The sequence below is a fragment of the Kumtagia ephedrae genome (assembly GCF_003012745.1).
In the GTDB taxonomy this organism is placed as follows: Bacteria; Pseudomonadota; Alphaproteobacteria; order Rhizobiales; family Rhizobiaceae; genus Kumtagia; species Kumtagia ephedrae.
This window is the reverse complement of the sequence record NZ_PXYK01000001.1, coordinates 1-54,640: the sequence shown is the minus strand read 5'-3', so window position 1 is coordinate 54,640 and position 54,640 is coordinate 1. Positions and strand designations below refer to the sequence as shown.

Sequence of the window (54,640 nt, the reverse complement as noted above, 5' to 3'; positions counted from 1 at the left end):
GCTCGGCCGGCGCAGCATCTTGGCCAGCGACGCCAGGCCCGGCGCACCGACCGGCGGCAGGCGCGGGATGCTCAGCATCTGCACGACAAGCGTGACCACGCCGATGCCGGCGGCCAGCGCAAAGGCCGTGCGCCAGCCCCACAAATCGCCGATATAGGCGCCGACCGGCGCGGCGCAGACGGTGGCGACCGAGACGCCGGTGAAGACGATCGAAAGCGCCCGCGGCATCAGATGGGAGGGAACGAGACGCATCGCCATGGCGCCGGCCATCGACCAGAAGCCGCCGAGCGCCACGCCGAGCACGACGCGCGCCACCAGCAGCGTGACCAGTCCGGACGCGGTGGCGGCGAGAATGCTGGAGACGATCAGCAGCAGCGTGAATGTCCACATCACCAGGCGGCGGTCGATGCCCTTGGTGAGGATGGCGGTCGTGGGCGCTGCGATGGCGCCGACCACGGCCGTCGCCGTCACTGCCTGGCCGGCCGCGCCGTTGCTGATGCCGAGATCGGCGGCAATCGGGGTGAGCAGGCTGGCCGGCAGGAATTCCGCCGTGACCAGGCCGAACACGCCGAGCGACAGGGAGACGACGGCGGCCCACAGCGCCTCGCTGCGCTCGACGGGCTCGTCGGACGCCTCGATTGCCTCTTCGGCGGCCGCGGCGGACAGGGAATCGGACATGGGGTCACTCCAGGAGGTTGTGCAGCGCAAAATAGGAAGTGACCGGTTGGAGCTTCCATGCTAGAGAAGCCAAAATGCTTGACCATTCGTCCAAATCTGTCGGGATCGAAGCCGGTGATCCGCTGACCGAGATGCTGCGGGGCTTGCGGCTGGACGGGGTCGACTACGGCCGCTGCCAGATGACGGAGCCGTGGGCGATCCTGTTTCCCGCACAGGCGGCGGCACGTTTTCATTTCATCGGCAGGCATCGCTGCTGGCTGCTCACCCCCTGCAAGGATTGGGTCGAGCTCAAGACCGGCGACGCGGTTCTGCTGCCGCGCGGCGCCGAGCACATTCTGGCGAGCAAGCCGGATGTGAGCGCGCTGCCGATCCAGCGCTACGAGGTCAAGCCGATCTGCGGCAACGTCTTCGACGTCTGCGGCGGCGGCGAGGGGGAGGTGACGCTGCTGTTCTGCGGCAGCATGCATTTCAACGTCGACAGCTTGCATCCGCTGCTCAGCATGATGCCGGACGTAATGTGGGTGCACGAACTGGCCGCGGTCGAGCCGAACATCGCCTTCCTGCTGGAGGCGATGGCGCGGGAGGTGACGATGGACCGCGTCGGCGCCGGCGGCATGCTGGCGAGGCTCGCCGACGTGCTCGCCGCCAGCATCATCCGGGTGTGGGTGGAGAAGGGCTGCGGCGACGCCACCGGCTGGATCGCGGCGGTGCGCAACCCGGATGTCGGGCGCGTGCTCGCCGCCATCCATCTGGAGCCGCACCGCGACTGGACGGTGACGGCGCTAGCCAAGATCATGGGCGCCTCGCGCTCGGGTTTCGCCGAACGGTTCGCGAGCGTGGTGGGCGAGACGCCGGCCCGCTACGTCGCGCAGGTGCGCATGCACCAGGCGCGGCAATGGCTGGTGCGCGACCGCATGCGGATTTCGGTGGCGGCAAAACGCCTGGGCTACGATTCGGAAGCTTCCTTCAGCCGCGCCTTCAAGCGGGTGATCGGCGCGCCGCCCAGCCATTTTCGCGCCGGCGAACCGCCGCAGGATGTCGGACTGGCGGCGGAGTAGACAGGAGCCGGCTACGCAACCGCCGCCCGCCTGAGATCGTAGGGCGCCAGGTCCGCATCGCGTTCACCCCTGGCTATTTCGCGCGCGGCCAGCTCGCCGACCAGCGGCGCCAGCGTGATGCCGGAATGCAGCACCGCCACGTAGAGACCATCGGGGCCGGGGCGGCCGATCGCCGGAAAGCCGTCCGCCGGTGTCGGCCGGTGACCGACCGTCAGGAAGTCGAGCGCGAGGTTTGACGCCCCGTCGATCATCGCCTTGACCTGCTCGATCAATTCCAGTGCCATTTCCCGCTCCCGACCGCCGGGGTCGCCGCCGGCAAAATCCGTTCCGGCGATCAGCCGCCCCTCGCGCGTCTGGCGAACATGGAGGTCCGGCGCCATCACCAGCCCGTTGAGCAGTCTCCGGTCGGCGACCGTCGAATGCGCGATCAGCCCTGCCGGAGCGTTCACGGCGAGGCGGACGCCGGCGCTGTCCAGCAGTCGCGCGGTATCGGCACCGGCGGCGACGACCGTCTCGTCGGCTTCCAGTCTTTCACCCGCCTCGGTGAGCACACCGGCCACCCGGCCGCCCCGCTCCAGCAGCGCAGCCGCCGGCGTGTTCGGCAGGAAGCGCGCTCCCGACGCGATCGCTCCGGCAAGCAGCGCCCGCGCCGCCGCGACCGGCTCGACCATGCCCTCCTCCGCGACGTGGAGGGCCTGCTCCGGCGGCGCGGTCAGGTTCGGCTCGATGCGTTGCGCCTCCGCCCGGGTGACCCGGCGCAGGCCATACCCCCAGCCTGCGTGCTCCTCGGCATAGGCAGTCAATTGGTCGGGCGGCAGGTCCCAAATCAGCCCGCCGCACCAGTCGACCGACACGCTGGGTACGTCGCGCTCCAGCCGCCGCCAGCTGGCCATGGCGCGCCTGCGGAAGTCGAAATAGAATTTCGGATTGCCCCAGCTCGCATTGATCCAGGCGAAGGAATGGCGCGTCGCCAGCCCGCCGCCGTCGCCCGCGTCGACGATGGTGACGGCGCACCCGGCCTTCGCCAGATGCCAGGCGATCGATGCGCCGACGATGCCGGCACCGACGACGAGGACATGTTTGGGCATGCATTTTCTCCGATCCGTAAAGGCGGGTGTCCTAAGGTCGTGGCCGGCGCCGCTCTCCTGGTTCATGCCGGAGCGATCGACGTCTAACCGCCGCTCACGCCTCCAGCCGGGTCATGAAATTGGCGAAGGCCATGCTGCCTTCCGGCCAGGGGCCGTAGCCGGATTCGGCGTTGATGTGGCCGGCCTCGCCGGCGTGGATGAACAGCGAGCCCCAGGCCGCCGCAATATCCTCGGCCACTTCGATCGGGCAGAACGGGTCGTTGCTGCTGGAGGCGACGATCGACGGAAAGGGCAGGGGATCGCGGGGATAAGGCCCGAACGTCATCAGATGTTTCGGCCGGATCGACGGGTTCGCCACGTCCGGCGGGGCGACCAGGAAGGCCCCCGCCACCTGGCGACTGAACAGCGGCAGCGCCTGCACTACCGTCGCCACGCCCAGCGAGTGGGCGACGATGACGACCGGCCTTTCGGCCTCGTTCACCGCGTTGGCCAGCGTCCGCGTCCAGTCGTCGCGGACGGGTTTCGACCATTCCGCCTGCTCGACGCGGCGCGCCGTCGACAGTTTTTGCTGCCAGCGGCTCTGCCAGTGCTCCGGTCCGGAATTCGTGTAGCCGGGCACGATGAGGATGTCTGCGTCCTTGACCTTCATGCGGCGGGTTTAGCGATACCGGGCAAGGCTGGCAACGCCGCCGCCAAAGCCATGGGCCGGGATTGTCAACGGTGCTGGCACCGCAGTTCGGCTAGTCGTTCTCATGCGGTGAACACCGTGTTCGCCGTCTGCACCCTTGCGCGCGCGGGTGGAGAGCCCGATGTTGGCAGCGACAAGAAGAGGCGCCGGGGGATCGAATGCGGATATCGCGACGCGGTTTTTGCGGTGCGGCCGGCCTGGTGGCGCTCGATGCGGCGACTGGATTTGCCGGAGCGGAGATGACGATGACCAAACTTCCCTTTGCCGCCGACGCGCCGGTGAGCGTCGCCGCGGTCGGCATCAAGGCGCGCGACGTGAACGCGCTCGCCGACTACTACAAGGATGCGGTCGGCCTGGCCGAGGTCTCGCGCCGGCCCGGCGTCATCGTGCTCGGCGCAGGCGGTCTGCCGCTGCTGGAGATCGAGGAGTTTCGCGCCGCGCGCCCCGACGACCCACGCGCCGCCGGGCTTTATCATACGGCTTTCCTCCTGCCGTCGCGCCTCCACCTGGCGAAATGGACACGCCAGGCGATCGACCGTCGCATCGAGGTGACCGGCGCATCCGACCATTTCGTCAGCGAGGCGATCTACCTGACCGACCCGGAAGGCAACGGCATCGAGATCTACGCCGACCGGCCCCGCGACGCCTGGAGTTACGAAGGCGGCGGGCTGAAGATCGGCACGGTGCGGCTCGACGTCGACAATTTGCTCGGCGAACTGCGGCCGGGCGACTCCGCATGGGTCGGCGCGCCGGAGGGCAGCATGGTCGGCCACGTCCATCTGCGCGTCGGCAATGCCGGCGAGGCGGAGCGCTGGTGGAACGACGAACTCGGCTTCGACACGATCATGAGCCTGGGCGGCAGCGCGGTCTTTTTGTCGACCGGCGGCTATCACCACCATGTCGGCGCGAACTCCTGGCAGAGCGCCGGCGCGAAAGACCGCGATCCCGACCGCTCGGGCCTGTCCTTCGTCGAGTTCCGGTCGAAGACCGCGGCGAAGGAGTCGGTGCATGAGGACCCGTGGGGCAACGTCGTCCGGATCGTGCCGGCCTGACCGCTTACTGCCCCTCGATGATGGTGCGGGATGAGCCGGCGGACGCGTCGAGTTCGGCTCGGGCTGCGAAGAAGCCGTCGACATAGAGAAAGAGCGCCAGCGCGGCGGCGATCGTCAGGGCGCCGGCCGCGAACCACACAACGCGGCTCGGACTGCCTGTGTCGGCTGCCGGATCGTCGTTCATGTCGAGCCCTCCTTGGCCGTGGGACCGCGCCAGAAACGCGGCAGGACCGGAGCCGGTTCCCGGGACCGGGGGGCAGGCGCTGGCGGGCGACCGAGCAGCGGCCCGCTTGGCCGGAGCCCGAGCGTAGCCTCGCTGCTCATGCATTTGACCGAAGCGACCGGCTCTCGGCCTCGCCCTAGACCACGGCGGAGGCGCAGGCCGCCGCTTTACCCGAACACCCTGCGGAAGATCGTGTCCACCTGCCGGGTGTGGTAGCCGAGGTCGAATTTCTCGCGGATGTCTTCTTCGGACAACGCCGCGCGCACTTCCTTGTCGGCGAGCAGTTCTTCAAGGAAGTCAGCGCCTTGCTCCCACACCTTCATGGCGTTTCGCTGCACCAGCCGGTAGGCGTCCTCGCGGCTTACGCCGGCTTGGGTGAGCGCCAGCAGCACGCGCTGAGAGTGAACGAGACCGCGGAACTTGTTGAGATTCTTCGACATGTTGTCGGGGTAGACGACCAGCTTGTCGATCACCCCGGTGAGCCGCGCCAGCGCGAAGTCGAGCGTGATCGTCGCGTCCGGGCCGATCATGCGCTCCACCGAGGAATGCGAGATGTCGCGCTCGTGCCACAGCGCCACGTTCTCCATCGCGGGCAGGGCGTAGGAGCGCACCATGCGGGCGAGGCCCGTGAGGTTTTCGGTGAGCACCGGGTTGCGCTTGTGCGGCATCGCCGACGAGCCCTTCTGGCCCGGCGAGAAATATTCCTCCGCCTCCAGCACTTCGGTGCGCTGCAGGTGGCGGATCTCGACCGACAGCCGCTCGATCGACGAGGCGATGACGCCGAGGGTGGCGAAGAACATGGCGTGGCGGTCGCGCGGGATGACCTGCGTCGACACCGGCTCCGGCGTCAGCCGGAGCTTTTCGGCGACATGCTCCTCGACGCGCGGGTCGATGTTGGCGAAGGTGCCGACCGCGCCGGAGATGGCGCAGGTGGCGATCTCGGCGCGGGCGCTGACCAGCCGCTCGCGGCAGCGCGCGAATTCCGCGTAGGCCTGGGCCAGTTTCACGCCGAAGGTGGTCGGCTCGGCATGGATGCCGTGGCTGCGGCCGATGGTGACGGTGTCCTTGTGCTCGAAGGCGCGGCGCTTGAGGGCTGTCAGCAGCGCGTCGATGTCGGCCAGCAGGAGGTCGCTGGCGCGCGCCAACTGCACCGCCAGACAGGTGTCGAGCACGTCGGACGAGGTCATGCCCTGGTGGATGAAGCGGGCATCCGGCCCGACGAATTCGGCGAGATGGGTGAGGAAGGCGATGACGTCGTGTTTGGTGACGCGCTCGATCTCGTCGATGCGCTCGACGTCGAATTTCGCCGCGCCGCCTTTTTCCCAGATGGTTTTCGCCGCTTCCTTCGGGATCACCCCGATCTCGGCGAGCGCGTCGCATGCATGCGCCTCGATCTCGAACCAGATGCGGAACCGCGTCTCCGGCGACCAGATGGCGACCATTTCCGGCCGTGAATAGCGAGGGATCATCGATCGGTCCTGCGTTGGCGAAAAAACCTGCCGCGTCCTAACAGAGGCGGCGGCGCGGCTCAACGTGCGCGGCGCGCGAACCAGAGCGAAACCAGCAGCAGGGCGAGGAAGCCGATGGGGAAATAGAGGCGGACGCCGGTGACGGCGAATTGCACCAGCGCCCCGGCTGTGGTGAAGGCGAGCTGGATCAGCCAGACCGCCGACAGCGGCTCTGCATGCCAGTTCGCGTAATATTGCCGGTAGTCGAGCGCATAGAACACGGCGGTGATGCCGAGCGTCGCGGCCGTGAAGCACAGCAGCGCCGCGGCGAAGCGCGCTTCCGGATGCCGCTTGCCGGCGAGAAGATTGGCCGCGGCGAAGCCGAGCGGAAAGGCGAGGGAGGCGCTCAGCGCGAAGACCAGCGCCACGGTGGCGACATGCCGGCCGGTGCCCCAGCCGGCGAGCGTAAGGTTCGTTGCCGCGCTCGCAGCCATCGCGGCCGCCCACAGGACGGCGCCGGCGGTTCCCACCCGCCAGGACGGCGACGCCTGCCTGATGCGCGCGCGCAGGCCCGGCAGCCTTGCGCCGGCCAGACCCGCGTCGATCGGCGCCGCGCTCACGATCCCTAGTCCGGCAGCGTGGTCGCGACGGCCAGCCAGCGATAGTCCGGCCCTTCGAAGCCGAAGGAGCGCACCGAGACGACAATCATCGCGATGCCCGACTTGCCCTCCGGAAAATAGGTCTGGACGGCGCCGATGCGGTAGCCGAGCGGGCAGCCGCGGCTGGCCGGCACGTCCTTGTCCTCGTGCAGCACTTTTGTGACGCCGCCCGGCCGGGAATCGACGCTCGTCAGCCGGAATCCCTTGATCTGCTCCGGTTCGGGGCAGAAGGTGGCGCCGGGCCTGGCGGCAAATTCCTCGATGCGGAACTCCATCGGATCGAACGGCCGCGCGAAGGCCGGGCTGGAATTGGCGACGACGCGGAAGGGATCGGCGGAAAGCTCGGCGACCGCGTTCATTGCCGCGGTGTAGCCGGGGTTTTCCGCCAGCTCGGCGTCGGTGATGATCGTTTCCCCCTTCTGGCGCGCGGCGTCGCGGGCGGCCCGCACCGTCTGGCCCTCGTCGTCGAGGCGCACGCGGACCGGCGAGCCGGGCAGGAAGGCGTCCTTGCCGGTGTCGATGTAATAGCGGTTGGCATAGGGGAAGCCGGAGCCGTCCTGGATGCCGTGTTCCTCGAAGGCGAAGATCGCGCCGTCGGCGCTGAAGCCGAGCAAGGCGAGGTCGGCGGCGTCGCCTGTCGAGGCGGCGGCAGGCATCGCCATGGCGGCAAGGCAGGCGAGAAGGGCAGCGCGCATCGGCACCTCCGCGATGTTGCGCGACGAGTCTAGTGCCGGGTGTCTTAACGCGGGGTGACGGATTTGTCGCCGGGGCGGGCGCGCCGCGCCGCATCATCGATCAGCCGGTTGGCGACCTGCATGCGGATCATCGCGCGCTCGCGCAGGTGCGGGGCGACGCGGTCGGGATGATTGGCGAAGGCGAAGCGGCGGCGGATGCGGGCGAAGTCCGCGACGGCGGCGCGCTCGAGCCCGAGTTCCGCGGCGATCGCCTCCGGTTCGGTGGCGAGCGGAAGCTCCGGCGGGTTCTCGAGCGCCTGTGCGGGCTCGGCGCCCGCCGCATCGTGATATTCCGCGGCCACCGCCTCGTCGGAAACGCGGATGCGGCCGGAATGCAGCTCTTCGGCGACGGCGAGATAGTCGAACGGAATGGACGGCGCGGCCGCCGCCGCTACCGACTGATCGCGCGTGGCGATCAGTTCGTCCAGGAGCGACGCAAAATCCTTGTTCGCCAGCATTGCCATGACAGGTTGTAAGCCGTGACTGCCCTCTATACCGGACGATCTATAGCCGGAGCGTTAAGATTCCGATGGAAGCGTCCGGTGGAATTGTGACAATTGCTCGGCATCGGCCGCTCCGGCTGCGCCCATTTGTCGCCGTCGCGCAACGCATGGCTGCCCTGCGTGATGCTGCACTGCACAATCGTCACGAATCACCTATATGGTGAGATAGGGAGGACAGATCAAAAGAGCCTTGTCATGAGTTTCTTCACAGAACTCTTCTCCCGTCCACGGCCGCGCGATATCGGCCGCATCCGCGTCGCCCGCGCCATCATCGAATCGCTCAGCGAGACGGGTCGCACCGACACCGACGTGCGGCCGGCCGATTTTCCGCGGCTGCCGCGCCGCTTCGCCGAGGCGTAAGGGCAGGCGGGCCATCAGTCGCGCCGGAGAAAATCCGGCTTGCCCAGCGGCACGCCATTGTGCCGCAGGATGCCGTACGCCGTGGTCACGTGGAAATAGAAGTTCGGCAGCGCGAAATGCAGCAGATAGTCGCTGCCGGTGAATGAGAGGTCGCGCGTCCGTCCCTTGATCTCGATTGTCCGCTCCTCGCTGCCGTCGATCTCCGCCGGCTCGAAGGTGTCGAGCAGGTCGAGCGTGCGGGTAATCCGTGCCTGCAGCTCCGGAAACGACTTCTCGACGTCCTCGAACCGGACGATGTCCCGCTGCGCCAAGCGCGACGGCGCGCCTTTCGCATGGTCGGTGGCGATCTGCACCTGCTGGGTGAGCGACAGCATGTCGGGCGCCAGGCGCGCCGCCAGCAACACGGCCGGATCGATCTTGCGTTCTGCCGCGTTGGCCTCGGCGATCCGCAGGCAGTGCGCAAGGCCCTTGAGCCGCGCCTGAAACACCGGCACGCTGGCCCGGTACATGGACATGGTCATGAGAATTCCTCCGCCGGAGCCGGAACGGCCCCAGGCGCAGATAGGGATGCGCGGGCCGATAGCGCAAGTGCCATGGCGCTGCCGCATTCCGTGGCGAGGCTGAAGGTCCGACCTGCGGAGATTCGGCGATGCGGACGGCATTTTGCACCACGGCGTTCTCGCTGCTTGCGGCGACCGCGAGCTTCGCCCAGACCGTCGAGCCGCCTGCCTATCTCGACGATCGCTCCGACGCGGCCGGGATCGTCAAATCCTTCTACAACGCCATCGACCGGGGCGAATTCGCCCGCGCCTGGGACTATTTCGGTGAAAGGAAGCCGTCGAAGGATTTTGCCAGTTTCGCGAAGGGTTATGAGAACACGGCCGCGGTCCAGGTGGTGACCGGCGAGCCGGGCGCCGAGGGCGCTGCCGGCAGCACCTTCTTCTCGCTTCCGGTCGCCATCCTTGCCACCAACAAGGACGGCAGCGAGCAGGTGTTTGCGGGCTGCTACACGGCGCGCCTCGTCAATCCCCAGATCCAGGAGCCGCCGTTCCGCGGCCTCACCATTGAGCGCGCCGAGCTGCAGCCGTCCGAGCAGCCCTTCGAGGACAAGCTGCCTGCAAGATGCGGCGACGGGCCTGCGCCGGAGCCGCGCGACGCCGTGCTCGAGCAGGCGCGAAAAGCTTTCGCGGCGCTGCATGCGTCGGAATGCTCGGCGATCCGGCCGGACGGCAGCACCGACGCGCCGGAGAACTACACGATTCCGTTCCGCTACACGTCGGGCGCCGAGGACGATCCGGAAAGCACGGCGCGCCTGTTCCGCTTCTACTGCGGCGCCGGCGCCTACAACGAGAGCCACGTCTATTACCTGCACACCGAGGTCGAGGGCCTGCGCGAGTTGCACTTCGCCACGCCGGAACTCGACATCCGCTACGAGAACGACGATTCCGATGGCAAGGTCGAGAGCATGACGATCATCGGCTACGCACCGACGATGCGTTGGTGAACTCCTTCTACGACGATGCGAGCAAGAGCATCACGTCGGCTGCCAAATGGCGCGGCGTCGGCGATGCCTCGTCCTCCGGCACCTGGATGTTCCGGGACGGCACCTTCACGCTGGTCAGATACGACGTCGACGCCTCCTATGACGGCGAGATCAACCCCGAGACGGTGCTGGATTTCCATACCGGGCCGTGAGCTGCTTCACGGCTGCCGCGACAGCATCCAGTCGAGCGTGTCGCGCCAGTCGCTCATGCGGATCGGCGTACCGTGCGTTCCGGTCTCGAAGCGCACGAAGCGGGCGGGATAACCCGGCGTCCTGGTAAGGATCGAGCGGAAGAAGGCTTCCTGCTTGTCGACCGGAAAAACCGTGTCGCGGCTGCCATGGCCGAAGAACACCGGCACCTTGCGCCTGAAGGCGGCGCTGGCGAGAAAAGTCTCGTCCCAATGCGAGCCGAGCAGCAGCAGGCCGGACAGGCGGCCGGCAACCGCCTTGTCGTCGGCGAGCCGCCAGCACAGAGCGCCGCCCATCGAGCCGCAGGCGACGAAGATCTTTGCCGAAGGCGACTGCCCGGCATAGTGGGCGATCAGCGCCGACACCTGCGCCGCGCCCTTGGCGCCGAAATCCGGAAAATCCGGCGAGAGATAGAGCCCGCCATTACCGGCCATCAGGTTCTTGATGCGGTTGAAATTGCCGCCGAAGGTGAAGTCGTCGACGCCCTGCTTGCGGCTGCCGCCCTGGCCGTGCAGGTAGATTGCGATGAAGCGCGCATTCGCGGGCGTGCCCACCGCGAAATGGCGGATGTTTCCCGCGTCGGTGCGCAGCACGAGATCCTTCTGCACCTTGCGCACGCCGGTCGAGACATATTTGCCGCGCGCCCGTCGTTCCGGAATCTCGTCGCGGGCATCGATGTCGCGCGCCTCCTTGTAGTCGACCACCCTGTAGGCGCCGCCGTCCTCGCTCTTCAGGATGCCGGGATAGGCGAACAGCTCGTCCTTGAAGGGTTTTAGCGATTGGGCCGAGGCGGCGGCGGTGAGAAGTCCTAGAAGGGCTGCCGTGACAAATGCGAATCCTCGCACCGGTCCAGATACGGGAAAGGATGCGCCCCTTCGCACCCCCCTCTGTCCTGCCGGACATCTCCCCCGCAAGGGGGGAGATTGGCAGCTTCTCCCTTGCCGCTCATTCAGCGACGCTGGAGATTGGCGAAACCAAAGTGGCCGGCCAATCTCCCCCCTTGCGGGGGAGACAGACGGGGGTGCGAAGGAGCACCAGCCAATCAGCGGAAACAGGAACGACATTCCTATCTTGTAGCGTCGAATAGCCGTGTCCGTCATCTCAGTGAGCACGTTGTCACTCGGCCGATGATTTTGCGGGCACTAGTCGCTGCCGTCGCCTCACTCCTGCAACTCCCCGCCGGCCGCCGCCATCGCCTCGGCCGTGTCGACGTCGACGAACGCGCCTTCGCCGATCTCCACGTCGATGACGCCTGCCGAGCCCGACTCGATCACGTGGCGAGCCCCGACGTCGCCTTCCAGCCGGGCCACCTCGGCAAAGAGGAGACGCGGCAGGATGACGGGGTTGCCGCGCTTGCCGTCATGGCTGGCGCGCACCACCTGCTGCCCGCCGGAAGCGGCGAAGGCGGCGATCACCCGGTCGAGATCGGCGGCGGACACCGCCGGCATGTCGCCGAGCACGACCAGCGCGCCGGTGGCATTGTCCGGCAGGCTGTCGACGCCCGCCTTGAGCGAACTGGCCAGCCCGCTGGCGAAATCCGGATTGTCGGCGAAGCGCACGCCAAGCCCGTCGAGAGCAGTGCGGACGCGCTCCGCCTGATGGCCCGTGACGACGGTGACCGATTTCGCCCTGCTGGCGAGCGCCGCCTGGACGACGCGGCGGATCAGCGGCTCGCCGCCGAAGCGGGCGAGCAGCTTGTTGGGGCCGCCCATGCGGGTCGAGCGGCCTGCCGCCAGCACTATGGCATGGACCGCTTCGCCGTTGGGGCGCCGCGCCTCGCGCGGCTGCGGCCGGCTGGCGATCTCCATCAGCAGGCCGCCGACGCCCATGCCGGCTATGTCGGCCGAGGTCACTTCGAGCCCGGCGAGCAGCCGGTCGAGCACCCAGTCGAAGCCGTTTTCCTTCGGGCTGCGGGCGCAGCCCGGGGCGCCGATCACCGTCTTGCCGCCGATGCGGCCCAGGACCATCAAATTGCCCGGGTCGACCGGCATGCCGGCGCGGACGACCTCGCCGCCGGCGGCGCGGATCGCCGCCGGGATCACGTCGTCGAAGTCGCACAGCGCCGAGGCGCCGAAGACGATCGCCATGTCGCTTCGGGCAAGGCTGCCGGCAAGCGCGGCGGCCAGCGCCGGAGCCTCATGCGCCACCCGCGTCTCGCCGGTCACCACGCTGCCCGAGCGCTCCAGCCGCGTCCGTGTGATGCGCGCCGTCTTGTCGATCACGCTGTCCTTCAGACCGGGCAGCAGGGTGTGCACGAGGCCGATGTTCCGCGCAACGAACGGATGTATTTGGAAGGGCGCGGGGCCAGCCAGGATGTCGACCGCCTTTGCGACCAGGTTTTCCCCGACGGCAAAGGGGATGATCTTGACCGTCGCCACCATCTGTCCGGGCTCGACCACGGCCTTGTCGGCGAGCGTGGCGATGGTGATGGCCGGATCGATGGCATTGACGGCGTCTATCCGGGCCGCCTCAACGGTGAAGACACCGGCCGCCGCCGCATGCAGGTTGACGCGACCGGTGGCGGCCGGCTTCACCTCGAGATTGTCGGGGCTGACCGCCGCCGCGATGCGCGTGGCCGCGGCATTCTCGTCGAGATCGCCGGCTTCCAGCACGGCAGCGACCACCTCGCGCAGGCCGGCGGCGCGCAGCGCTTCAATATCCTCAGGGCCGATGCGGTGGGCCTTGGGCAGGCGCCGCTCGCCAGTTTGGACGGCATGCGCCAGCAGCGCGCCTTCGGCTTCCTCGGTGGCGACCGGGCCGAACCTCACGCCGCCCTGGCCTTTCCGGCTTCGCCGAGACCGCGCGTGCGCAGCGCCCGCACCACCTCGGCCAGGACGGCGACGGCGATCTCGGCCGGGCTTGAGGCGCCGATGTCGAGGCCGATCGGCGCATGGATCTGCCCGATCTGCTCGGGGCTTGCGCCGTCCGCGCGCAGCCGCTCGACCCGACCGGCATGCGTCTTGCGGCTGCCGAGCGCGCCGAGATAGAAGCAGCCGGCGTCGAGCGCGGCCTTGAGCGCGAAATCGTCGATCTTCGGATCATGGGTGAGGGCGGCCAGCGCCGTGTAGGCGTCGAGCGGCTTCGCGGCGAGCACCGGCTCCGGCCAGTCGGCATAGAGCGGCACGCCGGGAAAGCGCTCGGCGGTGGCGAAGGCGGTGCGCGGGTCGATGATCTCCATGTCGAAGCCGGCCACCTTTGCCATCGGCGCCAGCGCCTGGCTGATATGCACCGCGCCGACCACGACGAGGCGCGGCCGCGGCAGGCTGGCGTTGAGGAACCAGGAGGCGCCGTCGGCCTGGACCGTTCCGGAAATGCCGGTGCGGAAAGCCTTCTTCACCGCGTCGCCGAGCTCGCCGGCAATCACGTCGTCCTCGCGCACCAGCCGGTCGGCGCCGGTTGCCAGATCGGTGAGCAGTACGGCGGCGCGGCGGGCACGGCGCTCGGCATTGAGGGCTTTCAGGGAATCCAGCTTCATGGCTCAGCCCAGCTTCTCGACATAGACCTTTATGCGGCCGCCACAGGAGAGACCGACGCGCCAGGCGGTCTCGTCGGCGACCCCGAACTCCAGCATGCGCGGCTTGCCGTCGCCGATGACGTCCAGCGCCTCGGTGACGACGGCACCCTCGACGCAGCCGCCGGACACCGAGCCGTGGAAATTGCCGTCGGCGTCGATGACCAGATGGCTGCCGACCGGGCGCGGCGCCGAGCCCCAGGTCTCGATGACGGTGGCGAGCGCCACGTCGCGGCCGCCGTCGGTCCATTCCTCCGCGATCGCCAGCGGATCGCGGCTTTCGTCGAGTACGGTCGTTTCGCTCATCGTCCTTCTCCTTGCGGTCAGGCGGCCCGGTCTGCGGGCAAGAGATAGCGGCGCGGATCGCCGCCGGCGGGGGCACCCTGGTCGAGCGAGGCGCACAGATCGGCCAGTGCGTTGAGATTGTGCACCGGCCGGAACTCGTCGACATGCGGCAGCATGGCCCTCACCCCGCGGGCGCGCGCCTCGAAACCGTCGAAGCGCAGCAGCGGGTTCAGCCAGATCAGCCGGCGACAGGATTTTCTCAGCCGCTCCGTCTCCGCCTGCAGCCCGACCACGTCGTCGCGCTCCAGTCCGTCGGTGATGAGCAGCACCACCGCGCCCTGGCCGAGCACGCGGCGCGACCACAGCCGGTTGAACTCGTGCAGCGTCTCGCCGATGCGGGTGCCGCCCGACCAGTCCTGCACCGCCGCCGAGCAGTCGGCGAGCGCTGCGTCGGGATCGCGGTGGCGCATCTGGCGGGTGAGATTGGTGAGCCTGGTGCCGAAGACGAAGGCATGAACACGCCTGCGCTTCTCCGTCAGCGCATGCAGGAAATGCAGGAAGATGCGCGTGTACTGGCTCATCGAGCCGGAGATGTCGGCAAGCACCACCAGCGGCGGATGCACCTCGCGGGCCGAGCGGAATTTCGGCAGGATGAGCGCGCCGCCGGTACGGGCGGAGGCGCGCATCATGGCGCGCGGATCGACCTTCTTGCCGCGCGGGTCGGGGCGGAAGCGGCGCGTGGCGACCAGGTCGAAGGGCAGCCTGAGCGCGGCGATCTCGTGCCGCGCCTCGGAAAGCTCGGCCGCCGTCATCTGGGCGAAATCCTTGCCGCGCAGCACCTCGTTGCCGGACACGGTGAAACGCGCGTCGACCTCGATTTCGGGGATCTCCTTCGGTGGCTCGTTCTTCCGGTGACCCTCGAACATCGCCTGGCTGACGCGGTTTTCGGCCGCCCGCGGCTTTTGCCGCTCGCGCATGTCGGGCGCCACCGGCGAGAACATGGCGAGCATCTTTTCGATCAGCTCGCGCGACCGCCAGAACAGCCGGAACGCCTCGTCGAACACCGGATGGTCCTCGTGGCGGGTTACCAGCACGGCGTGCAGCGTCCAGTAGAAGTCGTCGCGGCTGCCGATGCCGGCGGCCAGCACCGCCTCGATGGCGTCCTTCACCGACGCCGGCCCCACCCGCATGCCGGCCTTGCGCAGTGCGCGGGCGAAATAGACGATGTTGTCGGCGAGCCGGCCTTCGGAATGCGCAGTCGTCGCATCTGCACCGCCGATGACGAGGGGAGTGGTTGCTTCACCCCCATCCCTCAAGGGGGAGGGGAGCGTCGGCGCCTTAGAATCCGCTTCCCCCTTGAGGGGAGGGGTAAGAGGCGGGCGTGAACTGCGATCGGAGCTGTCCATCTCACTCCGCCGCGGCCAGCTCCGCCTTGACCTCCTGCAGGAGGCGGCGGCCTTCGCCCTGCTCGATACGCGCGATGTCGTCCTGGTACTTCAGCAGCACGCCGATGGTGTCGGAGATCGTCTCCGGATCGAGCGCGACCTTGTCGAGTTCGGTCAGCGCGCCGGCCCAGTCGATGGTCTCGGCCACGCCCGGCACCTTGAACAGCTCGATCTGGCGCAGCTTCTGCACGAACTTGACCACTTCGGCCGACAGCCGGCTGTTGGCCTGCGGCACTTTTCGCGCGACGATGTCGAGCTCGCGGGCGGCGTCGGGATAGTCGACCCAGTGGTAGAGGCAGCGGCGCTTCAGCGCGTCGTGGATCTCGCGGGTGCGGTTGGTGGTGATGACGACGATCGGCGGTTCCTCCGCCCTGATCGTGCCGAGCTCAGGCACCGTCACCTGGAAGTCGGCGAGGATCTCCAGCAGGAACGCCTCGAACGCCTCGTCGGTGCGGTCGAGCTCGTCGATGAGGAAGACGGGAGCCTTGCCCGCCTTGCCTTCGAGTGCCTGCAGCACCGGGCGGCGGACAAGATATTTTTCGGAGAAGACGTTTTTCTCCATGGCGCCGCGGTCGACTGATCCTTCCGCCTCTTCCATGCGGATCTCGATCATCTGTGCGGCATAGTTCCACTCGTAGACCGCCGAGGAGACGTCGAGCCCTTCGTAGCACTGCAGCCGGATCAGCGGCCGGCCGAGAGCGGTGGCCAGCACCTTTGCGATCTCGGTCTTGCCGACGCCGGCCTCGCCTTCGAGAAAAAGCGGTCGCTTCATGCGCAGCGCCAGGAACAGCACGGTCGCCAGCGAGCGGTCGGCGACATAGTCGGCACCCGACAGCAGGTCGAGCGTCGCGTCGATGGACTGGGGCAGGGGACGGGCAGCTATGTCGGTCATCGGGCCTCCGCCGGGGGTCACAGGACCCGATAGGCGCGGTTGTAATAGAGCAGCGGATCCACGCTATCGCCGATCCGCAGGCCCGTCACCTTGCCAAAAAGCACACGATGGGTGGCCAGATCCTTCCAGTCGAACAGCTCGCAGTCGAACACCGCCATGGCGCCGACCAGCGTCGGCGCGCCGGAGGCGATCTTATCCCAGCGTCCGAGCGCGAAACGCTCCTCGACCGGCAGGCCGGTGACGCCGGAGAAGCCGATGGCGATCGGCTGCTGCTCGGGGGTCAGGGTGTTGAGCGCGAAGCGTCGGTTGGTGAGAAACGCTTCGTTCTTCAGATTCTCGCGGTTGAGGCAGACCAGGATCGTCGGCGGCGCGTCGGTCACCGAGCAGGCGGCGATCACGGTGGCGCCGCGCAGGCCGGCCTCGCCGTCGGTGGTCACCACATGCACGGCGCCGGCGAAGCGCGCCATGGCGTCGCGATAGGCCTGCGGTTCGACGTCGCTTTTCTTCAGCACCGATTTTTCCCGACTGGAGGACCGACCGCTATATATGGGCATAGACGGCGGGCCACAAGGAAATCGCCGAACCGGTACGCGCGAAATCGCCGGTTGCGCCGGCCGCATGCCGCCGTTACCAGTTTGCTCCGGCGCGCGGTCCAGGCGCGCGGAATCGGGCTTCGAAAGGACAGTCGGCCTCATGCTGCTTGCCAAGACGGCGATGGCGTTGCTGGCTCTGGTCCTGGCCGGAGAGGCGGCGCGTGCCGAGGCAGTCCGCATCGGCGTCGCCGCGCCGCTGAGCGGCCCTTCCGAACTGCTTGGCCGCCAACTCGTGAACGGCGCTCGCGCTGCCGCGGGCGACGCCATGCTCGATGTGGCGGACGATGCCTGCACGGGCGAGGGCGGGGCGGCGGCGGCGCGTCGTTTCGCCGAGGCGGAGGTGAAGATCGTCGTCGGTTTCCTCTGCACCGAGGCGATCGAGGCGGCGCTGCCGATCCTGAAGGACGCCGGCATCCCGACGATCACGCCAGGCGTGCGCACCGACAGCCTGACCGACCGGCGCGACAAGACCGGCTGGCTGGTCTATCGCCTGGCACCCCGCGCCGACGCCGAAGGCCAGGCCTTCGCCTCGCTGCTGGTGCCGCTTTGGCGCGACAGCCTGTTCGCCATCGTCGACGACGGAACCATTTATGGCCGGGACCTCGCCGAGACCTTTCGCGGCGCGGCCGAGCGGCGGGCGCTGAAGGCAGTCTTCGTCGACACGTACAGGCCGCAGATGGACAATCAGATCGGCCTGGTCGGGCGGCTGCGCCGGGCAGGCGCCGTCAACGTCATGGTCGGCGGCGACCGCGACGACGTCGCCGCCATGACGCGCGACGCGGCCGCGCTCGGCGCGCCGCTCACCTTCGCCGGCGGCGAGACGCTGCGCTCGGCTTCCAACGGGGTCGCGCTCGCCGCCGGCACGCTGATGATCGGCCTGCCGGAATGGTCGGACATCGCCGACCAGGCCTCCCTTGTAGCCCTAGCCGAGCGCCATGTCGTGCCGGACGGCTACGTGCTGCCTGCCTACGCGGCTATGCAGGTGGCGGTCGCCGCCGTTCAGGCCGAGCCGTCGGGAACGCCGACGCTGGCCGGCCCCTACGACACCGCGCTCGGGAGGATTATGTTCGACGGCAAGGGCGACCTCTCCGCAAATCCCTATCGCCTGTTCCGCTATGACGGAACGCGCTTCGTGCCGCTGGAGGAGCCGTGATGGACCGCGCCGGACCGCGCAACTTGATCACCGACGTTGCCGGGTTGAAGATCGGCAATGCCGCCGACGCCGGCCTGAAATCGGGCGTCACCGTCGTCGTCTGCGAGGAGCCGGCGGTGGCCGGCGTGCAGATACTCGGCGGGGCGCCGGGGACACGCGAGACCGATCTTCTGGAACCGCACAATTCCGTCCAGGCCGTCAACGCGCTGGTGCTGGCGGGCGGTTCGGCTTTCGGGCTCGACGCCGCCTCCGGCGTGCAGGCGGCGCTGCGCGAACAGGGCATCGGCTTCGAAGTTGGCGGGTTTCGCGTGCCGATCGTGCCGGCTGCCATCCTGTTCGACCTGCGCAACGGCGGCGATAAGCAATGGGGCCGTTTTCCGCCCTATCGCGAGCTCGGCTACCAGGCCGTCGCGGACGCCGGCACCGACTTCGCGATCGGGACGGCAGGCGCCGGCACCGGCGCGCTCAGCGCCGGGCTCAAGGGCGGGCTGGGCTCCGCCTCGACCGTGCTGGCCAACGGCATCACCATCGGCGCGCTGGCGGCGGTCAATCCCACCGGTTCGGTGACGATCGGGCGCAGCCGCCATTTCTGGGCGGCACCCTTCGAGATCGGCGACGAGTTCGGCGGCCTCGGCCATCCCTCGCCGATGCCCGCCGATGCGACCAAGGTCCGGCTGAAATTCCGCGACAAGGCGGAACTGGCGAACACCACCATCGCGGTGATCGCCACGGACGCCGTGCTCACCAAGGCGGAGGCCAAGCGGCTGGCGATCGCCGCGCATGACGGTTTTGCCCGCGCCATCTGGCCAGCCCATACGCCGGCCGACGGCGACCTCGTCTTCGCGTTGGCGACCGGCCGCAGCGGCAAGGTGTTGGCCGCCGACGAGGCGATCGACCTCTATGCCGCGGCCGGCGCGACCATGGCACGCGCCATCGCGCGCGGCGTCTTCGCCGCCACGCCGGCAGAGGGCGACCTGTTTCCGGTGTGGTCGTCCAGGACGGCATGGAAGCCGTAGCTGTCGAAATCCGCTGGCGATCGCGAACTTCGTGCAGAGTAGAGAGGGCTGCGCCAAGCCATTTCGAAATGGTCGCTCGGAACTTCCAGGCTCAAGGACTTGGGCTGCCCGTCTTTTCGCGATAGGTTGCGGCCGGACATTCGTTCCGCTCCCACATCCCAAGCATTTCGGAGAATTCGCCATGGAGAAGCGCCGCCTCGGCCGTACCGACCTGCTCGTTTCGAGAATCTGCCTGGGCACCATGACCTGGGGCCAGCAGAATACCGAGGCCGAAGGCCACGCCCAGATGGATATGGCCTTCGAGCATGGCGTGAACTTCCTCGACACGGCCGAACTCTATTCGATCCCGCCCAGGGCGGAGACGCAGGGCAGCACCGAGCGCATCGTCGGCTCGTGGATGAAGGCGCGCCGCAACCGCGGCGACGTGATTCTCGCGACCAAGGTGGTCGGCCGCACGGCCATGGACTGGTTCCGCGGCGATCGCCCGTCGCGGCTGGTGCGGGCGGACATTCTCGATGCCATCGACAAGTCGCTGGCCCGCCTTGAGACCGACCATGTCGACCTCTACCAGATCCATTTCCCCGAGCGGCAGGTGCCGTGGGGTTCGAACCCGACGCGCGTCGGCAAATGGCCGGCCGGCCGCGACGAGGACGAGACGCCGATCGCCGAGACGCTGTCCGTCTTCGACGAGCTGGTGAAGGCGGGAAAGATCCGCCATCTCGGCGTTTCGAACGAGAGCTCCTGGGGCGTCATGCGCTTTCTGTTCGAGGCGGAGCAGGGGCGGGGGCCGCGTGTCGCCTCCATCCAGAACGCCTACAATCTGCTCAACCGCACCTTCGAGGTGAATCTCGCCGAGGTCGCCGACCGCGAGGATGTCAGCCTGCTCGCCTATTCGCCGCTCGCGCAGGGCTATCTCACCGGAAAATACAATCACGGGGCGCGGCCGGCCGGCGCGCGCACGACGCTGTTCAACCGCGGCCAGCGCTACGAGACGCCGCACGCCGCCGAGGCGATCCTCGCCTATTGCGATCTGGCGCAGTCGTTCGGCCTGGAGCCGGCGCTGTTCGCCGCCGCCTTCGTGCTCAGCCAGCCTGTCGTGACCTCGAGCATCATCGGCGCCACTAGCATGCCGCAGCTCGAGACGGCGCTGGCCGCCGCGGAGGTCCAGTGGACGAGGGAGATGCAGGAGGCGGTCGACGGGCTGCACCAGCGGTTTGGCAATCCGTGTCCGTGAGCAGTAGGGCAGTAGGGCAGTAGGGCAGTAGGGCAGTAGGGCAGTAGGGCAGTAGGGGTTATTCGTTCGAGAGTTTTCGAATCAGGAGCCGCAGCAATTTTCCAACGCTTTCGCTGCTATCCATAAGAGGGCGTATGGTGTCTCGCCGAGCTATGTCTATCCGTTCGGCAATCAACAGATGGGTCTCCATTTCCTTCAGCGAGCCCTGTGCAATTCTCAAGAACTGCTGATAGGAGCCGAGATTTTCGCGGCCGTAGCCTTCGGCGATGTTGGCCGGAACAGAAGCGGCGGCCCGACGAACTTGGCTTGTCAGCCCGTAGAGTTCTTCCTTCGGCCAGGTTCTGGTGGTGGCATACACAGCCACGGCCAAATCCATCGCCTGCTGCCAGACGACGAGATCCCTGTACGAATCAATTCGCTCGGGCATTCTTTTCCTACTGCCCTACTGCCCTACTGCCCTACTGCCCTACTGCCCTACTGCCCTACTGCCCTACTGCCCTACTGCCCTACTGCCCTACTGCCCTACTGCCCTAAATCAGCAGCAGCCCCTTCATGCTGGCATGCGCCTTCTTGCCGATGATGATGTGGTCGTGAACCGAAATGCCGAGCGGCTTGGCGGAGGCGATGATGGTCTTGGTCATCTCGATGTCGGCGCGCGACGGCGTCGGGTCGCCGGAGGGATGGTTGTGGACCAGGATGACCGCCGTCGCCGACAGTTCGAGGGCGCGGCGCACCACCTCGCGCGGATAGACGGGCGTGTGGTCGACGGTTCCCGTCTGCTGGACCTCGTCGGCAATCAGGGCGTTCTTCTTGTCGAGGAACAGGATGCGGAACTGCTCGCGGTCCTCGAAGGCCATTGCGGCGCGGCAGTAGTCGAGCACCTGCATCCATGACGACAGGATCTCGCGGCCCTTGATCTCGCCGCGCGCCATGCGCTGGGCGGCGGCGGCCACGATCTTGAGATCGAGAGCCGCGGCTTCTCCGACATCCTCCACCTCGCGCAGCAGATGCTCCGGCGCGCCGAGCACTTCCGCCAGCGAACCGAATTTCTTCAGCAGAACCTTCGCGCGCGCCTTGGTGTCGGCGCGCGGTATCGAACGGAACAGCAGCAGTTCGAGCAGTTCGTAATCGGCAAGCGCCCCGGCGCCGGCCTCGCGGAAACGCTGCCGCAGCCGGTCGCGGTGCCCGGCATGATGCGGCTTCGGCGGCTTGGCGGAGCCAACGGCCAGCGGCTGCTCGCCGAAGGAACCGCGTTCGTCGTCCTTGTCCGCCATGTCCGCCCCCACGGTCGAGATGTGAGCTTACCATGATGGCTTTGGAAGGAAACGGTGCTTTGCCGGAGCGCGAAGGCTGCTGGCGAAGCGCGCCTCAGCCGGGCAGGCCGGGGCGGTCGAGGCCGGCGGGCGACAGGGTGAAGACCTCGCAGCCGCCGGCGGTCACGCCGACCGTGTGCTCGTACTGCGCCGACAGCGAGCGGTCGCGGGTGACAGCGGTCCAGCCGTCCGACAGCACCTTCACATGCGGACGACCGAGATTGATCATCGGCTCGATGGTGAAGATCATGCCGGGCCGCATCTCGACGCCCTCGTTGGCATTGCCGTAGTGCAGGATGTTGGGCGCGTCGTGGAACAGCCGGCCGACGCCGTGGCCGCAGAAGTCGCGCACCACCGAGCAGCGCTCGGCCTCGGCGAATTTCTGGATCGCCGCGCCGATCGCGCCGGTGCGGGCGCCGGGCTTCACCGCCGCCACGCCGCGCATCAGGCATTCGTGGGTCACTTCCAGCAGGCGTTCGGCCGCACGCTTGATCGTGCCGACTGGGTACATGCGGCTGGAATCGCCATGCCATCCGTCGAGGATGTAGGTGACGTCGATGTTGACGATGTCGCCCTCGCGCAGCGGCTTGCCGTCGGGGATGCCGTGGCAGACGACATGGTTGATGGAGGTGCAGGTGGACTTGGTATAGCCGCGATAGTTCAGCGTGGCCGGCAGCGCGCCGTGGTCCATGCCGAACGCGAAGACGAAGCGGTCGATCTCGTCGGTGGTCACGCCCGGGGCGACGATGCCGACCAGTTCGTCCAGGCAGCGCGCGGTCAGCTGGCAGGCCTTGCGCATGCCGGCGAACGCGTCGTCGCCATAGAGCTTGATCTGGCCGGTGTTGCGGGCCGGCGCGGCGTCGGCGTCGAGATAGATGACCATGGCTTCGTCGGACGTGTCGGGTTCTTGCAAGCGTGAAAGTTGAACAGTCGCCTCATGTGACACCGGAACGCCAAAGCTTCAAGGGCAAAGCGTGGCAACGGCTCCGCGGGAGGCCTGATGGAAGCGATCAGCTCGCCGGCCCCGCGCGCTTGGATCTGCGGAGGGGCTTCGGCCATTTTGCTCCGCCATGCGACGGAAAATCTGAATTTCTTGCGAAAATAAACTTCAGGATGTCCGCTTTATCTGGAGGCTACTGCAAAAACCATCGTTGATCTTGCCTTCCATTGCCTTTCGGTCCATGCTGAGCTTGGGGCGAAACCAGGGAGCGGGATGAGTGATCCCGCCGCGGGAGACGTTTCATGCCCACGATGACGCAGTTCGCGCCCGGCAATCCGGAGACGCTGTTCACCAACATCACCACCCGGTCGGGCCAACATACCTTTGCGGGCGATTCGACCTATTTCAACTTCGGCTACGGGATATTCTCGATCGAGGGTATCCATCTGCAGGTCCTGGGGACCGGGCTCAGCGGCTACTACGACGACGAGGAATGGTATCCCTACAACACCGGCACAGTGACGGGCTTCCGCATCGTCACCGCGGAGGGCTATGCGGTGGCCGAGATGACCGGCCTCGCGATCACGGTCAACGACTTCTACGGCTTGTTCGTCTACGGCAATGCCAGCACGCTGCGGACATTCATCGAGGGCCAGGCCTGGACCTTCAACGGCAGCGCCGCGGCCGACACCATCACCGGCGGGCTGTCGGGCGACGAGATCAACGGCAATTCCGGCAATGACAGCCTGTTCGGCCTGACCGGCAAAGATGAACTTTTCGGCGATGCCGGCAACGATACGCTCACCGGTGGCGCGGGCGGCGACTTCCTCGCCGGCGGTACCGGTACGGACACGGCATCCTACGCCGGCGCCGCCCAGCGCGTGATCGCGAGCCTTGCCAATCCGGCGGTCAATGCCGGGGACGCCGCCGGCGACACTTATGAATCGATCGAGCGGCTGGTCGGCTCGAACTTCAACGATTATCTGTACGGGGCCAACGAGACCAACGACATCATCGCCGGCGGCGCGGGCGCCGACACGCTCAAGGGCTACCGGGGCAACGACACGCTGTATGGCGGCAACGGCGCCGACAATTTCGTCTTCAACTCCCCGCTGAACGCGGCGACCAACGTCGACACGATCAAGGATTTCAACGGCGCCGATACCATCCAACTGGACAACGCCTATTTCGCCGCGCTGGCTGCGACGGGCGCGCTCGCGCCCGAACGCTTCAAGAACCTCAACATCGCCGCAGTGGATGCGGACGACCGCATCCTCTACGACCAGGCGGCGGGCAACCTGTTCTACGACAGCAACGGCTCGGGCGCCGGCGGCAGGGTTTTGTTCGCCCACATCGACAATGGCTACGCCATGACGTCGGCGGATTTCGTGGTGATCTGAGGCGGCAACGGCATTCCAGGCCATCGGCCGAACGGTGCCGGCAATCGCGATTGCGATGGCACGCCCAACGGGAATCGAACCCGTGTTTCCGCCGTGAAAGGGCGGCGTCCTAGACCGCTAGACGATGGGCGCAGCGACGCGGCTTATAGTGGGCTTCCAACGGGTCGGCAACCCGCGTCGTCAAAGTTTTTCGGCCTTATGAACCGCGCCGGCAGCGCCAGTTCCAGTCGCGCTCCGGCCCGATGTCGACATGCACGGAATTGGTGTGGCAATAGGTGCCGACGCCGCCACGGCCCTGCATGGAGCGGGCGAATTTGGCCAGCTCCCACTTGCTGACGCCCGGCACCTGGATGTCGGCGGCCGCGCAATACATGTGCTGGGAGTTCTTGGCGCCGCGCACCCGCATGTTGTAGGAGCGGCTGCGGTATCCTGACGTCACGATCAGCTTCCTGCCGAAGCGCCGCTCGATCGTCTTCAGCACGCGCACCAGCGACGGCTTCAGGCAGGCGACGTCGACGCTCTCCGTCTGCTTGAGCAGGCCGTTCGGCGCGAGCCGCGCCATGCCGGCTGCCGATGCCAGGATGACGCCCGGACCTTCTTCCTCGTGCAGGTCGATGTCACTGTCGTCGTCTATGCCGGACTTGCGCTTGATCTCGAACAGCGCGGTGGTGCGCACGCCGGGCAGGCCGTTGCCGTTCTCGCCGCCCAAGGAAGCCAGCTGGACCGGTTTGCGGTTCGGTGCCGCTTCGAGGTCGATGATGGGTTTGGCGGTTTTTTCCGCCTCGCGCTTCGTCTCGCCCGCTTCGGCGGCGGCCCGGGCGGGGCGGTTCTCGATGAAGGTCTTCGCCTGGTCCCTGGCGGGGGTGGCGGCCGAGTCGCGATCCTGGCGGACGATCGGCGAGGGAGCCGCGGATGCCGGCGTGGAGCCGAAGAAGGAGAGGAGCCCCTTCTTCTTGGGTGGCGGCGCTGCGGTCTGGGGCCATTCGGCGGCGCTGGCGACCACCTGTGCCTTGGCTTCGCCGGCAGTCTTGTCGTTTGCGCCCGGCCTGGCGGAAGCGTCCGCCGTCTGCGCCGGCTGTTCGCCTTCCGCCCCTGCCGACTGGATGGCGCCTGGCTCGGCCGGCTTCTCCGCGGCGGCGGCTTCGGCCGGCGCCGCGGCGGCCTCGGCCGTCTGCTGCGCGGGTTTCGGCTGCTGCGTGGAGGTAGCGGGAACGGCGGCAGCCCGGGCAGGGAGCTCGGCGTCGCCCTGAGCTTCGGTCGCGGCCGTTGCCTTGCCGGAGCTGGCCAGGCGGTTGGTGCCGTCGGCAGGCGCGGGCGCCGTCATCGCCGCCGAATTGAAGCCGTTCACATCGAGATTTGGATCGGTCGCGGACGTGCAGGACGCGAGCAGGACGGAGACCAGGGCTCCGATGACGGTAAAGCTTCCCCCTCGTGCGCTACGTTGTCCCCGTACTCGCAAACCGAAATCCCTCGCGTGGTGCCGGTCCCGCCCGCCGGCATAGTATCGATTTCAACTATGAGTCACGCCTTCGAGAGGCGCACGCGTGATTCGTGATTTTTAACCAGAATCCAGCTAGGGAGCAAATGAGGCGGCATCATGGTCGCGCCATGATTCTGCCGGCTTTTTAGGCAGTGGCCGCCGGCCGCGGGCGGCTGCCTCACACGCGCACCTTGACATAGGTTCCCGGCGCGTCGCCGAGGACCTTGCCATGCGCGCCGGGCTTGCGCGCCGGCACCTTCTTCGCGTCCTGCCGCTCGATCCATTTCTGCCAGTGCGGCCACCAGGAGCCCGCATTCTCGCTGGCGCCGGCAACCCACTCGTCAAAACTGCCCGTCGCCCGGCCGCCGGTCCAGAACTGATACTTGTTCAGCGCGGGCGGATTGACGACGCCGGCGATATGGCCCGAGCCGGCCATCACGAACTCCACCGGCCCGCCGAAAAATTTCGACCCGACGAAGACCGAGCGCGGCGGCGCGATGTGGTCCTCGCGTGTGGCAAGATTGTAGACCGGGATGGTCACGTCGGCGAGCGAGAGCTGCCGGCCGGCGATCTCCATCCGCCCCGCGGTGAGATTGTTCTCCAGATAGCAGTTGCGCAGGTAGAAGGAGTGGTTGGCTGCGGCCATCCGGGTGGAATCGGCGTTCCAGTAGAGCAGGTCGAAGGGCAGGGGATCCTTGCCGCGCAGGTAGTTGTTGACGAAATAGGGCCAGATCAGGTCGCCCGAGCGCAGCATGTTGAAGGCGGTCGCCATCTTCGTGCCTTCGAGGAATCCCTTCTCGTTCATGGCACGCTCGAGCGCGGCGATCTGGTCCTCGTCGACGAACACCTTCAGGTCGCCCGCATGGGTGAAGTCGACCTGGGTGGCGAAGAATGTTGCCGAGGCGATGCGGTCGTCGCCCTCCTGCGCGAGCAGGGCGAGCCCCGCCGCCAGCAGCGTGCCGCCGACGCAGTAGCCGATGGCATTGACCTTCTTCTCGCCCGTCGCCGTCTCCACGCAGTCCAGCCCGTATTGCAGCCCTTCGCGGACATAGGCCTCCCAGCCCTTCATGCCGTGCCGCTGGTCGGGGTTGACCCAGGAGATGACGAAGACCGTGTGGCCCTGGTCGAGAGCCCAGCCGATGAAGGATTTCTGCGGGTTGAGGTCGAGGATGTAGTACTTGTTGATCCAGGGCGGGCAGATCAGCAGCGGCCGCTTCAGCACCTTGTCGGTCGTCGGCTCGTATTGCAGGATCTCCGCCACGTCGCTGCGGCCGATCACCTTGCCGGGCGTCACGGCGACGTTGCGGCCGATCTCGAACGGCGTGTAGTCGGCCTGACGGAGTTTCAGGTCGCCACGCCCGGCCACGATGTCCTCGGCCAGCATCTTCATGCCGCGCACCAGGTTCTCGCCGCTGCTGGCCACCGTCTCGCGGAACAGTTCGGGGTTGGTGAGGATGAAATTCGACGGCGACAGGGCGTTGGAGACCTGCTTCACATAGAAGGACGCCTTGTGCTTGGTGTGCTCGTCGAGGCCTTCCGCCTGCTCGACCAGATCGCCCGCCCAGCGGGAGGTGACGAGATAGGCCTGCTTGAGGAAGTCGAAAAAGGCGTTGCGGCCCCAGTCCGGGTCCAGGAAGCGCTTGTCACCCTTGTCCGGCTTCACCGCGTCGGCGGCCGGCTCGCCGCCCGCCTTATGGATGGCGCTGGTCCAGACGTTCATGTATCCGGCGAACAGCCGCGTCTGCGCCTCCAGGGCGCGCTGCGGATCGGACAGCCAGTATTCCGTCAGCTTGGAGAACGTCTTGACCATGTCGACGGCCGGCTCGGCGACGGTGTCGCGCACTTCGCCTTTCTCGCGCGGCTCGGCCCAGGCGGCGGCGGCCTTGCCGGCCTGCTCGACCATGCGGGCGATGTTGAGGGCGAAGCGTTCCGGATCCTTGACGAGGTACTGCTCCACGGATGCCGTCTCGGCGCCATTCCTGTCGGCAGCGCCCGGCTTGCCCGCATCCGAAGTTTTGTTCATGCCGTCCACGGTCCTCCCGGGGCTTTTCCCAAGGCTTTTTATTGACATACTAGCATGACACATTCGAAAGGGTCCAACGTCGACTCACGGCGTTCGACTAACGGGGACTTCGGAAAAGATCATGACGGTCGGGTACAAATCCTCTCCGGCGGCCATGTGCCGCGCCGGTCTTGCGGCCGTGCTGGTCTCCATCCTTGCCGGCTGCGCTTCGAGTGCTTCCGATACGGCGATGCCGCTGGTGCCGCAACGCGGCCCGCTGAATACCGGCACCTATCCGAATCTCAACGTGCCACCGCAGGTCGCCGCGCCGCCGATGACGGACGAGGACAAGGGCAGGGTCACCGCCCGCATCCAGTCGGCGCAATCGGCCCAGGCGACCTCCGGACGTGGCGTCGGCACGACCGGCGATCCGCGGCGCCTGCAGAAGCTCGCCGAAGAGCATGGCGGCGACACGCTGAAGGCGATAGAGGCCCAGTGACGGCCTCGACCGCTGCCGACTTTGGGTATATAGCGCGCGCAACGCTGCCCTCCCTTTTCTTGGAACGACGATGGAAGAGTTTCACAAGGTTCGCCGGCTTCCGCCTTATGTGTTCGAGCAGGTCAACCGGCTGAAGGCCACAGCCCGCGCCAATGGCGCCGACATCGTCGATCTGGGCATGGGCAATCCCGACCTGCCGACGCCGAAGGCGATCGTCGACAAGCTGTGCGAGGTGGTGCGCGACCCGCGCACCCATCGCTATTCGTCGTCGCGCGGCATTCCCGGCCTGCGCCGCGCCCAGGCGAACTACTACGCCCGCCGCTTCGGGGTGAAGCTCGACCCGGAGACCGAGGTCGTCGCCACGCTCGGCTCGAAGGAAGGCTTCGCCAACATGGCGCAGGCGATCACCGCGCCCGGCGACGTGATTCTCTGCCCCAACCCGACCTATCCGATCCATGCATTCGGCTTCATCATGTCGGGCGGCGTCATCCGCTCGTTGCAGGTGGAGCCGGACGACGGCTTCATCCCGGCGCTCGAGCGCGGCATCCGCCATTCGATCCCCAAGCCGCTGGCGCTGATCCTCAACTATCCGTCCAATCCGACGGCGCTGGTGGCGAGCCTCGACTTCTACAAGGACGTCGTCGCCTTCGCCAAGAAGAACGACATCATCATCCTGTCGGATCTCGCCTATTCGGAGATCTATTTCGACGGCAATCCGCCGCCTTCGGTGCTGCAGGTGCCCGGCGCCATCGACGTCACCGTCGAGTTCACCTCCATGTCGAAGACATTTTCCATGCCGGGCTGGCGCATGGGTTTCGCCGTCGGCAATGCCCGCCTGATCGCGGCGCTGACGCGGGTGAAATCCTATCTCGACTACGGCGCCTTCACGCCGATCCAGGTGGCGGCGACCGCCGCCCTCAACGGCGACGGCTCCGACATAGCGGAAGTGCGCGACGTCTACCGCAAGCGCCGCGACGTGATGGTCGACGCCTTCGGCCGCGCCGGCTGGGATATTCCGGCGCCGGCGGCCTCGATGTTCGCTTGGGCGCCGATCCCCGAACCGTTCCGCCATCTCGGCTCGCTCGAATATTCCAAGCTGCTGATCGAGCATGCGGACGTCGCGGTGGCGCCGGGCATCGGCTTCGGCGAGCACGGCGACGACCATGTGCGCATCGCGCTCGTAGAGAACGAGCACCGCATCCGCCAGGCCGCGCGCAACATCAAGCGCTTCCTGAGCACCGCCGCCAAGCAGCCCAACAATGTGGTGCCACTGGTGGCGCGGCGCTGATCGCATCATTCAAGTCGACGGATTTTCAGAGGGCGGACCGGTCATGGCCGAAGCTTTGCGTATTGGGGTGGCCGGTCTCGGCACGGTCGGCGCCTCGGTGGTGCGGGTGATCGCGGAAAAGCAGGCGGAACTCGCGCGCCAGTGCGGCCGGGAAATCGTCGTGACCGCGGTGTCGGCGCGCGACACCAGCCGCGACCGCGGCATCGACCTGTTCCGGACCGCCTGGTTCGCCGACCCGGCCGAACTCGCCGCCAATGCCGAGATCGACGTCTTCGTCGAGCTGATCGGCGGCGATGACGGGCCGGCGCGCGCCAGCGTCAAGGCCGGGCTCGAGGCTGGGCGCCATGTCGTCACCGCCAACAAGGCGCTGCTTGCCAAGCATGGCGTCGCTCTGGCGGAGATCGCCGAGCGGAAAGGCGTGCTGCTCAACTACGAGGCGGCGGTGGCCGGCGGCATCCCGGTGATCAAGACGATGCGCGAGGCGCTGGCCGGCAATACGGTGAACCGCGTCTTCGGCATCCTCAACGGCACCTGCAACTACATCCTCACCCGCATGGAGGCGGAAGGCATTTCCTTCGACGAGGTGCTGAAGGACGCGCAGCGGCTGGGTTATGCCGAGGCCGACCCGACCTTCGACATCGAGGGCCAAGACACTGCGCACAAGCTGTCCATCCTGACCAGCCTGGCCTTCGGCACCAGGATCGCGGCCGACGACATCTATCTGGAAGGCATTTCCAACATCACCCAGGCCGACATCCGCGCCGCCGCCGAACTCGGCTACCGCATAAAGCTGCTCGGCGTGGCGCAGCGCACCGAAAGCGGCATCGAGCAGCGCGTGCACCCGACCATGGTGCCGACGGCGTCGGTGATCGCGCAGGTGCATGGCGTGACCAATGCGGTGGCGATCGAAACCGACATTCTCGGCGAACTGCTGCTGTCGGGGCCGGGCGCCGGCGGCAACGCCACCGCCTCGGCGGTGGTCGGCGACATCGCCGACATCGCCAAGAGCCGGCCGGGTTTCCAGCACGGCCCGGTGTTCGGCCGGCCGGCCAAGGAGCTGAAACCCTACAAGCAGGCGAAGATGCGCAGCCACGAGGGCGGCTATTTCATCCGCCTGACCGTGCACGACCGCGTCGGCGTCTTCGCCGCCGTCGCCAAGCGCATGGCCGACAGCCAGATCTCGCTGGAATCGATCGTGCAGCACGCCTCCGACCTCGGCGACGCGGCGCTGAAGACGGTCATCCTGGTCACCCATGAGACGACCGAGGCGGCGGTACGCAAGGCCGTCGACGGCATCACCAAGGACGGCCATCTCGCCGACAAGCCGCAGGTGATCCGCATCGAGCGGGCGGATTAGATACGTCCCGGCAGCGTCTATTGAATGCTTATGTCGGTAAGCATCCACGTTCCTGCGTCGTCGTTGTATTTCATATCCACGATGTACACCGACCTGATTTGGGCACCGAAGCTGTTCTGCGCGTCCACCCAGGCAATGACCCGGAAAGCACAGCCCGGCTTGGTGGAGACGGCGACCTGATCGTCCGTGTACCATGGGAATTCGGCAGTCGAAGGCGCCTTGAGGTTCCGCCTGACGAATTCCTGCGACATCACGAATGCCATGGTCTTGTCGGCACATTTTTCGACGAGCTCGGCGGCCTTCTCGGCCACCATTCTGGCCGCCTGCTCTTCGGCGTCCCGCTTGCGGCGCTCAGCGTCCAAGGCTGCCTGCCTGGCTTCCTCTTCGGCCTTCCTTTGGGCGTCTTGCGCTGCCTTCTTTTCGGCGGCAGCCTTTGCACGTGCACTCTCGGCATCGGCCAGCGCCTTTTTCGCGGCTTGCGCCTCCTCCAGGCCATCGCGTGAGCTCAGGCCATAGTCGAGATAGAGCAGTTGATTGCACACGATAATGCCGACGAATGAGCAAACGAACACGGCGGCCGAGATCGCGGACTGTCGGATGCCGCTCCTGCGCCATCGAGGGAGAATAATTCTCAGTAGCGAAACAACGAGCCAAATTCCCGAGATCGGCCAGATAATCAGGCCGATCAGCAAACCAGTCTCGAACATGGTATCCCCCCAATCGAGATGGATCTCGATTGAAGCGTCTGCCCGGGATTTTCGCAACGGGTCTTGCTGTTGCCTGGTTACTTTGCCAAGAAGATCCGGTTTCGACCCCGCCGCCCGCCATTTCGTTTCAAGGACATTCACGCGGTGACCAAGAATTCCAGCCTCGACCGCATCCTGACGATGGAAGCCGTCCGCGTTACCGAACGCGCCGCGATCGCCGCCGCGCGGTTGCGCGGCCGCGGCGACGAGAAGGCGGCCGACGACGCGGCTGTCGCCGCGATGCGCACCGAGCTCGACCGGCTGCCGATCCGCGGTACCGTGGTGATCGGAGCGGGAGAGCGCGACGAGACGCCGACGCTCTATCTCGGCGAGACGCTGGGAGGCGGCGAGGGACCGGAGGTCGATATCGCCGTCAGACCGCTCGAGGGCGCCACCGTCTGCGCCAAGAACCTGCCGAACGCATTGTCGGTGATCGCGGTGGCCGACAAGGGCAGCCTGCTGTTCGCGCCCAACATCTACATGCAGAAGATCGCGATCGGACCTGGCTATCCCGCCGGTCTGGTCGACATCGACGCCCCGGCGGAAGATAATATCCGCAGTCTCGCCCGGGCGAAGGGTGTTCCGGTGGGCGAGATCACCGCCTGCATTCTTGACCGCCCGCGCCACTCCCGCCTGATCGAGGCGGTGCGGGCGACCGGTGCGGCGATCCGGCTGATCGGCGACGGCGACGTGGCCGGCATCATCCACACGACGGAGCCGGAAGAGACCGGCGTCGACATCTATCTCGGTTCGGGCGGCGCCCCGGAAGGGGTGCTGGCCGCCGCCGCCCTGCGCTGCATCGGCGGGCAGATGCAGGGGCGGCTGATCTTCGACACTCAGGAAAAGCGCGCGCTGGGCGCACGAACGGGTATTGCCGACTTCGACCGGGTCTATGGGGTCGAGGACATGGCGAAGGGCGACGTGCTGTTCGCCGCGACCGGCGTCACCGACGGCAACCTCTTGTCCGGCGTCCGCTTCGGCCGCACCGCGATTGCCACCGACACGATCGTGCTGCGCTCGTCGTCGCGCACCGTGCGCGAGATCAGGGCGCGCCACAAAGACCTGGAGCGGGTGTGAGGACGGATCGGGCGCAGCCGACATGACTCCCGAAAAACGCCTCTTCCTCGGCGTGCGCCGCTCGGCCGCTGGGGCGGCCTGGGCGCACCGGCTGAGCGAGCGCCAGGAAATGACGGCGCTCGCCATCGCCCAGGGGCAAGGCGTGCCGGAGATCGTGGCGCGCTTGCTCGCCGGCCGCAACGTCGCGACCGACGCCGTGACGAAGTTCCTCGACCCGACCATCCGCGACCTGCTGCCGGATCCGGCGACGCTGACCGACATGGAGGCTGCGGCCGATAGGCTCGCCGCGGCGATCGAGCGGCGTGAGCGGGTGGCGATCTTCGGCGACTACGACGTCGACGGAGCCGCTTCCTCGGCAATGCTCAAGCGGTTCCTCAATCATTTCGGCATCGAGTCCGAAATCTATATCCCCGACCGCATTTTCGAGGGTTATGGCCCCAATCCGGATGCCATGCGCGAGCTGGTTGGGCGCGGTGCCCGGCTTGTCGTCACCGTCGACTGCGGCACCAACAGCGCGCCCTCCATCGAAGCAGCGCGCCAGGCCGGAGCGGATGTGGTGGTGCTCGACCATCACCAGGTCGGCGGGGCGCTGCCGGAAGGCGTGCCGGTGGTCAATCCGAACCGAGACGACGACCTTTCGGGGCAGGGCCATCTGTGCGCGGCCGGTGTCGTCTTCCTGGCGCTGGTGCAGACGGCAAGGGTGTTACGGCAACGCCGCCCCGATCTGCCGCCGCCCGACCTGCTGTTCATGCTCGACCTAGTGGCGCTGGCGACCGTCTGCGACGTGGTGCAGCTCACCGGCGTCAACCGCGCCTTCGTCGTCAAGGGCCTGCTGGCGATACGGCAGCAGCGCAATGTCGGCCTGGCGGCGCTGGCAAGGACGGCGCGCGTCGGCGAGCCGATCAACGTCTTCCATCTCGGCTTCCTCATCGGCCCGCGCATCAATGCCGGCGGCCGCATCGGCGATGCGGCGCTGGGCAGTCGCCTCCTGGCCACCGACGACCCGGTCGAGGCCGAACGCATCGCCGAGGTGCTCGACCGCCTGAACGGCGAGCGGCAGGCCATGGAGCAGGTTATGCTGGAGCAGGCCCGCGCCGAGGCCGACGCCGAGCTCGCCGGCGGTGTCGGCCCCGCGGTGATGGTGACCGGCAACGACGGCTGGCATCCTGGCATCGTCGGTCTGCTTGCGTCGCGGCTCAAGGACCATGTGCGCCGCCCCGCCTTCGCCATCGCTTTCAACGCCAACGGCGTCGGCACCGGCTCGGGCCGCTCGGTGGCCGGGTTCGACCTCGGCCGGCTGGTGCGCGGCGCCTTCGAGCGCGGGCTGATCGACAAGGGTGGCGGCCACGCCATGGCGGCGGGCATCACGGTGCAGCGTGCCCGGCTCGGCGAGCTTCGCGCCTATTTCGAGGAGCAGGCGGCGGCCGACGTGTCGCGGCTGCGAGACGAGGAGACGCTGCTGGTCGACGCGGCGCTGTCGGCCGAGGGCGCGACGCAGGCGCTGCTCGACGCGCTGGAGCAGGCGGGCCCATTCGGCGCGGGGTATCCGGCGCCGACCTTCGTGCTGCCGCGCCACCAGCTGCGCGACGTGCGGCCGGTCGGCGGTTCGCATCTGCGGCTGGACCTGCGCTCCGATGCCGGCGGATCGCTGCAGGCGATGGCTTTCCGGGCCGCCGGCACCGAACTCGGCGAATTCCTGGGCAGGAGCCGCGGCGCCCGCATCCATGTCGCCGGACAGGTGCAGGCGAACTACTGGAATGGCGCCCGCAGCGTCCAGTTCAGGATCGTCGACGCGGCTGAGAGCCCGATGTGAGGTTGAGCGGCGGGCCTGTCGCTCAGGCGAGCACACTCTGCAGCCGGATGAGCTCGCCGAGCCGCTCCTTGGTGGTCTCGTAGCCGATGCGGATCGCCTCGTCGGCGCGATAGAATTCCGACAGGCCGATATGGCCGAGCTTGGGCTGCAGTGACAGATCCGGCGGGTCGCCGGCCAGCCGGGCCCGCGAGATGCGGTCCTGGATAATATTGAAGGCCTCGACCATGACGCCGCTGATGCCGAGCCGCGACTCATGCTGGATGCCGGGAACGCGGCGGCCGCCATTGGTCTCGACCACCAGCTCGCCGGCGCTGTGCTTGATCACCGCGGCGCGGCCGAACAGGTCGTAATGCAGGTTGACCGCCACCACCAGCGGCTGTTCGTAGGCGCGGCAGACCGACACCGGCACCGGATTGACCAGTGCTCCGTCGACCAGGACGCGCTTGTTGGCGGTCACCGGCTCGAACACGCCGGGCAGGGCATATGAGGCGCGCATGGCGGTGATCAGCGAGCCGCTGGACAGCCAGATCTCGTGACCGGTGCGGATTTCCGCCGCCACGCAGACGAACGGCTTCGGCAGGTCCTCGAAGGTCATGCCGTTGAGGTGCTGCTGCATGCGCGCGTCGAGCCGCATGCCGCTGAACAGGCCGTTGCCGCCGAAATTGAAGTCCAGCAGCCCGAAGATGCGGCGCTTGGTCAGGCTGCGGGCGAATTCTTCCAGCTGGTCGAGCTTGCCGGCGAGGTAACAGCCGCCGACCAGCGCGCCGATCGAGGTGCCGGCGATCATGCTGATCTCGATGCCTGCCTCGTCGAGCGCCCTGAGCACGCCGATATGGGCCCAGCCGCGCGCCGCGCCGCCGCCGAGGGCAAGCGAGATCCCGGTTTTCTTGACAGGCTTGCCGTCCTCCGGCGCGTGCGAGGAAAAGCCGTCCGCTTCGCTGACCCCGGGTCTTCCCCTGAACGACGCCCAATCGAGCATCTTCAACTCCCAAGCCTCCCGTTCATGCTTTTAACGCCCGCAGCGTATCGAAAGCATGAAGCAGGTTGGTTTTCAAACCGGAAAGAGATGGGCCAGTCAGCCGTGTGCGTGTGGCGCAGACGCATTCGTCAGCACCGCGCTTCCATCGTCGCGCAGGCCAGCTTCCCCGTCCGTGATTTCGACAATCCTGTAAAAACAAGAACGCCGCCCGGTGTGACAAGTTGCACCGTCGCCCGCTACTTTGACACTCAGCCAGATCGCGTCCTGATCGCAATCGGCCCGCATTTCGACCACTTGCTGAACGTTGCCCGACGTTTCCCCCTTTTTCCACAAGGATGCACGCGATCGTGACCAGAAATGGGCAATGCCGGTTTTGAGCGTGAGCGCCAGCGCTTCGGCGTTCATGTGGGCGACCATCAGCACCGTGCCGTCGCCGGCATCGGTCACCACGGCGGTCACCAGTCCGTTGGCGTCGAAACGCGGCGTCAGCGTGCCGCCCGCCTCGAGCAGCGTCTTGTCGGAAGGCGGGGCAGGGAACCTATCCGGCATTGCCGGCTCCTTGTCTGAAGCCGGTGGGCTAGGGTCAGCCGCCCTGGCCCGCCCGGACCATTGTCAAGAACCGGATCTGTTCTTCGGGATTGTCCTTGAACACGCCGGTGAAGGTGGAGGTCAGGGTGCTGGAGCCCTGCTTGCGGATGCCGCGCATCGCCATGCACATATGCTCGGCTTCGACCATAACGGCAACCCCGCGCGGGTTGAGCACCTCCTGGATGACGCCGGCGATCTGCGCCGTGAGCGCCTCTTGCGTCTGCAGCCGATGGGCGAAGATGTCGACGACGCGCGCGATCTTGGAGAGGCCGACCACCTTGCCGTCGGGCAGATAGCCGACATGCGCCCTGCCGATGATCGGCACCATATGGTGCTCGCAATGCGAGTGGAACTTTATGTCGCGCACGATCACCAGGTCGTCGTAGCCGGCGACCTCTTCGAAGGTGCGGCCGAGCTCTTCGGCCGGGCACATGTCGTAGCCGTTGAACATTTCGAGAAAGGCCTTGGCGACCCGTTTCGGCGTGTCCCTCAAGCCCTCGCGCTCGGGGTCGTCGCCGGTCCAGCGCAGCAGCGTCAGCACGGCCGCCTCGACTTCGGCCTGCGAGGGGCGGTTGGTCGCCGGCTTGTCCATGTAGTCGGACCGCGGCATGATCTTCTTGACGACAGCGTCCATGAAAGGAGTCTCCCGTAGTCGCTCTCTCTGGAGCGACGAGTTGAACGGACCACTGCCTTTCGCGGCCACCTGACCCTGCGGTGTCCGAAAAGCGGCAATACGGCATGTCCGAGCCTGCGACCCGGACCGGATCATTATATAAGGGGCGCAGGCGTCAATGAAAGACGCCGGAATGACACAGTCCGCTTGCGCCATGGCCTTCGGGCGGAATGGCAAGCGTGATTTCGGCGAAAATCATTCGGTTGGCCTGCCGCATCGAGCCCGGCGCTTCACTGGCGAGGCCCGACCGGCGAAAATGTGCATGCGGGGATTTGCCTGACGCACTATATAGGTGACCGAAGGCTGCGAGCGGCGCCGACCGCCGACAGTGAGCAATGGATCGCGATCATGATCGACGACGTCTACAACGCGAAAATCCTTGGCTTTGCCGGCAATATCGGCCGCATCGGCCGGCTGGCCGATCCCGATGCGACGGCGCGGGCGCATTCCAAGCTGTGCGGCTCGACCGTGGTCGTAGACCTGTCGATGCGCGATGGCGTGGTGACCGATTTCGCCCACGACGTGAAAGCCTGCGCGCTCGGACAGGCCTCCTCGGCTATCATGGCGCAGAACGTCGTCGGTGCGACCGCCGACGAGTTGCGCGAGGTGCGCGAGGCGATGCGAAAAATGCTGAAGGAGAATGGTCCGCCGCCGATCGGCCGTTTCGCCGACCTCAAATATCTGGAGCCTGTGCGCGACTACAAGGCGCGTCACGCCTCGACCATGCTGACCTTCGACGCCGTGGTGGACGCCATCGGCCAGATCGAGCGCAAGCAGGCCGAGAAGGCGGCCTGACGCCGGAACGGAACCTGGCCGGAGCGATGGCGATGCGACCCTCGGAAGCGCTGGCAAGACATCGGGACGAGGTGCGCGCGATCATCGCGCGTTATCCCGTCAGCAACCCGCGCGTCTTCGGCTCGGTGGCCCGCGGCGAGGACGTCGATGGCAGCGACCTGGATATTCTGGTCGATGGCCGGCATGGGGAGACCACCTTCGTTCATCTAGATGGGCTGCAAAGCGATATTTCGGAATTGCTGGGCGTGCCCGTGGACATCATGACGCCCGGCGGGTTTTCCGAGCCGGTCGCCGCAAGGGTTCGGCGGGACGTGCGTCCCCTATGAAGGACCAGCCCGATAGCCGGTTCTTGGAATTGCTGTCGGATATCGTTCTTTGGGGCGAACGTGTTCCTGCGCTCCTTGGCGGAATGACGTTCGAGCAGTTTGAAGAGGATCATCGCACCCATCTCGCCGTATGGAAGTGTCTTGAGGTGGTTGGCGAGGCCTCGGGCAGAATCCTCAAGATCGATCCGGGCATCGAACGGAAATATCCCGATCTGCAGGTGAGGGCGGCGTATGCGATGCGAAACCGCCTGAGCCATGGCTATGGCGGCGTCGACCTTTCCGTACTGTGGACTACGGCGCACAACTTCCTTCCGCCCATGGTTGCGGCTGCACGCACCGCACGTCAGCGCTCAACCGTCGATGGCGGTCCGAACCGATCCTCGCTTTGACGTGATGCAATTTTGCTTTCATCGGCCGATGGTGTAGCTGCGTCGATCACGCCGAGGTCTCTCGCGATTTCCTCTGCAACCCACTCCGCGAAGGCCTTTGCCGGCTCGCTGAGCCGGTCGAAACCCGATGCGACCAGCCAATAGGCACCGCCCGGGATCTCGAAATCCACCGGTGCGATCAACCTGCCGGCCGAGAAGTCCGGCCAGGTCAGCAGCCGGCAGCCGAGCGCGACGCCATGGCCGAGCGCTGCGCTCTGCGCGGAGAGCGCGGCATCGGGAAAGATCGGTCCGCGACGCGGCTCCGTGGCTCCGGCGCCGGCTGCCTTGAACCAGTCGGCCCAGCCGTCGCGGTCGTCCTCGTGAAGAAGGGGAAAGTGGAGGAGATCCGCGGCGGACGTGACGGGAGGTCCCGCGGCCAGCATCGCCGGCGCCATCAGGGCCGTCCTCGTGCAGTCGAACAGATGGCGCGACTGCGTCCGCGGCCAGGACGTCGCCGTCATGCCGTGGCGGATCGCCAGGTCGAACCGGTGCCCTCTGAAGTCGACCAGCAGCGGGCTCGCGTCGATCGAGACGTCGACGTCCGGCAGCACGGCATTGAAGGCGTTCAGCCTCGGCACCAGCCAGGCCGCCGCCAGCGACGGCTCGACGCTGACCGTCACCACATGCTGGGCCGGCCGCTCGATGATCTCGCCGAGCCGGCGGTCGATGGCGTCGAAACTTTGCGTCAACTGGTCGAGAAGGTGCCGGCCCGCCTCGGTGAGAACGACCTGGCGGTGATTGCGGAAGAACAGCGCCCGGCCGACCGAAGCTTCCAATTCGCGGACTTGGCGGCTGATCGCCGCCTGCGAGACGTAGAGTTCGTCGGCCGCGCGGCTGAAGCTCGAATGCCGGCCGGCCGCCTCGAAGCTGCGCAGGGCGGTGAGCGGCAGGCGTCCGCGTTTCATTTCGCATAACCTCAAGGCATACGATGCCAACACTATACTCGTTTGAAGCCGGGTGCCAGCGGCGGTTCAATCCCCTCGAAGGAGAACCGTGATGCGCGACTTTCTCGAAATCTTCGCCGACGTTCTTCGGATCGCTACGTTCCAGTACCGGCCGGGCGGACACCCGTTCGACACGCCGCGCAGCCGCGAACGGATTCCGGCGAAGACATTTCCACCCTCCAGGAACGGCCTCCGACCATTCTCCTGAGCCGAGCTCGGCCCAGGCAGCCTCTTGCCAAGATCGTTCGGGATGAACATGTCTGGGCGATGGAGCACAAGGCATGCCGCGGGTCGGGGAAAGACGATGGGCGCGAGGCCCGCCGCCCGCGCGGCCGCAACTGGCGCGGCCCCTGGCGGAAGACGCCAGGACGTCTTCTCGGCACCGGCATTGTGCGCCTCTACCAACTCACGCTTTCCGGCTTCGTCGGCAATACCTGCCGCCACCTGCCGACCTGCTCGGAATATTCCTATGAGGCGATCGCCCGCCACGGTTTATGGGCAGGCGGGTGGATGGGGCTGTTCCGCGTGATGCGCTGCGGTCCTGGTGGCACGCAGGGCATCGACAACGTGCCGGAGCGGCTGTCCGCGCGCTATCGCTGGTTCACCCCGTGGCGGTATTTTCGGCTGGAGAGTCCCTGAGCGCCCTCCGGTGGCTCGAACCGGTCGAGAAAGGCGCGGGCGTGCGGCAGCGCGTCGTGCAGATACTGTTCCGGCCCGCGCAACCACAACCCTTCGGTCTCTTTCGACCTTGCCTCCGAGGTCAGTGCCTCCGGCGGCAGTGGCACCAAGGTACAGCTCCAGCCAGGCATCAGCCGCTCGGCCTTGCGTGTCGTGTGCTCCAGGAGGTGCCGCCAGCGTGAAAAGCCGTGATAATCGAAGGCGATATCGCCGTCGGTGGCGACGACGTGATTGCCGGTGTAGCCGGCGGCCGGCTTGATCCAGACCGCGCCGAAGCCCGAGGCGGGGTACTTCCCCAGGAAGGCATAGGCAAGGATATGGCAGGCGCCGCAGGCGAAGAACTGGCGGTCGCCAAGCGCCCATTGCAGGTCCGGCTTTCGCTTCACGCTGCGTTTCAGGAGGAACATCGGCCCGATTGCTCCGCGAAAGAGAATCATCGGGCAATCCTGCTTTACGCGGGCGCCTGCGGCTACTAAAAGCCGCTGCTGCCGGCTTGCCGGCATTCACCACCCGCGCTCGTTTGCGGGACTGGATAGCAGGAGCATCTTATGTCCCAGTCCGTTCCCCTGACATTTCCCGATGGTTCCGTCCGCGACTACGACGCGGCGACGACCGGCGCCGCGCTCGCGGAGTCGATCTCGAAATCGCTCGCCAAGAAGGCGGTCGCCTATGCGCTCGACGGTACAGTGCGCGATCTGTCCGATCCGGTCGGCCGCTCGGGCAAGGTCGAGATCGTCACCCGCGACGACCCGCGCGCCTTGGAACTTATCCGCCACGACGCCGCGCACGTGCTGGCGGAGGCGGTTCAGGAGCTGTGGCCGGGCACCCAGGTAACCATCGGCCCGGTCATCGAAAACGGGTTCTACTACGACTTTGCCCGTAACGAGCCGTTCACGCCCGAGGACTTTCCGGTCATCGAGAAGAAGATGCGCGAGATCATTTTGCGCAACAAACCCTTCACCAAGGAGGTGTGGGACCGCGAGCGTGCGAAAAAAGTGTTTCGCGACAAGGGTGAGGCCTACAAGATCGAGTTGATCGAGGCCATTCCCGAAGACCAGGACCTGAAGATCTACTTCCAGGGCGACTGGTTCGATCTCTGCCGCGGGCCGCACATGGCCTCGACCGGGCAGATCGGCAACGCCTTCAAGCTGATGAAGGTGGCTGGCGCCTACTGGCGCGGCGATGCCAACAATCCAATGCTGACGCGCATCTACGGCACCGCCTGGGCCGACCAGACGCAACTCGACGCCTATCTCCACATGCTGGAGGAGGCCGAGAAGCGCGACCACCGCCGGCTGGGGCGCGAGATGGATCTCTTCCATTTCCAGGAAGAGGGCCCGGGCGTCGTCTTCTGGCACGCCAAGGGCTGGAAGATGTTCCAGAATCTCATCGCCTATATGCGTCGCCGCCTCGGCGACGACTACCAGGAGGTCAACGCCCCGCAGGTCCTCGACAAGAGCCTGTGGGAGACGTCGGGCCACTGGGGCTGGTACCAGGAGAACATGTTCGCGGTGAAGTCGGCGCATGCCTTCACCCATCCCGACGATCCGGAAGCCGACCAGCGTGTCTTCGCGCTGAAGCCGATGAACTGCCCCGGCCATGTGCAGATCTTCAAGCATGGTCTGAAGTCGTACCGCGATCTGCCGATCCGGCTTGCCGAATTCGGCAACGTGCATCGCTACGAGGCGTCGGGCGCGCTGCACGGGCTGATGCGTGTGCGCGCCTTCACGCAGGACGACGCTCACATCTTCTGCACGGAGGAGCAGCTCGAGGCGGAAATACTGAAGATCAACGACCTGATGATGTCGGTCTACAAGGATTTCGGATTTGACGAGGTCGTGGTGAAGCTCGCCACTCGGCCGGAGAAACGCGTCGGCACCGACGCCATGTGGGACCACGCGGAAGACATTCTGAAGCGCGCGCTCGGCCGCATGGCGCGCGAGGACAACCGCATCAAGACCGGCATCAACGAGGGCGAGGGCACGTTCTACGGGCCGAAGTTCGAATACACGCTGAAGGACGCCATCGGCCGCGAGTGGCAGTGCGGCACCACGCAGGTGGATTTCAACCTGCCGGAGCGGTTCGGCGCCTTCTACATCGGCTCCGATTCGGAGAAGAAGCAGCCGGTGATGGTGCACCGCGCGATCTGCGGCTCGCTCGAACGCTTCCTCGGCATCCTGATCGAGAGCCATGCCGGGCAGATGCCGCTGTGGTTCGCGCCGCTGCAGGTGGTGGTGGCGACCATCACGTCCGATGCCGACGCCTATGCCGAAAAGGTGGTGAAGCGGCTGAAGGCGGCGGGGCTGGCCGCCGAGGCGGATCTGCGCAACGAGAAGATCAACTACAAGGTCCGCGAGCACTCGCTGGCCAAGGTGCCCGTGATCCTCGTCTGCGGCAAGCGCGAGGCGGAGGAGGGCACCGTCAACATGCGTCGGCTCGGCTCGCGCGACCAGCAGTCGCTGACGCTGGAGGCGGCGGTGACGGCACTCACCGACGAGGCGACGCCGCCCGATCTGAGGCGCGAGGACGAGGCTGCCGAAGTGGCCTGAGCATCCTGGCGCACGACCCGCGACGCTGACGCGCCCGCCCGGCATTGCCGCGCGGGCGCGCGCGGGTTAAATCGCATGTCATGACCGCGCCAGACATACTCCGCATCGCCGTCGCCCAGCTCAACCCGACCGTCGGCGATGTCGCCGGCAACCTTGCCAGGGCGCGCGAGGCGCGCGCCGACGCCGCCCGCCAGGGCGCCGACCTTGTGCTGTTCACGGAACTGTTCATCGTTGGCTACCCGCCGGAGGATCTGGTGCTGAAGCCGGCGCTGCTGGCCGCCTGCGAGAGGGCGGTTGAGGAACTCGCCGCCGACACCGCCGACGGCGGGCCGGGCGTGATTATCGGCACGCCGCTGAAGCGCAAGAGCGGCACCCACAATTCGATCATGCTGCTCGACGGCGGCAAGATCGTCGCCGAGCGCTACAAGGTCGACCTGCCGAACTATGGCGAGTTTGACGAGAAGCGCGTCTTTCAGGCCGGTCCGGACATGCCGGGACCGGTGAATTTCCGCGGCGTGCGGCTCGGCATCCCGATCTGCGAGGACATCTGGAACGACCTCGGTGTGTGCGAGACGCTGGCCGAGAGCGGCGCCGAGCTGCTTTTGGTGCCGAACGGCTCGCCCTACTATCGGGGCAAGCTCGACGTGCGCCACCAGGTGGCGATCCGCCAGGTGATCGAGAGCGGCCTGCCGCTGCTCTTCGCCAACCAGCTCGGCGGCCAGGACGAATTGATCTTCGACGGCGCCTCCTTCGCCATCAATGCCGACAAGGCGCTGGCCATGCAGATGTCGCAGTTCGAGGAACAGCTCGCCGTCACCACCTGGAAGCGAAGTGCGGAAGGCTGGACCTGCACCGGCGGGCCGATGTCGAAAATTCCGGAGAAGGAGGAAGCCGACTACCGCGCCTGCATGCTCGGACTACGCGACTACGTCAACAAGAACGGCTTCAAGAACGTCGTGCTCGGCCTCTCCGGCGGCATCGATTCGGCGATCTGCGCGGCCCTCGCCGTCGACGCGCTTGGCGAGGAGCGGCTGCGCGCCGTGATGATGCCCTACCGCTACACCTCGATGGAATCGCTCAAGGACGCCGAGGACTGCGCCCGCGCGCTCGGCTCCCGCTACGACATCGTGCCGATCGCCGAGCCGGTCGAGGGCTTTTCGCATGCGCTGACGCAGCTCTTCGAGGGCACCAAGGAAGGCATCACCGAGGAGAACCTGCAGAGCCGGGCGCGCGGCACCATCCTGATGGCGATCTCCAACAAGTTCGGCTCGATGGTGGTGACCACCGGCAACAAGAGCGAGATGTCGGTCGGCTACGCCACGCTCTATGGCGACATGAACGGCGGCTTCAATCCGATCAAGGACCTCTACAAGATGCAGGTCTACGCGCTGGCGCGTTGGCGCAACGGCAACGTGCCGCCGGGCGCGTTCGGGCCCTCCGGCGAGGTGATCCCGCAGAACATCATAGACAAGGCGCCGTCGGCCGAATTGCGCGAGAAGCAGACGGACCAGGATTCGCTGCCGCCCTATCCGGTGCTCGACGACATCCTCGAATGCCTGGTCGAGAACGAGATGGGGGTCGACGAGATCGTGGCGCGCGGCCACGACCGCGACACGGTGCACCGGATCGAGCACCTGCTCTACATCGCCGAATACAAGCGCCGGCAGGCGGCGCCCGGCGTCAAGATCACCAGAAAGAATTTCGGCCGGGACCGCCGCTACCCGATCACCAACCGTTTCCGCGACCGGGGGTAGGCCGACGATATCCGGAGTGCCGACCGTACCATCATAGGTACTCGCAAGCCAAACGGAGGGAAGCCCACCTTCGGGCTTTTCCAATCATCCTTCGACATCCAGGCGATTGCCGTTGACCTTGTCGACGATGCCCCAATCCCTTGCTTCCTCCGCCGTCATGAAGAAGTCGCGGTCGAGCGTGCGCTCCACCTCTTCCTCGGTGCGGCCGCAATGCCTTGCATAGAGCCTGATCATGCGGCGCTTGGTCTTGAGGATGTTCCGGGCGTGGCGCTCGATGTCGGAAGCCTGGCCCTGGAAGCCGCCGAGCGGCTGATGCACGACGATGCTGGAATTGGGCAGCGCGACGCGGCGGCCGGGTTCGCCCGCCATCAGCAGGAACGAGCCCATCGAGCAAGCGGTGCCCATGCACAGCGTGGCCACCGGGCATTTGATGAACTGCATGGTGTCGTAGATGGCGAAGCCGCTGCTTACGACGCCGCCCGGCGAGTTGATGTAGAAGGCGATCTCCTTCTTCGGATCCTCGGCTTCGAGGAACAGCAACTGGGCGCAGATCAGCGCCGCCGAATTGTCGTCGACCATGCCGTTCAGGAAGACGATCCGCTCGCGCAGGAGGCGGGAAAAAATGTCGAACGAGCGCTCGCCGCGCGGCGACTGTTCGACGACCATGGGGACGAGTTGCATCGTGTCGCGCATGGCGCGATCCTCCAGATTTTCCGTGTTGCAGTGACTTCGGCTACAGCGCGTCGCGTGAAAAAGAATTCACGCGACGCGCTGTAGGTTCTTGATTTTGCGCATGTCCGATGTCCCGAAACCGCTGCACACGTTCGGGAGACATGCTTAGGCGGCGAGCGCCATCGGCGTGTTGCCGTTAGCGGCCGTCCGGGATTCCGGCGGCCTGTGAACCAGCCGGAACCAGGTGCTTTTCGCTCCGCGCGGCGACAGCTCGACCGTCACGAAACTCTCCACGCGACCCTCGCGCCAGCGGTAGGTAAGGCGCGAAAACGGTTCGGCCTCGACGATCTCGAACGTTTTCGCTCCCGGGTTCGGACCGTCGGGTTGAGGTTCCCGGTCCGGCGGCACATCGCCATCACATCGTCCCGCCGCCCACGTCGCATCCAGCCAGTCGGCCGCGAGTTCCGGGGTGGCGAGCGCGCGCCACACCCGCTCGGCAGGGGCGTCCAGGCCGCATTCGACCACCACCTCGCCGTCCTCGCCGATCGTCGTCGCGGTCATTGGTCCATCTCCCTGAGCAGATCCTTGAGGCGGTCGACCCGCGCCGGCCAGAAGGCGCGGTGCCGCTCGATCCAGGAAAACAGCGGCTCCAGCCCGTCCGGCTCGACGCTGTAGTGGACGTGCCGTCCGGCCCGCCGCTCGCGGATCAGGCCGGCGCCGCGCAGGATGGCCAGATGCTGCGAGATCGCCGGCTGCGAGACGCCGAAACCCTCGCGCAGCTCGGTGGCGTTCCTCTCGCCCGCCGCCAGTTTCTCGAACACGGCCCGTCGGGTCGGATCGGAAAGCGCGCGGAATATGTCCGTCTCGTTCATGCAAACAAATAAGCAGATACTTATCTGTTTGGCAAGAGAGCAACCTTGCTCGATTGGGCCAGACGGTTTCGGCGCTTTCCATGCCGCAGCAGCCGCCCTATCAAAGCCGGACCTCCTCGGCGATCCCTGCATGGCCCTTCTGACATTCCTTCGCGACAACGTGCGCTGGCTCGCCGGCGGCTTCCTGCTCACCTTCTTCTCGACGGTCGGGCAGACCACGTTCATCTCGCTCTCATCCGGCCACATCCGTCAGGACTATGGGCTTTCGCATGGCGAGTTCGGCACGATCTACATGGTCGCAACGCTTGCCAGCGCGCTGACGCTGCCGCGGCTCGGGCCGATCGTCGACCGCTTCAGCGTACGCTCGGTCACGCTGCTGGTCGTGCCGATGCTGGCGCTGGCCGCGGCTACGATGGCCTATTCGAGCAACGTCGTGCTGCTGCTGCTGACCATCTACCTGCTGCGTCTCTTCGGCCAGGGCATGATGGTGCACAACGCCTATACGGCGATCGCTCGCTGGTTCTCGGCGCAGCGCGGCCGGGCGCTGTCGATCATCATCATCGGCCACAATGCCGGCGACGCCGGCTTCCCGCCGGCCTTCGTCGCGCTCGCCGCGGCGATCGGATGGCGCAACGGCTGGCTGGTGGCTGCGGCTCTGCTCATCCTGGTGGCGCTGCCGGCGGCAGCCGCGCTGGTCGCTGTCGACCGCACGCCGCGCGCCAGTGATCCGGTGCCCCGCGTCGCAGACGCGCGCGACTGGACGCGCGCCGAAGTCATCCGCGATCCGGTCTTCTACATGGCGCTGCTCGGCGTAGCGGCGCCGAGCTTCATCGTCACCACGGTGTTCTTCCATCAGGTCTATCTGGTTGAGCTGCGCGGCTGGTCGCTGACCGCCTTCGCTTCGTCCTTCGTGCTGATGGCCGCCGTCAATACGGGCTTCACCCTGGTATCGGGGCAATTGATCGACCGCTATTCCGGGGTGAGGCTGCTGCCCTTCGTGCTGCTGCCGCTGGGCACCGCCTGTTTCGTGCTCGGCGGCGTCGAGGCGCAGTGGAGCGCCTTCGCCTTCATGGCGCTGATCGGCGTCTCCAACGGGCTGTCGACCACGCTGTTCGGCGCCGTCTGGCCCGAAATCTACGGGCTGAAGCATCTCGGCGCCATCCGCTCGCTGATCGTGGCGGCATCCGTGCTCGCCTCGGCGGCGGGGCCGGGCCTGAGCGGCATCCTGATCGATGCCGGTGTCAGCTATCCCGCCCAGATCGTCGCCATGGGCATCTATTGCCTGGCGGTATCGGCGGTGTTGTGGCGCGCATCGGCGCTCGCCCGGGGCAGGGCGGGGCAGCCTGTAGCCGGCGGGCCTGCCTGATGCCTTGAAATGGCCGGACGCTTCCGTTAACCCGCCCGACCATGACAGTCACCGTTCGTTTCGCCCCGTCGCCGACGGGCAACATCCACATCGGCAATGCCCGCACGGCACTGTTCAACTGGCTGTTCGCCGCCAGGCACAAGGGGCGCTTCATCCAGCGCTTCGACGACACCGACCAGGCGCGCTCGAAGCAGGAATACGCCAATGCCATCCTCTACGACCTGCATTGGCTCGGCATCTATCCCGACCGGACGGAATACCAGTCGCGGCGCTTCGACCGCTACGACGCGGCGGTCGAGCGGTTGAAGGCGGCGGGCCTGCTCTATCCCTGCTACGAGACGCAGGAGGAGTTGGAACTGCGCCGGAAGGTCCGGCTGTCGCGAAAGCTGCCACCGGTCTATGGCCGCGAGGCGCTGGCGCTGACCTCGGAAGAGACAGCAGCACTCGAGGCGGAGGGGCGCCGGCCGCACTGGCGCTTCCTGCTGCCGAATTTTCCCGCCGGCGAGCCGGAGAATCCGGAACGCACCGAGATCGCCTGGGCCGACATCGTGCGCGGCGACGAAACCGTCGATCTGGCGTCGGTGTCCGACCCGGTGCTGGTTCGGGAGGATGGCACCTATCTCTACACTTTGCCCTCGGTGGTGGACGACATCGACATGGGCGTCACCCATGTCATCCGCGGCGACGACCACGTCACCAATACCGGCGTGCAGATCGCCCTGTTCCGGGCGCTGGGCGCCGAGCCGCCGACTTTCGGCCATCACAATCTGTTGACGACGGCAACGGGCGAGGGGCTGTCGAAACGCACCGGCGCGCTGTCGGTCGGCAGCCTGCGCGACCAGGGCATCGAGCCGATGGCGGTGGCTTCGCTGGCCGTGCTCACCGGGACGTCGGAGGCGATCGCCGCCGTGCCGACGATGAGCGAGCTTGCCGAGCGCTTCGATCCCGCCGCCGCATCAAAATCGGCGGCGAAATTCGATCCGGCCGATCTGGTCGCTCTCAACCATACGCTGCTCAAGGACATGCCCTTCGCCGAAGCGCGCGATCGGCTGGGCGTGCTCGGCATTTCGGGCGACAAGGCCGAGCCGTTTTGGCTGGCCGTGCGCGGCAATGTCGACAGCGTGCAGGACGCTGCGACCTGGTGGTGCATCTTGCGCGATGGGCCTGCCGAGACGCCGGAGTTCGGCGACGAGGACCGCGATTACGTCCGCACCGCCTTCGACCTCCTGCCGGAGGAGCCATGGGACCGCTCCACCTGGAAGCAGTGGACCGAGGCGGTGAAGGCCGAAACCGGCCGCAAGGGCAAGCCACTGTTCCTGCCGCTCAGGCTGGCGCTCACCGGACGCGAGGCGGGACCGGAGCTGGCGGATCTCCTGCCGCTTCTGGATCGGGAAGGAACGCTGGCCCGACGACCCTGACCTTGCGGTCTTCCAGCGGCCGTTCGGTGCCGTGTGCCGGGGCCATCGGCGGAGCAGCGGGGCCGGCAGGTCTCGCCGCCTGCGGCGGCGCCGGAATCGCCACGATGCTCGCGGACGCCTCGCCGGAGCGGGGCTTTTCTATGCCGGCCGGGGCAGGGGCGGGCGGCACGGCAAGGCGCTGGTTTCCGGCCCCGCCGGCGACCACTTCAAAACTTCTATTCGCCTTGCAGCCGCAACCGGGCGTGCGCGACTCCGACATGTTCTGGTGCAGGAAGGCGGTGGGAAGCGCCTGGTAGGCGCGGCCGGTCGCCGTCGACAGCATGTCGGCCGCGCCTTCCGCCTCCGGCGGGCCGTAGAAGAGCTGCGTCTCGGCGCCCGGACAGGACGACCGGCAGTTGCGGACGTCGCGATCGAAGTCGCCGATCGAGGAGGACTGCGACATCGGGAAGAAATAGCCGTCGCAGACGCGCACGCACATGGTGCGAAAACGCTCCGCCGGCGGCGCGCCGAGAAGGGCGTATCCGGGGCCGCCGGCGGTCTTGTCCGGCACGCGCGCTGGCGCCTCGGCGGGCCGCCTGTCCGGCGCCTTTTCCGGGTCGGCGGCGGTGCGCATGCCGCCCCGGTCGCCTTCGTCGTTGCCCCCGCCGCGGCAACCGTTCGCGTTCAGCGCCGCCAACAGGCTCGCGCGCGAGCGCTTGCCGCCGGCAAGCTGTCCGCGTTGGCGCTGCAGCGTCTCCAGATTGTCGGCCATGCGCTGCAGCGTGGCGTTGATGACCGCGCATTGCCGCACGGCGCGCCCGGCGAGCGCGAAGCCGCAGCCGGCGTCGCGCGCTTGCGCCCGCGCGACCGCCATCTGCTCGCGCTGGCGGACGATCGCCGCATCGTATTTGCGCACGCGCGCCGGGCTTTTCGCGACGCCTCCGGCGAGCTCGGCTTCGAGCTGCCTGCAGATGCGGGCCGCGGCATTCACCGGGTCGGCGGGCGCAAACAAGGTCAGGAACGCAAGAACTAGTGCCCAGAACCGGATATGCGAAGCCTTCATGGCGTCCCCGCCCAGCCCGAGTCTCTCGGCGATGCGATCCGCGAAACCTTAGTACCCGCAACTCGCTCGGTGCAACGAAGCCGGCACGGGACATAAGATGGCGGGCGTTTCGGCGCCGATTTCGGCTCGACCGCTGTGTGATCGCTGGCAGGGGCAGCAGGGCTCGAACCTGCGACCTGCGGTTTTGGAGACCGCCGCTCTACCAACTGAGCTATACCCCTAATGGAGCGAACCGATAGTTCGCTCTCGGCAATTTTGCAATAGGTTCGCTGTTGCATTCTGGTCATGGGCCAACAGCTTTGCGAAGCGCTCTATCGACTGTCCCTGTTAGATTTAGGTTGCCGGAAGCGCGAATTATGTTAGCAGACGCCATGTTGCGGTTGCCGGCCGCGATAATTGGAAGGGAACCCTTGGACACGAGCGAGAGCGAGGGAAGACCCGCTGTCATCAAAAGGAAGCGCCATTCGTTGTTCGCCCGCTTCCTGATAGCGAACCGAGTGCGGAGGTCCTTGACGTCCTCAACTCGCTTTAACGAATTGGAGCGCTTCAAGCGCGGAGTTTCAGGCACCCTACCCCAACCGGGCGAGGGCGGCGTGATCGTCGCGGCATGCGACGACTACTATTACAAGCATTTCGCTATCACTCTCGTGCTGTCGATAGAACTGCTTGAGACCGCTCAGCGGCTACATCTCCATCTATGCGCGCCATCGCTGCAAGCAGTCACCCATATCGAACAAATGTCGAGATCGCTGCGGTACGTGTCGCTGACTTGGACAGTCGACGACTGCAATCTCGCCGAAGGCCTGCCGTATAAAACCATATATTACGCCGCTTCCCGCTTTTTAATAGCTCCGGCTGTCATCGAAGCGGCCGGCGCCCCGGTGCTCTGTATCGACATTGACGGCATTGCCATTCAAAAAATCTGGCCTGCTTATGAACCGGTGCGCCGGGACGCCGATGTTCTGGTAACCAGGCGACCCGAACAAGAGAAGCCCTGGCGCAAGATATTGGCAGGCGCAATCGGACTTAATCCGACACCTGAAGGCGTCCGCTTCGCTGCAAACTTGTCGCGCGCACTCGCATCGGTTTTGGATCTCCGCCCGAGCTATCATATCGATCAGATCGTCTTTCATTATCTAATGATTGCAACATCAAGACGCACAAATTTGATGGTCAAAGATATGCCGAAAAAATTCATCGACTTCGATTTCGCCAACGACTCCGTTATCTGGACAGCGCAAGCTTGGCGCGGGAAAGACTCGGACCGCTACAAGAACGCCCGCCGAGAAGTTTTGCAGAGGTTTCCTGATCTCGCCAACGTCTCGCGGGTGGTTGAGCCGTAAGGATTCCTCGTCAGGCAGAAGGCCGCGCCCAACCGCAATGCGCCTTGGCGGACGATTCGGCGCGGGAGACAGGCGAATGAATGCTGAACCTACCCCGGCAATTGTCAGCAGGGACCTGGAACGAATCGCCGTGCGACATATGCAGTGGCTGGACGAACTCGGCATTCGACATAAGCCTTGGCTAATTCACGGATCTGCGCCCAACCCTACGATCCCTGCAGAAATCGCGCATAGCCACGCCCGCATAGACATCAACAATGCCGGACGCACGGCCGCCGCCCTGGGTCTCGGGCGGGCCGACCTGACGGTGCGTGCGCGAAAGAAATCCTGGGAGGAACATCCTCATATCGACACTCGCGGGCTCTTATGGATGCATACTTGGCCGCCCGCCCTTCTCCGGCTGCAACTGATCGGCAAGCCTTACGACCACATCGGCAGCCTCATGTCCCTGAAGCGGCCCGAGCGCGACGCTATCGTCACGCATGTGGCCGGCGTCTCCGTCCGGGCAGTTGGAGATCTGGGCAAGGTCACCAACGGGGTGGCCATGATCTGCTACGCGATGCTCATGGGCGTGCCTGAGGTCGTGGTCGCGGGCATCTCGCTTTCCAAGGTCGGCCACTCCTACGATCAGCAGGGCCGCCCGCGCCGGCAGGTCGAGGAGGACGCGTTCATCCTCGAGCGGCTGCGTTCGCGGGCAGAGCTGTTCACGACCGAGCAAGATCTGGCCAGCGACGCAGGGCTCAAATTGTGGAATTCCAGATCGGCCGATTGATGCTGACCGCCGGTTCATCGCAGGTTGCGTTTGTTGACGCGCTGCTTGTAAATAGTGGTGCAAAGATGCGCGTGTGGACAGTAAGCGAAGCCAAGGCGGGCACCTTGACGCAGTGCCTGGGTGTGGCGCGCCTGATCGATCCGGAACCGTATCAGGTCGTGGTCAAGCGCGAGCTTCCGGCATGGCGGCGGGGCATCTTTTCTCCCTATCGTCGTTTGAAAGTGCCCGAGCCCCAGCTCGTCGTCTCCTGCGGCGGTGTTGCGAACTCGCATGTCGAAGCCATCGTCGCGGCCTGCAAGGTAAAACCTTTCACTGTCCACCTCGCGACGCCACAACCGGAATATACCGGGGTTTTCGACATGGCGTTCATCTCGCGCCACGACTGGAGCGATGAGAAGGCGCGTCACACGAACTGGCATGAGATGGTCGGCGTGCCCCACCAGATCGACCACCAAATCGTCGACCGGCTCCGCGAGCAGGCGCGCAAGCGCTGGGCTTCCAAGGGCGACAAGGTCGTTACCGTGCTCGCCGGCGGGGCGAACCGAGCCTATCTCTACGACGACGCGACGATCGATCGCCTGATCGAGACGGTCAAACAACTGGCCGCCAATGGCTGGACCGTGCTCGCCTCCACCTCCCGCCGCTCGCGCGCCGATCTGCTCGACCGGCTCCTCTCTTTGCGCAGCGACAGAATTGTCGTCTGGGATCGCCAGGGCGCGAACCCATTTCGCGACTTTCTCGCGGCGGCCGACGCATTCCTTGTGACCAAAGATTCGATCACCATGACGTGCGAGGCGCTGGCCACGGGGCAACCGACTTATGTTTTCGATCTGGCCAAAAACCCCGGCGCCCGTCTCGATAAATTCGAATGGTTCCATCGCGACATGAGCGAGACGCTCAAGCTCACAAGACCATTCAACGGCACGCTCGAAGGGTATGATTACGAGCCGCCTCACGAATCTCGGCGCATTGCCAGCCTGATTGAAAGCGAAGTCGCGCGGCGGCGACCCGATCTCGCGGAACATGCCACTCGGAGGGAGAACGCTCGCAAGAATGCGGCGAAATAGCTGGACGCAGGTTTTTTCCGCTGTCGCCGCAACCTACGATGATGCCTTCATCCATCACCACAGCTGGCTTGAACGCCACAAGCATCTTGGGCGAACCTGGTTCTTTCTTTCTCGGCTCCGCGTCCGATCCGACGATCAGAGGATCGTGCCGCACCTACTGTCATGGCCGAACGCTTTCCCGACGTTTCCAAGACCGAACAAAGCGTCCACGAAGCGACAGGGCTTCCGTTTTATCGACCTGGCTGATGCTCCTATCCGTCGTAAAGGGGTAGGCCGGTGAGACGGTTCAGATTCTCTTCAGTCGTCGAAACGAAGGGATAGGTCGCAGCGATCTCTTTAAGAGCCGCGCGGTCCTCGGCGACATGACGGCGCTTCTTGCCCACCCCGTTGTAGTCATGACCGTTTGACTCGAGCGACATGCCGGCCACGATGATCTGGGGCACGCCGAGCGCCAGCCCGTAGGCGAGAAGGCTGATGCCGTTGGATGGACGCTTCTCCTCGCCAATTCCGGAAAAAAGCGAACCGAGCGCGCGGACGATGAACTGGTCACGCTCCACGCGATACAGTTCGGCTTGGTTGGACCGGGAGTAGCCGATGAGCCGCTTCAATTTGGCGCTCAAGGGAAAGGCCCTTCCCATTATCAAAGTGTTGCTCGACTTGAGCCCGGCGATCTGCTGTGGTTCGGTTTTGGTCAGGAGAAGCGTCAGATCGGCGTCCGGGAGTCCGCGCCTTTTCGCCGAATGCCCCGCATATTTCACATAGACGTAGGCAGTGTTCTCGGGCAGGCGATCTGGGATGGTAGGAGAGGGCGCGGAACCGAGCACGAACCATGGCCGGCCGAGAAAACCTCTCTGCTGCGCCCAGTTGCGATGGAACCCAAGCGTCCTCTGCCATTGAAGCTCTGCCTTGGAATCAACCGCAGGCGCCGGAAACGGCAAAAGTGCAGCGTCAGACATCTCGATCCCCAAGGCTTGGGAAGCGCTCGGATTTGCCGAGCAGACGCCCCGATTGCCACTAGCTGAAGGAGGACTCTACCTTGTCATCCCAGAAACAGAAAGGGCGGGTCCGTGAAGACTCGGCCTCCAGATCGACGCTTGCGGAAGCCTAAGATCCTCACGACGACGCCGGCAAATCGTGACCTGTCGATCCCGACAGACGAGCCGAGCTACTGCTTGACGACGATCGCCTGGCCTGTCGGGATTTCGATCACCCCCTCCGGACGTTCGGCGAAGAACTCGTCAAAAGCCTTGCGGGCCCCCGGACATTTGGCCGATCCGTAATCGTCGCAGACGATCAGGCCGCCCTGCTTCGTCCGCCCGTAGAAGAAGTCGAGCGCATCGCGTGTCGGCTCGTAGAGGTCGACATCGATATGAACCAAGGCAAAGCTGCGGTCGGCCACCGCCGATAGCGTGTCCGGTATCCAGCCGACATGAAAGCGAACGTTATCGAAGTCGGCGAGATGCTTACGCGCCACAGCCTCGTCAGTGCGCAGGTCGCCGGCGGCCCAACTGAGATCACCCTTCCCGTTCCGATCTTCCAGGCTTGGCTCGGAAAGTCCGGCAAAGGAATCGAAGAGATGATAATCGCGCTTGCGGAGATCGGCGGTCAGCATGAACAGAGCCGAGCGCCCCTGGCGAACGCCGCACTCGGCCACATCGCCTTCGAGGCCGCCGATCGAGCGCAAACAACTCTGCAGCACGAAGCAGCGCGGGTCGGGAATGCCGGCGATTCCATTGGCCCGCTCGCGCGCGCTTGCGAAGAACGGCTGGTCCTTCCAGACCATATGCGCGGTATAGTGATAGAAGCCGTAGCGCAGGGCAGCTCGCTTCAACTGCCGCTTCCAGACAACCCGCTTGTTCTGCTCGGAGCCGAAGGCGAGCGTCATCATGTCCCTGAGCTTCATGCCTAAAGCGCCCCCGGCTGCTTAAAACGCCGGCCGGGGCGCGACAGCGCCCCGGCCGAGCTTCCTTTTTCGTGTCGTCTTATTCAGTGATCGACACGACGACGCCGGCACCGACGGTGCGGCCGCCTTCGCGGATGGCGAAGCGCAGCTTCTCCTCCATGGCGATCGGCACGATCAGCTCGACGTCGACCGTCACGTTGTCGC

General features: G+C 66.3%; 58 protein-coding genes and 2 tRNA genes (1 of these 60 cut by a window edge). 24 read left to right on the top strand and 36 right to left on the bottom strand.

Annotated elements, in window-relative coordinates; translation table 11 throughout:
• A protein-coding gene (locus C7I84_RS00305; RefSeq protein ID WP_106770151.1) for an MFS transporter crosses the window boundary here: on the bottom strand, positions 1-678 show its 5' portion. It extends 549 nt beyond the left edge of the window; only the first 678 of its 1,227 coding nucleotides appear in the window; the start codon lies at positions 676-678; its stop codon lies off the left edge, out of view.
• A 74-nt stretch (positions 679-752) separates the two neighbouring features.
• Here C7I84_RS00305 and C7I84_RS00300 point away from each other — a divergent pair, with 74 nt between their 5' ends.
• Positions 753-1,736 carry an AraC family transcriptional regulator gene (locus C7I84_RS00300; RefSeq protein WP_106770150.1) on the top strand — a complete coding sequence of 328 codons (984 nt, stop codon included), beginning with the start codon at positions 753-755 and terminating at the stop codon, positions 1,734-1,736.
• Positions 1,737-1,747: 11 nt separating this feature from the next.
• Here C7I84_RS00300 and C7I84_RS00295 read toward each other — a convergent pair whose 3' ends face one another.
• Together C7I84_RS00295 and C7I84_RS00290 are read right to left on the bottom strand one after the other, a co-directional pair.
• Positions 1,748-2,824 (bottom strand): NAD(P)/FAD-dependent oxidoreductase, encoded by a 1,077-nt coding sequence (locus C7I84_RS00295; RefSeq protein ID WP_106770149.1) that lies wholly within the window; start codon positions 2,822-2,824, stop codon positions 1,748-1,750.
• A gap of 94 nt (positions 2,825-2,918) precedes the next feature.
• On the bottom strand, positions 2,919-3,473 hold the full coding sequence (locus tag C7I84_RS00290) for an RBBP9/YdeN family alpha/beta hydrolase (protein ID WP_106770148.1): 555 nt from the start codon (positions 3,471-3,473) through the stop codon (positions 2,919-2,921).
• A gap of 197 nt (positions 3,474-3,670) precedes the next feature.
• On the opposite strand from C7I84_RS00290, the gene C7I84_RS00285 reads away from it, so the two are divergent.
• Positions 3,671-4,564: a VOC family protein gene (locus C7I84_RS00285; RefSeq protein WP_425351280.1), complete on the top strand. Its 894-nt coding sequence runs from the start codon at positions 3,671-3,673 to the stop codon at positions 4,562-4,564.
• Between the two features lie 4 nt (positions 4,565-4,568).
• On the opposite strand, the gene C7I84_RS00280 is transcribed toward C7I84_RS00285, so the two are convergent.
• The 5 genes from C7I84_RS00280 to C7I84_RS00260 form a co-directional block, all read right to left on the bottom strand.
• Positions 4,569-4,748, bottom strand: coding sequence for a hypothetical protein (locus tag C7I84_RS00280; protein WP_106770146.1), 180 nt, complete (start codon positions 4,746-4,748; stop codon positions 4,569-4,571).
• A gap of 206 nt (positions 4,749-4,954) precedes the next feature.
• A complete protein-coding gene (gene purB / locus C7I84_RS00275) occupies positions 4,955-6,256 on the bottom strand; it encodes an adenylosuccinate lyase (RefSeq protein ID WP_106770145.1) in 1,302 nt (433 codons plus the stop codon).
• A 59-nt stretch (positions 6,257-6,315) separates the two neighbouring features.
• A complete protein-coding gene (locus C7I84_RS00270) occupies positions 6,316-6,855 on the bottom strand; it encodes a hypothetical protein (protein ID WP_245428265.1) in 540 nt (179 codons plus the stop codon).
• 5 nt (positions 6,856-6,860) lie between these two features.
• Positions 6,861-7,589, bottom strand: a complete 729-nt coding sequence (locus tag C7I84_RS00265) for a DUF2259 domain-containing protein (RefSeq protein WP_106770144.1) — start codon at positions 7,587-7,589, stop codon at positions 6,861-6,863.
• 44 nt (positions 7,590-7,633) lie between these two features.
• Positions 7,634-8,092, bottom strand: coding sequence for a hypothetical protein (locus tag C7I84_RS00260; protein WP_165815935.1), 459 nt, complete (start codon positions 8,090-8,092; stop codon positions 7,634-7,636).
• Between the two features lie 234 nt (positions 8,093-8,326).
• Between C7I84_RS00260 and C7I84_RS29875 the strand changes: the two genes are divergently transcribed.
• Positions 8,327-8,491 carry a hypothetical protein gene (locus C7I84_RS29875; protein ID WP_165815934.1) on the top strand — a complete coding sequence of 55 codons (165 nt, stop codon included), beginning with the start codon at positions 8,327-8,329 and terminating at the stop codon, positions 8,489-8,491.
• A 14-nt stretch (positions 8,492-8,505) separates the two neighbouring features.
• Here the strand turns inward: C7I84_RS29875 and C7I84_RS00255 are convergent, their stop codons facing one another.
• A complete protein-coding gene (locus C7I84_RS00255; RefSeq protein WP_106770143.1) occupies positions 8,506-9,012 on the bottom strand; it encodes a DUF1993 domain-containing protein in 507 nt (168 codons plus the stop codon).
• A gap of 601 nt (positions 9,013-9,613) precedes the next feature.
• On the opposite strand from C7I84_RS00255, the gene C7I84_RS30925 reads away from it, so the two are divergent.
• Entirely contained in the window at positions 9,614-10,186 is a 573-nt protein-coding gene (locus tag C7I84_RS30925) for a DUF1176 domain-containing protein (RefSeq protein WP_342587146.1), read from the top strand.
• A gap of 6 nt (positions 10,187-10,192) precedes the next feature.
• On the opposite strand, the gene C7I84_RS00245 is transcribed toward C7I84_RS30925, so the two are convergent.
• From C7I84_RS00245 to C7I84_RS00210, 7 genes are all read right to left on the bottom strand, one after another.
• Positions 10,193-11,068 (bottom strand): alpha/beta hydrolase, encoded by an 876-nt coding sequence (locus C7I84_RS00245; RefSeq protein WP_106770142.1) that lies wholly within the window; start codon positions 11,066-11,068, stop codon positions 10,193-10,195.
• Between the two features lie 315 nt (positions 11,069-11,383).
• A complete protein-coding gene (locus C7I84_RS00235) occupies positions 11,384-12,991 on the bottom strand; it encodes an NTP transferase domain-containing protein (RefSeq protein ID WP_106770141.1) in 1,608 nt (535 codons plus the stop codon).
• Positions 12,988-13,698, bottom strand: a complete 711-nt coding sequence (locus C7I84_RS00230; RefSeq protein WP_106770140.1) for an XdhC family protein — start codon at positions 13,696-13,698, stop codon at positions 12,988-12,990. Before C7I84_RS00230 ends, C7I84_RS00235 begins: the two co-directional genes overlap by 4 nt.
• A gap of 3 nt (positions 13,699-13,701) precedes the next feature.
• On the bottom strand, positions 13,702-14,040 hold the full coding sequence (locus tag C7I84_RS00225; protein ID WP_106770139.1) for an XdhC family protein: 339 nt from the start codon (positions 14,038-14,040) through the stop codon (positions 13,702-13,704).
• Between the two features lie 17 nt (positions 14,041-14,057).
• Entirely contained in the window at positions 14,058-15,335 is a 1,278-nt protein-coding gene (locus C7I84_RS00220) for a vWA domain-containing protein (RefSeq protein WP_425351278.1), read from the bottom strand.
• A gap of 91 nt (positions 15,336-15,426) precedes the next feature.
• Positions 15,427-16,356 carry an AAA family ATPase gene (locus C7I84_RS00215; RefSeq protein WP_106770138.1) on the bottom strand — a complete coding sequence of 310 codons (930 nt, stop codon included), beginning with the start codon at positions 16,354-16,356 and terminating at the stop codon, positions 15,427-15,429.
• A gap of 17 nt (positions 16,357-16,373) precedes the next feature.
• Positions 16,374-16,868 (bottom strand): flavin reductase, encoded by a 495-nt coding sequence (locus C7I84_RS00210; RefSeq protein ID WP_106770137.1) that lies wholly within the window; start codon positions 16,866-16,868, stop codon positions 16,374-16,376.
• Between the two features lie 181 nt (positions 16,869-17,049).
• On the opposite strand from C7I84_RS00210, the gene C7I84_RS00205 reads away from it, so the two are divergent.
• The 3 genes from C7I84_RS00205 (at position 17,050) to C7I84_RS00195 (ending at position 20,352) form a co-directional block, all read left to right on the top strand.
• Entirely contained in the window at positions 17,050-18,102 is a 1,053-nt protein-coding gene (locus C7I84_RS00205; RefSeq protein ID WP_106770136.1) for a branched-chain amino acid ABC transporter substrate-binding protein, read from the top strand.
• On the top strand, positions 18,102-19,118 hold the full coding sequence (locus C7I84_RS00200) for a P1 family peptidase (RefSeq protein ID WP_106770135.1): 1,017 nt from the start codon (positions 18,102-18,104) through the stop codon (positions 19,116-19,118). The genes C7I84_RS00205 and C7I84_RS00200 overlap by 1 nt, the downstream gene beginning before the upstream one ends.
• 181 nt (positions 19,119-19,299) lie before the next feature.
• On the top strand, positions 19,300-20,352 hold the full coding sequence (locus C7I84_RS00195) for an aldo/keto reductase (protein WP_106770134.1): 1,053 nt from the start codon (positions 19,300-19,302) through the stop codon (positions 20,350-20,352).
• Positions 20,353-20,410: 58 nt separating this feature from the next.
• Here the strand turns inward: C7I84_RS00195 and C7I84_RS00190 are convergent, their stop codons facing one another.
• The 3 genes from C7I84_RS00190 to map form a co-directional block, all read right to left on the bottom strand.
• Positions 20,411-20,779: a four helix bundle protein gene (locus C7I84_RS00190; protein ID WP_106770133.1), complete on the bottom strand. Its 369-nt coding sequence runs from the start codon at positions 20,777-20,779 to the stop codon at positions 20,411-20,413.
• 103 nt (positions 20,780-20,882) lie between these two features.
• The gene (gene radC, locus C7I84_RS00180; RefSeq protein ID WP_106770132.1) at positions 20,883-21,626 is read right to left on the bottom strand and encodes a RadC family protein; all 744 of its coding nucleotides are present in this window, start codon (positions 21,624-21,626) and stop codon (positions 20,883-20,885) included.
• A gap of 94 nt (positions 21,627-21,720) precedes the next feature.
• Positions 21,721-22,548, bottom strand: a complete 828-nt coding sequence (gene map / locus C7I84_RS00175) for a type I methionyl aminopeptidase (protein ID WP_106770131.1) — start codon at positions 22,546-22,548, stop codon at positions 21,721-21,723.
• Between the two features lie 359 nt (positions 22,549-22,907).
• Between map and C7I84_RS00170 the strand changes: the two genes are divergently transcribed.
• Complete coding sequence (locus C7I84_RS00170) at positions 22,908-24,005, top strand: calcium-binding protein (RefSeq protein WP_106770130.1); 1,098 nt, start codon at positions 22,908-22,910, stop codon at positions 24,003-24,005.
• 56 nt (positions 24,006-24,061) lie between these two features.
• Here C7I84_RS00170 and C7I84_RS00165 read toward each other — a convergent pair.
• The 3 genes from C7I84_RS00165 to phaC form a co-directional block, all read right to left on the bottom strand.
• A tRNA-Glu gene (locus C7I84_RS00165) sits at positions 24,062-24,137 on the bottom strand.
• A 64-nt stretch (positions 24,138-24,201) separates the two neighbouring features.
• The gene (locus tag C7I84_RS00160; RefSeq protein ID WP_245428264.1) at positions 24,202-25,353 is read right to left on the bottom strand and encodes a D-Ala-D-Ala carboxypeptidase family metallohydrolase; all 1,152 of its coding nucleotides are present in this window, start codon (positions 25,351-25,353) and stop codon (positions 24,202-24,204) included.
• A gap of 310 nt (positions 25,354-25,663) precedes the next feature.
• Positions 25,664-27,508 (bottom strand): class I poly(R)-hydroxyalkanoic acid synthase, encoded by a 1,845-nt coding sequence (gene phaC / locus C7I84_RS00155; protein ID WP_106770129.1) that lies wholly within the window; start codon positions 27,506-27,508, stop codon positions 25,664-25,666.
• Positions 27,509-27,629: 121 nt separating this feature from the next.
• On the opposite strand from phaC, the gene C7I84_RS00150 reads away from it, so the two are divergent.
• From C7I84_RS00150 to C7I84_RS00140, 3 genes are all read left to right on the top strand, one after another.
• Positions 27,630-27,986, top strand: a complete 357-nt coding sequence (locus tag C7I84_RS00150) for a hypothetical protein (RefSeq protein ID WP_106770128.1) — start codon at positions 27,630-27,632, stop codon at positions 27,984-27,986.
• Positions 27,987-28,056: 70 nt separating this feature from the next.
• Positions 28,057-29,274 (top strand): LL-diaminopimelate aminotransferase, encoded by a 1,218-nt coding sequence (locus C7I84_RS00145; RefSeq protein ID WP_106770127.1) that lies wholly within the window; start codon positions 28,057-28,059, stop codon positions 29,272-29,274.
• A 43-nt stretch (positions 29,275-29,317) separates the two neighbouring features.
• Entirely contained in the window at positions 29,318-30,631 is a 1,314-nt protein-coding gene (locus C7I84_RS00140) for a homoserine dehydrogenase (RefSeq protein ID WP_106770126.1), read from the top strand.
• A gap of 17 nt (positions 30,632-30,648) precedes the next feature.
• On the opposite strand, the gene C7I84_RS00135 is transcribed toward C7I84_RS00140, so the two are convergent.
• Positions 30,649-31,338: a hypothetical protein gene (locus C7I84_RS00135; RefSeq protein WP_133170040.1), complete on the bottom strand. Its 690-nt coding sequence runs from the start codon at positions 31,336-31,338 to the stop codon at positions 30,649-30,651.
• 144 nt (positions 31,339-31,482) lie between these two features.
• On the opposite strand from C7I84_RS00135, the gene glpX reads away from it, so the two are divergent.
• On the top strand, positions 31,483-32,454 hold the full coding sequence (gene glpX / locus C7I84_RS00130; protein WP_280954208.1) for a class II fructose-bisphosphatase: 972 nt from the start codon (positions 31,483-31,485) through the stop codon (positions 32,452-32,454).
• A gap of 22 nt (positions 32,455-32,476) precedes the next feature.
• Complete coding sequence (gene recJ / locus C7I84_RS00125) at positions 32,477-34,267, top strand: single-stranded-DNA-specific exonuclease RecJ (protein WP_106770124.1); 1,791 nt, start codon at positions 32,477-32,479, stop codon at positions 34,265-34,267.
• Positions 34,268-34,289: 22 nt separating this feature from the next.
• Here recJ and C7I84_RS00120 read toward each other — a convergent pair whose 3' ends face one another.
• The 3 genes from C7I84_RS00120 to folE all read right to left on the bottom strand — a co-directional run bounded on the left by C7I84_RS00120 (position 34,290) and on the right by folE (position 36,468).
• Entirely contained in the window at positions 34,290-35,246 is a 957-nt protein-coding gene (locus C7I84_RS00120) for a patatin family protein (RefSeq protein WP_106770410.1), read from the bottom strand.
• 96 nt (positions 35,247-35,342) lie between these two features.
• Positions 35,343-35,795: a phosphoribosyl-AMP cyclohydrolase gene (hisI, locus tag C7I84_RS00115; RefSeq protein ID WP_106770123.1), complete on the bottom strand. Its 453-nt coding sequence runs from the start codon at positions 35,793-35,795 to the stop codon at positions 35,343-35,345.
• 34 nt (positions 35,796-35,829) lie between these two features.
• The gene (folE, locus tag C7I84_RS00110) at positions 35,830-36,468 is read right to left on the bottom strand and encodes a GTP cyclohydrolase I FolE (RefSeq protein WP_106770122.1); all 639 of its coding nucleotides are present in this window, start codon (positions 36,466-36,468) and stop codon (positions 35,830-35,832) included.
• A 387-nt stretch (positions 36,469-36,855) separates the two neighbouring features.
• On the opposite strand from folE, the gene C7I84_RS00105 reads away from it, so the two are divergent.
• Genes C7I84_RS00105 through C7I84_RS00095 form a run of 3 tightly spaced genes read left to right on the top strand, consistent with a single transcriptional unit; the run spans position 36,856 to position 38,017 of the window.
• Entirely contained in the window at positions 36,856-37,302 is a 447-nt protein-coding gene (locus tag C7I84_RS00105; protein WP_106770121.1) for an iron-sulfur cluster assembly scaffold protein, read from the top strand.
• A 26-nt stretch (positions 37,303-37,328) separates the two neighbouring features.
• Positions 37,329-37,628, top strand: a complete 300-nt coding sequence (locus C7I84_RS00100) for a nucleotidyltransferase family protein (RefSeq protein ID WP_342587143.1) — start codon at positions 37,329-37,331, stop codon at positions 37,626-37,628.
• Entirely contained in the window at positions 37,625-38,017 is a 393-nt protein-coding gene (locus C7I84_RS00095; RefSeq protein WP_106770120.1) for a HepT-like ribonuclease domain-containing protein, read from the top strand. Before C7I84_RS00100 ends, C7I84_RS00095 begins: the two co-directional genes overlap by 4 nt.
• Here C7I84_RS00095 and C7I84_RS00090 read toward each other — a convergent pair.
• Entirely contained in the window at positions 37,972-38,961 is a 990-nt protein-coding gene (locus C7I84_RS00090; RefSeq protein WP_106770119.1) for a LysR substrate-binding domain-containing protein, read from the bottom strand. The genes C7I84_RS00095 and C7I84_RS00090 overlap by 46 nt on opposite strands.
• Before the next feature lie 306 nt (positions 38,962-39,267).
• Between C7I84_RS00090 and yidD the strand changes: the two genes are divergently transcribed.
• A complete protein-coding gene (yidD, locus tag C7I84_RS00085; protein ID WP_106770118.1) occupies positions 39,268-39,639 on the top strand; it encodes a membrane protein insertion efficiency factor YidD in 372 nt (123 codons plus the stop codon).
• On the opposite strand, the gene C7I84_RS00080 is transcribed toward yidD, so the two are convergent.
• On the bottom strand, positions 39,591-40,181 hold the full coding sequence (locus C7I84_RS00080) for a hypothetical protein (RefSeq protein WP_245428263.1): 591 nt from the start codon (positions 40,179-40,181) through the stop codon (positions 39,591-39,593). The two genes, yidD and C7I84_RS00080, sit on opposite strands and share 49 nt — an antisense overlap.
• A 45-nt stretch (positions 40,182-40,226) precedes the next feature.
• On the opposite strand from C7I84_RS00080, the gene thrS reads away from it, so the two are divergent.
• Both thrS and C7I84_RS00070 read left to right on the top strand, forming a co-directional pair.
• Positions 40,227-42,227, top strand: a complete 2,001-nt coding sequence (gene thrS / locus C7I84_RS00075; protein ID WP_106770116.1) for a threonine--tRNA ligase — start codon at positions 40,227-40,229, stop codon at positions 42,225-42,227.
• Between the two features lie 80 nt (positions 42,228-42,307).
• On the top strand, positions 42,308-43,981 hold the full coding sequence (locus tag C7I84_RS00070) for an NAD+ synthase (protein ID WP_106770115.1): 1,674 nt from the start codon (positions 42,308-42,310) through the stop codon (positions 43,979-43,981).
• A gap of 84 nt (positions 43,982-44,065) precedes the next feature.
• On the opposite strand, the gene C7I84_RS00065 is transcribed toward C7I84_RS00070, so the two are convergent.
• The 3 genes from C7I84_RS00065 to C7I84_RS00055 all read right to left on the bottom strand — a co-directional run bounded on the left by C7I84_RS00065 (position 44,066) and on the right by C7I84_RS00055 (position 45,525).
• Entirely contained in the window at positions 44,066-44,674 is a 609-nt protein-coding gene (locus C7I84_RS00065; protein WP_106770114.1) for an ATP-dependent Clp protease proteolytic subunit, read from the bottom strand.
• 144 nt (positions 44,675-44,818) lie between these two features.
• Positions 44,819-45,214 (bottom strand): SRPBCC family protein, encoded by a 396-nt coding sequence (locus tag C7I84_RS00060; RefSeq protein WP_106770113.1) that lies wholly within the window; start codon positions 45,212-45,214, stop codon positions 44,819-44,821.
• Positions 45,211-45,525, bottom strand: coding sequence for an ArsR/SmtB family transcription factor (locus tag C7I84_RS00055; protein WP_106770112.1), 315 nt, complete (start codon positions 45,523-45,525; stop codon positions 45,211-45,213). Before C7I84_RS00055 ends, C7I84_RS00060 begins: the two co-directional genes overlap by 4 nt.
• 130 nt (positions 45,526-45,655) lie before the next feature.
• On the opposite strand from C7I84_RS00055, the gene C7I84_RS00050 reads away from it, so the two are divergent.
• A complete protein-coding gene (locus C7I84_RS00050; RefSeq protein ID WP_106770111.1) occupies positions 45,656-46,891 on the top strand; it encodes an MFS transporter in 1,236 nt (411 codons plus the stop codon).
• Between the two features lie 41 nt (positions 46,892-46,932).
• Positions 46,933-48,309, top strand: a complete 1,377-nt coding sequence (gene gltX / locus C7I84_RS00045) for a glutamate--tRNA ligase (protein ID WP_106770110.1) — start codon at positions 46,933-46,935, stop codon at positions 48,307-48,309.
• Here gltX and C7I84_RS00040 read toward each other — a convergent pair.
• Together C7I84_RS00040 and C7I84_RS00035 are read right to left on the bottom strand one after the other, a co-directional pair.
• Entirely contained in the window at positions 48,227-49,351 is a 1,125-nt protein-coding gene (locus tag C7I84_RS00040) for a DUF2865 domain-containing protein (RefSeq protein WP_106770109.1), read from the bottom strand. The two genes, gltX and C7I84_RS00040, sit on opposite strands and share 83 nt — an antisense overlap.
• A gap of 145 nt (positions 49,352-49,496) precedes the next feature.
• A tRNA-Trp gene (locus C7I84_RS00035) sits at positions 49,497-49,572 on the bottom strand.
• Positions 49,573-49,761: 189 nt separating this feature from the next.
• On the opposite strand from C7I84_RS00035, the gene C7I84_RS00030 reads away from it, so the two are divergent.
• The 3 genes from C7I84_RS00030 to C7I84_RS00020 all read left to right on the top strand — a co-directional run bounded on the left by C7I84_RS00030 (position 49,762) and on the right by C7I84_RS00020 (position 52,533).
• Positions 49,762-50,694: a hypothetical protein gene (locus tag C7I84_RS00030; protein WP_133170039.1), complete on the top strand. Its 933-nt coding sequence runs from the start codon at positions 49,762-49,764 to the stop codon at positions 50,692-50,694.
• A gap of 76 nt (positions 50,695-50,770) precedes the next feature.
• A complete protein-coding gene (locus tag C7I84_RS29595) occupies positions 50,771-51,466 on the top strand; it encodes a hypothetical protein (RefSeq protein ID WP_133170038.1) in 696 nt (231 codons plus the stop codon).
• Positions 51,442-52,533, top strand: a complete 1,092-nt coding sequence (locus C7I84_RS00020; RefSeq protein WP_133170037.1) for an ELM1/GtrOC1 family putative glycosyltransferase — start codon at positions 51,442-51,444, stop codon at positions 52,531-52,533. Before C7I84_RS29595 ends, C7I84_RS00020 begins: the two co-directional genes overlap by 25 nt.
• A 251-nt stretch (positions 52,534-52,784) precedes the next feature.
• Here the strand turns inward: C7I84_RS00020 and C7I84_RS00015 are convergent, their stop codons facing one another.
• From C7I84_RS00015 to C7I84_RS00005, 3 genes are all read right to left on the bottom strand, one after another.
• A complete protein-coding gene (locus C7I84_RS00015; protein ID WP_133170036.1) occupies positions 52,785-53,489 on the bottom strand; it encodes a hypothetical protein in 705 nt (234 codons plus the stop codon).
• 209 nt (positions 53,490-53,698) lie between these two features.
• A complete protein-coding gene (locus C7I84_RS00010) occupies positions 53,699-54,421 on the bottom strand; it encodes a TylF/MycF/NovP-related O-methyltransferase (protein WP_207770940.1) in 723 nt (240 codons plus the stop codon).
• A gap of 94 nt (positions 54,422-54,515) precedes the next feature.
• Positions 54,516-54,640: EF-Tu C-terminal domain-related protein (locus C7I84_RS00005; protein WP_483423485.1), on the bottom strand; the 125-nt coding region annotated here is incomplete at its 5' end.

Bases quoted from the DNA above. Each gene is read 5' to 3' on its own strand.
- radC (WP_106770132.1), bottom strand. From the start codon at position 21,626: ATGGCGGACAAGGACGACGAACGCGGTTCCTTCGGCGAGCAGCCGCTG.
- gltX (WP_106770110.1), top strand. From the start codon at position 46,933: ATGACAGTCACCGTTCGTTTCGCCCCGTCGCCGACGGGCAACATCCAC.
- recJ (WP_106770124.1), top strand. From the start codon at position 32,477: ATGACTCCCGAAAAACGCCTCTTCCTCGGCGTGCGCCGCTCGGCCGCT.
- C7I84_RS00090 (WP_106770119.1), bottom strand. From the start codon at position 38,961: ATGAAACGCGGACGCCTGCCGCTCACCGCCCTGCGCAGCTTCGAGGCG.
- yidD (WP_106770118.1), top strand. From the start codon at position 39,268: ATGGAGCACAAGGCATGCCGCGGGTCGGGGAAAGACGATGGGCGCGAG.
- phaC (WP_106770129.1), bottom strand. From the start codon at position 27,508: ATGAACAAAACTTCGGATGCGGGCAAGCCGGGCGCTGCCGACAGGAAT.
- thrS (WP_106770116.1), top strand. From the start codon at position 40,227: ATGTCCCAGTCCGTTCCCCTGACATTTCCCGATGGTTCCGTCCGCGAC.
- C7I84_RS00190 (WP_106770133.1), bottom strand. From the start codon at position 20,779: ATGCCCGAGCGAATTGATTCGTACAGGGATCTCGTCGTCTGGCAGCAG.
- C7I84_RS00050 (WP_106770111.1), top strand. From the start codon at position 45,656: ATGGCCCTTCTGACATTCCTTCGCGACAACGTGCGCTGGCTCGCCGGC.
- C7I84_RS00095 (WP_106770120.1), top strand. From the start codon at position 37,625: ATGAAGGACCAGCCCGATAGCCGGTTCTTGGAATTGCTGTCGGATATC.
- C7I84_RS00230 (WP_106770140.1), bottom strand. From the start codon at position 13,698: ATGAAGCTGGATTCCCTGAAAGCCCTCAATGCCGAGCGCCGTGCCCGC.
- C7I84_RS00140 (WP_106770126.1), top strand. From the start codon at position 29,318: ATGGCCGAAGCTTTGCGTATTGGGGTGGCCGGTCTCGGCACGGTCGGC.
- C7I84_RS00300 (WP_106770150.1), top strand. From the start codon at position 753: ATGCTTGACCATTCGTCCAAATCTGTCGGGATCGAAGCCGGTGATCCG.
- C7I84_RS00150 (WP_106770128.1), top strand. From the start codon at position 27,630: ATGACGGTCGGGTACAAATCCTCTCCGGCGGCCATGTGCCGCGCCGGT.
- C7I84_RS00260 (WP_165815935.1), bottom strand. From the start codon at position 8,092: ATGGCAATGCTGGCGAACAAGGATTTTGCGTCGCTCCTGGACGAACTG.
- C7I84_RS00120 (WP_106770410.1), bottom strand. From the start codon at position 35,246: ATGCTCGATTGGGCGTCGTTCAGGGGAAGACCCGGGGTCAGCGAAGCG.
- C7I84_RS00010 (WP_207770940.1), bottom strand. From the start codon at position 54,421: ATGATGACGCTCGCCTTCGGCTCCGAGCAGAACAAGCGGGTTGTCTGG.
- C7I84_RS00170 (WP_106770130.1), top strand. From the start codon at position 22,908: ATGCCCACGATGACGCAGTTCGCGCCCGGCAATCCGGAGACGCTGTTC.
- C7I84_RS00105 (WP_106770121.1), top strand. From the start codon at position 36,856: ATGATCGACGACGTCTACAACGCGAAAATCCTTGGCTTTGCCGGCAAT.
- C7I84_RS00100 (WP_342587143.1), top strand. From the start codon at position 37,329: ATGGCGATGCGACCCTCGGAAGCGCTGGCAAGACATCGGGACGAGGTG.
- C7I84_RS29595 (WP_133170038.1), top strand. From the start codon at position 50,771: ATGAATGCTGAACCTACCCCGGCAATTGTCAGCAGGGACCTGGAACGA.
- purB (WP_106770145.1), bottom strand. From the start codon at position 6,256: ATGATCCCTCGCTATTCACGGCCGGAAATGGTCGCCATCTGGTCGCCG.
- C7I84_RS00080 (WP_245428263.1), bottom strand. From the start codon at position 40,181: ATGCCGGCAAGCCGGCAGCAGCGGCTTTTAGTAGCCGCAGGCGCCCGC.
- C7I84_RS00200 (WP_106770135.1), top strand. From the start codon at position 18,102: ATGGACCGCGCCGGACCGCGCAACTTGATCACCGACGTTGCCGGGTTG.
- C7I84_RS29875 (WP_165815934.1), top strand. From the start codon at position 8,327: ATGAGTTTCTTCACAGAACTCTTCTCCCGTCCACGGCCGCGCGATATC.
- C7I84_RS00195 (WP_106770134.1), top strand. From the start codon at position 19,300: ATGGAGAAGCGCCGCCTCGGCCGTACCGACCTGCTCGTTTCGAGAATC.
- C7I84_RS00060 (WP_106770113.1), bottom strand. From the start codon at position 45,214: ATGACCGCGACGACGATCGGCGAGGACGGCGAGGTGGTGGTCGAATGC.
- C7I84_RS00040 (WP_106770109.1), bottom strand. From the start codon at position 49,351: ATGAAGGCTTCGCATATCCGGTTCTGGGCACTAGTTCTTGCGTTCCTG.
- C7I84_RS00145 (WP_106770127.1), top strand. From the start codon at position 28,057: ATGGAAGAGTTTCACAAGGTTCGCCGGCTTCCGCCTTATGTGTTCGAG.
- C7I84_RS00295 (WP_106770149.1), bottom strand. From the start codon at position 2,824: ATGCCCAAACATGTCCTCGTCGTCGGTGCCGGCATCGTCGGCGCATCG.
- C7I84_RS00280 (WP_106770146.1), bottom strand. From the start codon at position 4,748: ATGAACGACGATCCGGCAGCCGACACAGGCAGTCCGAGCCGCGTTGTG.
- C7I84_RS00290 (WP_106770148.1), bottom strand. From the start codon at position 3,473: ATGAAGGTCAAGGACGCAGACATCCTCATCGTGCCCGGCTACACGAAT.
- C7I84_RS00070 (WP_106770115.1), top strand. From the start codon at position 42,308: ATGACCGCGCCAGACATACTCCGCATCGCCGTCGCCCAGCTCAACCCG.
- C7I84_RS00205 (WP_106770136.1), top strand. From the start codon at position 17,050: ATGCTGCTTGCCAAGACGGCGATGGCGTTGCTGGCTCTGGTCCTGGCC.
- C7I84_RS00255 (WP_106770143.1), bottom strand. From the start codon at position 9,012: ATGACCATGTCCATGTACCGGGCCAGCGTGCCGGTGTTTCAGGCGCGG.
- C7I84_RS00215 (WP_106770138.1), bottom strand. From the start codon at position 16,356: ATGACCGACATAGCTGCCCGTCCCCTGCCCCAGTCCATCGACGCGACG.
- C7I84_RS00225 (WP_106770139.1), bottom strand. From the start codon at position 14,040: ATGAGCGAAACGACCGTACTCGACGAAAGCCGCGATCCGCTGGCGATC.
- map (WP_106770131.1), bottom strand. From the start codon at position 22,548: ATGGTCATCTATCTCGACGCCGACGCCGCGCCGGCCCGCAACACCGGC.
- C7I84_RS00055 (WP_106770112.1), bottom strand. From the start codon at position 45,525: ATGAACGAGACGGACATATTCCGCGCGCTTTCCGATCCGACCCGACGG.
- C7I84_RS00285 (WP_425351280.1), top strand. From the start codon at position 3,671: ATGCGGATATCGCGACGCGGTTTTTGCGGTGCGGCCGGCCTGGTGGCG.
- folE (WP_106770122.1), bottom strand. From the start codon at position 36,468: ATGGACGCTGTCGTCAAGAAGATCATGCCGCGGTCCGACTACATGGAC.
- C7I84_RS00265 (WP_106770144.1), bottom strand. From the start codon at position 7,589: ATGCGCGCTGCCCTTCTCGCCTGCCTTGCCGCCATGGCGATGCCTGCC.
- hisI (WP_106770123.1), bottom strand. From the start codon at position 35,795: ATGCCGGATAGGTTCCCTGCCCCGCCTTCCGACAAGACGCTGCTCGAG.
- C7I84_RS00065 (WP_106770114.1), bottom strand. From the start codon at position 44,674: ATGCGCGACACGATGCAACTCGTCCCCATGGTCGTCGAACAGTCGCCG.
- C7I84_RS00015 (WP_133170036.1), bottom strand. From the start codon at position 53,489: ATGTCTGACGCTGCACTTTTGCCGTTTCCGGCGCCTGCGGTTGATTCC.
- C7I84_RS00135 (WP_133170040.1), bottom strand. From the start codon at position 31,338: ATGTTCGAGACTGGTTTGCTGATCGGCCTGATTATCTGGCCGATCTCG.
- C7I84_RS30925 (WP_342587146.1), top strand. From the start codon at position 9,614: ATGCGGCGACGGGCCTGCGCCGGAGCCGCGCGACGCCGTGCTCGAGCA.